Source organism: Methylophilus sp. (assembly GCF_035460085.1).
GTDB lineage: Bacteria > Pseudomonadota > Gammaproteobacteria > Burkholderiales > Methylophilaceae > Methylophilus.
In genome coordinates, this window is record NZ_DATHWZ010000037.1 from 1 (window position 1) to 45,381 (window position 45,381).

General features: G+C 47.7%; 36 protein-coding genes and 3 tRNA genes. 28 read left to right on the forward strand and 11 right to left on the reverse strand.

All coding sequences use genetic code 11. The features are described from left to right. Both VK958_RS06130 and tpx read right to left on the reverse strand, forming a co-directional pair. The coding region (locus VK958_RS06130) for a redoxin family protein (protein WP_325239867.1) at nt 1-251 on the reverse strand (251 nt) is incomplete at its 3' end. A gap of 87 nt (nt 252-338) precedes the next feature. Beyond that, nucleotides 339-845: a thiol peroxidase gene (gene tpx / locus VK958_RS06135; protein WP_325239868.1), complete on the reverse strand. Its 507-nt coding sequence runs from the start codon at nt 843-845 to the stop codon at nt 339-341. Nucleotides 846-1,033: 188 nt separating this feature from the next. Here tpx and dnaE point away from each other — a divergent pair, with 188 nt between their 5' ends. The 7 genes from dnaE (at nt 1,034) to VK958_RS06170 (ending at nt 12,932) form a co-directional block, all read left to right on the forward strand. Further along, nucleotides 1,034-4,513 (forward strand): DNA polymerase III subunit alpha, encoded by a 3,480-nt coding sequence (gene dnaE, locus VK958_RS06140; protein WP_325239869.1) that lies wholly within the window; start codon nt 1,034-1,036, stop codon nt 4,511-4,513. Between the two features lie 23 nt (nt 4,514-4,536). Further along, nucleotides 4,537-5,532 carry an acetyl-CoA carboxylase carboxyltransferase subunit alpha gene (locus VK958_RS06145; protein ID WP_325239870.1) on the forward strand — a complete coding sequence of 332 codons (996 nt, stop codon included), beginning with the start codon at nt 4,537-4,539 and terminating at the stop codon, nt 5,530-5,532. A gap of 2 nt (nt 5,533-5,534) precedes the next feature. Beyond that, on the forward strand, nt 5,535-7,004 hold the full coding sequence (gene tilS / locus VK958_RS06150; RefSeq protein WP_325239871.1) for a tRNA lysidine(34) synthetase TilS: 1,470 nt from the start codon (nt 5,535-5,537) through the stop codon (nt 7,002-7,004). Between the two features lie 202 nt (nt 7,005-7,206). Continuing rightward, nucleotides 7,207-9,663, forward strand: coding sequence for a TonB-dependent receptor (locus tag VK958_RS06155; protein WP_325239873.1), 2,457 nt, complete (start codon nt 7,207-7,209; stop codon nt 9,661-9,663). Between the two features lie 22 nt (nt 9,664-9,685). Beyond that, nucleotides 9,686-11,101, forward strand: a complete 1,416-nt coding sequence (locus VK958_RS06160) for a sigma-54-dependent transcriptional regulator (protein ID WP_325239874.1) — start codon at nt 9,686-9,688, stop codon at nt 11,099-11,101. A 199-nt stretch (nt 11,102-11,300) separates the two neighbouring features. Continuing rightward, nucleotides 11,301-12,497, forward strand: a complete 1,197-nt coding sequence (gene purT / locus VK958_RS06165; RefSeq protein WP_325239875.1) for a formate-dependent phosphoribosylglycinamide formyltransferase — start codon at nt 11,301-11,303, stop codon at nt 12,495-12,497. A gap of 6 nt (nt 12,498-12,503) precedes the next feature. Continuing rightward, entirely contained in the window at nt 12,504-12,932 is a 429-nt protein-coding gene (locus VK958_RS06170; protein WP_325239876.1) for a group II truncated hemoglobin, read from the forward strand. Nucleotides 12,933-12,983: 51 nt separating this feature from the next. Here the strand turns inward: VK958_RS06170 and VK958_RS06175 are convergent, their stop codons facing one another. Next, nucleotides 12,984-14,528, reverse strand: a complete 1,545-nt coding sequence (locus VK958_RS06175) for a DEAD/DEAH box helicase (protein WP_325239878.1) — start codon at nt 14,526-14,528, stop codon at nt 12,984-12,986. A gap of 8 nt (nt 14,529-14,536) precedes the next feature. After that, the gene (locus tag VK958_RS06180; RefSeq protein WP_325239910.1) at nt 14,537-16,219 is read right to left on the reverse strand and encodes a DEAD/DEAH box helicase; all 1,683 of its coding nucleotides are present in this window, start codon (nt 16,217-16,219) and stop codon (nt 14,537-14,539) included. Between the two features lie 392 nt (nt 16,220-16,611). Here VK958_RS06180 and typA point away from each other — a divergent pair, with 392 nt between their 5' ends. The 4 genes from typA (at nt 16,612) to VK958_RS06200 (ending at nt 21,480) form a co-directional block, all read left to right on the forward strand. Further along, nucleotides 16,612-18,420 carry a translational GTPase TypA gene (gene typA, locus VK958_RS06185; RefSeq protein WP_325239879.1) on the forward strand — a complete coding sequence of 603 codons (1,809 nt, stop codon included), beginning with the start codon at nt 16,612-16,614 and terminating at the stop codon, nt 18,418-18,420. A gap of 179 nt (nt 18,421-18,599) precedes the next feature. Next, nucleotides 18,600-19,412 (forward strand): polyphosphate kinase 2 family protein, encoded by an 813-nt coding sequence (locus tag VK958_RS06190; RefSeq protein ID WP_325239881.1) that lies wholly within the window; start codon nt 18,600-18,602, stop codon nt 19,410-19,412. Nucleotides 19,413-19,531: 119 nt separating this feature from the next. After that, complete coding sequence (locus VK958_RS06195; RefSeq protein ID WP_414683860.1) at nt 19,532-20,833, forward strand: HAMP domain-containing sensor histidine kinase; 1,302 nt, start codon at nt 19,532-19,534, stop codon at nt 20,831-20,833. 8 nt (nt 20,834-20,841) lie between these two features. Then, nucleotides 20,842-21,480 carry a response regulator gene (locus VK958_RS06200; protein ID WP_422655917.1) on the forward strand — a complete coding sequence of 213 codons (639 nt, stop codon included), beginning with the start codon at nt 20,842-20,844 and terminating at the stop codon, nt 21,478-21,480. Here the strand turns inward: VK958_RS06200 and VK958_RS06205 are convergent. Together VK958_RS06205 and VK958_RS06210 are read right to left on the reverse strand one after the other, a co-directional pair. After that, a complete protein-coding gene (locus VK958_RS06205) occupies nt 21,477-22,376 on the reverse strand; it encodes a DMT family transporter (RefSeq protein ID WP_325239885.1) in 900 nt (299 codons plus the stop codon). The genes VK958_RS06200 and VK958_RS06205 overlap by 4 nt on opposite strands. A 15-nt stretch (nt 22,377-22,391) precedes the next feature. Continuing rightward, entirely contained in the window at nt 22,392-23,543 is a 1,152-nt protein-coding gene (locus tag VK958_RS06210; RefSeq protein WP_325239887.1) for an aromatic ring-hydroxylating oxygenase subunit alpha, read from the reverse strand. A 272-nt stretch (nt 23,544-23,815) separates the two neighbouring features. On the opposite strand from VK958_RS06210, the gene tal reads away from it, so the two are divergent. The 3 genes from tal to hxlB all read left to right on the forward strand — a co-directional run bounded on the left by tal (nt 23,816) and on the right by hxlB (nt 26,222). Next, complete coding sequence (tal, locus tag VK958_RS06215; RefSeq protein ID WP_325239888.1) at nt 23,816-24,769, forward strand: transaldolase; 954 nt, start codon at nt 23,816-23,818, stop codon at nt 24,767-24,769. 179 nt (nt 24,770-24,948) lie between these two features. Then, a complete protein-coding gene (gene hxlA / locus VK958_RS06220; RefSeq protein WP_325239890.1) occupies nt 24,949-25,581 on the forward strand; it encodes a 3-hexulose-6-phosphate synthase in 633 nt (210 codons plus the stop codon). A gap of 104 nt (nt 25,582-25,685) precedes the next feature. Beyond that, nucleotides 25,686-26,222 carry a 6-phospho-3-hexuloisomerase gene (hxlB, locus tag VK958_RS06225; RefSeq protein ID WP_055825121.1) on the forward strand — a complete coding sequence of 179 codons (537 nt, stop codon included), beginning with the start codon at nt 25,686-25,688 and terminating at the stop codon, nt 26,220-26,222. A gap of 41 nt (nt 26,223-26,263) precedes the next feature. Here the strand turns inward: hxlB and VK958_RS06230 are convergent, their stop codons facing one another. Next, nucleotides 26,264-26,968 (reverse strand): HisA/HisF-related TIM barrel protein, encoded by a 705-nt coding sequence (locus tag VK958_RS06230; protein WP_325239893.1) that lies wholly within the window; start codon nt 26,966-26,968, stop codon nt 26,264-26,266. Here VK958_RS06230 and VK958_RS06235 point away from each other — a divergent pair. Genes VK958_RS06235 through VK958_RS06250 form a run of 4 tightly spaced genes read left to right on the forward strand, consistent with a single transcriptional unit; the run spans nt 26,963 to nt 31,202 of the window. After that, the gene (locus tag VK958_RS06235) at nt 26,963-28,066 is read left to right on the forward strand and encodes an ATP-grasp domain-containing protein (RefSeq protein WP_325239894.1); all 1,104 of its coding nucleotides are present in this window, start codon (nt 26,963-26,965) and stop codon (nt 28,064-28,066) included. The genes VK958_RS06230 and VK958_RS06235 overlap by 6 nt on opposite strands. Further along, complete coding sequence (locus VK958_RS06240) at nt 28,063-29,115, forward strand: hydantoinase/oxoprolinase family protein (protein WP_325239896.1); 1,053 nt, start codon at nt 28,063-28,065, stop codon at nt 29,113-29,115. The genes VK958_RS06235 and VK958_RS06240 overlap by 4 nt, the downstream gene beginning before the upstream one ends. Further along, nucleotides 29,106-30,533, forward strand: a complete 1,428-nt coding sequence (gene pabB / locus VK958_RS06245) for an aminodeoxychorismate synthase component I (RefSeq protein WP_325239897.1) — start codon at nt 29,106-29,108, stop codon at nt 30,531-30,533. The genes VK958_RS06240 and pabB overlap by 10 nt, the downstream gene beginning before the upstream one ends. An 18-nt stretch (nt 30,534-30,551) precedes the next feature. Continuing rightward, nucleotides 30,552-31,202, forward strand: coding sequence for an amino acid kinase family protein (locus tag VK958_RS06250; RefSeq protein ID WP_325239898.1), 651 nt, complete (start codon nt 30,552-30,554; stop codon nt 31,200-31,202). Here VK958_RS06250 and VK958_RS06255 read toward each other — a convergent pair. The 4 genes from VK958_RS06255 to VK958_RS06270 form a co-directional block, all read right to left on the reverse strand. Beyond that, nucleotides 31,180-34,335 carry an efflux RND transporter permease subunit gene (locus tag VK958_RS06255; protein ID WP_325239899.1) on the reverse strand — a complete coding sequence of 1,052 codons (3,156 nt, stop codon included), beginning with the start codon at nt 34,333-34,335 and terminating at the stop codon, nt 31,180-31,182. The two genes, VK958_RS06250 and VK958_RS06255, sit on opposite strands and share 23 nt — an antisense overlap. A 36-nt stretch (nt 34,336-34,371) precedes the next feature. After that, on the reverse strand, nt 34,372-35,436 hold the full coding sequence (locus tag VK958_RS06260; protein WP_325239900.1) for an efflux RND transporter periplasmic adaptor subunit: 1,065 nt from the start codon (nt 35,434-35,436) through the stop codon (nt 34,372-34,374). Next, nucleotides 35,433-36,851 carry a TolC family protein gene (locus VK958_RS06265; protein WP_325239901.1) on the reverse strand — a complete coding sequence of 473 codons (1,419 nt, stop codon included), beginning with the start codon at nt 36,849-36,851 and terminating at the stop codon, nt 35,433-35,435. The genes VK958_RS06260 and VK958_RS06265 overlap by 4 nt, the downstream gene beginning before the upstream one ends. 79 nt (nt 36,852-36,930) lie before the next feature. Beyond that, the gene (locus tag VK958_RS06270) at nt 36,931-37,167 is read right to left on the reverse strand and encodes a hypothetical protein (RefSeq protein ID WP_055825094.1); all 237 of its coding nucleotides are present in this window, start codon (nt 37,165-37,167) and stop codon (nt 36,931-36,933) included. A 165-nt stretch (nt 37,168-37,332) separates the two neighbouring features. Here VK958_RS06270 and VK958_RS06275 point away from each other — a divergent pair. From VK958_RS06275 to VK958_RS13940, 10 genes are all read left to right on the forward strand, one after another. Beyond that, nucleotides 37,333-37,417: transfer RNA gene (locus VK958_RS06275), tRNA-Leu, on the forward strand. Nucleotides 37,418-37,585: 168 nt separating this feature from the next. After that, nucleotides 37,586-37,966, forward strand: coding sequence for a RidA family protein (locus VK958_RS06280; RefSeq protein ID WP_325239903.1), 381 nt, complete (start codon nt 37,586-37,588; stop codon nt 37,964-37,966). A gap of 289 nt (nt 37,967-38,255) precedes the next feature. Then, nucleotides 38,256-39,563, forward strand: a complete 1,308-nt coding sequence (gene tig / locus VK958_RS06285; protein WP_325239904.1) for a trigger factor — start codon at nt 38,256-38,258, stop codon at nt 39,561-39,563. A 3-nt stretch (nt 39,564-39,566) separates the two neighbouring features. Continuing rightward, entirely contained in the window at nt 39,567-40,211 is a 645-nt protein-coding gene (gene clpP / locus VK958_RS06290; protein WP_325239905.1) for an ATP-dependent Clp endopeptidase proteolytic subunit ClpP, read from the forward strand. Nucleotides 40,212-40,245: 34 nt separating this feature from the next. Continuing rightward, on the forward strand, nt 40,246-41,535 hold the full coding sequence (gene clpX / locus VK958_RS06295; RefSeq protein WP_325239906.1) for an ATP-dependent Clp protease ATP-binding subunit ClpX: 1,290 nt from the start codon (nt 40,246-40,248) through the stop codon (nt 41,533-41,535). Between the two features lie 135 nt (nt 41,536-41,670). Continuing rightward, a complete protein-coding gene (gene lon, locus VK958_RS06300; RefSeq protein WP_325239908.1) occupies nt 41,671-44,106 on the forward strand; it encodes an endopeptidase La in 2,436 nt (811 codons plus the stop codon). Between the two features lie 117 nt (nt 44,107-44,223). After that, nucleotides 44,224-44,496 carry an HU family DNA-binding protein gene (locus tag VK958_RS06305; protein WP_055825077.1) on the forward strand — a complete coding sequence of 91 codons (273 nt, stop codon included), beginning with the start codon at nt 44,224-44,226 and terminating at the stop codon, nt 44,494-44,496. A 58-nt stretch (nt 44,497-44,554) separates the two neighbouring features. Then, nucleotides 44,555-44,630 (forward strand) — tRNA-Val (locus tag VK958_RS06310). A 167-nt stretch (nt 44,631-44,797) separates the two neighbouring features. Beyond that, nucleotides 44,798-44,874 (forward strand) — tRNA-Asp (locus tag VK958_RS06315). A gap of 421 nt (nt 44,875-45,295) precedes the next feature. Continuing rightward, a partial coding sequence (locus VK958_RS13940) for a SurA N-terminal domain-containing protein (protein ID WP_414683861.1) occupies nt 45,296-45,381 on the forward strand: 86 nt, incomplete at its 3' end.

A 45,381-nucleotide genomic window follows, 5' to 3' on the forward strand; every position in this document is an offset into this window, starting at 1 on the left:
GCAGAGATACACAATACTGCGGTGTTGCTGGCTTTGCTGGCTTCTTTATTGAAGGTGCGTACAGAAGTCGCGCAAGTCGGTGTATCAATGCTAGGGAAAATATTCAGCACTTTACGCTTGCCGGCATAGGCGTCCAGGCCGACCAGGTTACGTTTGGCATCTGCCAGTTGAAAGTCAGGTGCGGTATCACCGACTGATAAAAATTTTCCGCCAACAGCGACCGGGTTACCTTTAAGCGTTACGCTTGCCATAATGTTTCTCCAAAACGGGTTAAGTAGATAAAGTAGCTACTGTAGCGCTTAGCGCGAAGGCAATCAACCTTATAAAAAATAAGGTAATCAGCGTGTAAGCAGCCTCAACGCTGTATCAAAGTCAGGCTCAGTAGCGAGGTCACTTACCAGTTCCACATGCAGCAGCTTGTCATTTTCATCTGCCACCATCAATGCACGTGCCGGTAAGCCGGCCAATTTGCTGGACATGATCAGGACACCGTAGTTTTTGAACATATCCCGGCCCCGCATGGTAGAAAGGTTAATGCTATGCGTTAAATGTGCTGCCTCGGAAAAGCGCGACATGGTGAATGGCAGGTCTGGTGAAATATTCAGTATGACGGTATTGGACAAACTTTTTCCCAGGTTTTCCAATGTGCGCACGCTGTGTGCACTGGTTGGGATATCAATGCCTGGGAAAAAATGCAGGATCTTGCGCTTACCCTGGAAGGATTCTAGGGTGATGTCTTCCAGCAAGTGGTTTACCAGCTGGAAGAAAGGTAATATTTCGCCCACACGCGGTAAATTGTCTTCCACTAGAATGGGCTCATCAAGTAATGAAATAGCGTGTGACATGATCAAACAGGCTTAATTTTATCAACAAGCCTGACATCATAGTGCATATTAACCAGCTGCTTAAGTGCTTTTTGCATATGTTAAGACTGTGGCTCAAGCCAAGTTTCGGCGGTCATTCAGGCCATGTCAACCAGATTATTTGCAGTGCAGGCCGGCACAAAAAAGTCGATGACAGGTAAAATAACACTATGGAATCGCCTCAAACTCCACCTTCGCCACCCGCATTTATTCATCTGCGTTGCCACAGTGAATACTCCATCGTGGACGGCACTGTGCGCATCGGCGATTATGTCAAAGCCGCCAAGCAAGACGGCATGCCTGCCATCGCATTGACTGACCTTGCCAACCTGTTCGGCGCGGTAAAATTCTACAACGCTGCACGCAGCAAAGGCCTGAAACCCATATTAGGTTGCGATGTATGGGTGGAAAACACCATACAACGTGATCAGCCTCATCGCATGTTATTGTTGGTTCAAAACCAGCAAGGCTACCGCAATTTGTGTGAGTTGCTGAGCAAGGCTTATCTGGAAAATCAGTACCGAGAACGTGCAGAACTCAAGCCTGAATGGTTAGAGGAGAAAAACACAGGTCTGTTGATGTTGTCAGGCTTTAATGCAGGGGACATTGGTCAGGCTTTGCAATCGGGTAACCAGGCACTGGCATTACAATCCGCCCGGCATTGGTCGCAGATTTTTCAGGGACGATATTATCTGGAAGTGCAGCGCGTGTATGATGCTGGCACTCAGGAAGTGCGTGCCCAGGAGCAATTGATACAGCAAACAGCTTTCATTGCGCAACAACTGGATTTGCCTTTGGTGGCGACACATCCGATCCAGTTTCAAACACCAGATGATTTTATGGCGCACGAAGCGCGTACCTGTATTGCTGAAGGCTATGTGCTCGCGGATAAACGCAGACCCAAACGCTTCGTGGCTTCGCAATATGTAAAAACCCAGGCAGAAATGCAGGCATTATTTGCTGATATGCCGACTGTGTTGCAAAACGCGGTGGAGATCGCAAAACGCTGCAACCTGACACTGACGCTGGGCAAGAGTTACTTACCGGACTTCCCAACGCCGAATGGTGAGAGTCTGGATGCCTTTTTGATAGACCAATCAAAACAGGGATTGGAAAAGAGGCTGCTTTACCTGTATCCCGATGAGGCGAAACGCGAGCAGAAGCGCACCGAATATGAGGAGCGACTGCAGTTTGAGTGCGGCATCATTATCCAGATGGGTTTCCCTGGTTACTTTCTTATCGTGGCCGATTTTATCAATTGGTCAAAAAATAACGGCGTGCCGGTGGGGCCTGGCCGGGGTTCTGGTGCAGGCTCATTAGTCGCCTATAGCCTGGGCATTACTGACCTCGATCCGCTGAAATATAACCTGCTGTTCGAGCGTTTCCTCAATCCTGAACGGGTTTCCATGCCCGACTTCGATATTGACTTCTGCCAGGAAGGGCGTGATCGGGTCATCGATTACGTTAAAAACAAATATGGCCTGGCATCGGTTTCACAAATTGCCACCTTCGGTACCATGGCTGCCAAGGCGGTGATCCGCGATGTCGGTCGTGTATTGGATCTGCCTTTTAACTTTGTCGATGGCATTGCCAAACTGATTCCACTCGAACTCGGCATCACCTTGGAATCTGCGCTCGAAAAAGAGCCGCAGTTAAAAGAGCGCCGCGAAAACGAAGAAGAAGTCGCAGAATTACTTTCTTTAGCGCTCCGTCTTGAAGGGTTGGTGCGCAATATCGGTATGCATGCCGGTGGCGTGCTCATTGCGCCAGGCAAGATTTCAGACTTTTCCCCGGTTTATTGCCAGCCCAATGGCGACAGCCTGGTTAGCCAGTACGATAAAGATGACGTCGAAGCGGTCGGCTTGGTCAAGTTTGACTTTTTAGGCTTGCGCACATTGACCATCCTCAATATGGCTTTAGAAAATGCCAATGCGCAACGCGCAGAAGAAGAGTTACCACCGTTAAATTTTGAAACTATTCCGCTGGATGACAAGCGTAGTTACCATCTGCTGAAAACGGCGAATACCACCGCGGTATTCCAGCTGGAATCGCGCGGTATGAAGGATATGTTGAAGCAGGCCAAGCCTGACCTGTTTGAAGACATTATCGCGCTGGTAGCGCTTTACCGACCAGGCCCGATGGATTTGATCCCCGACTTCTGTCGACGCAAGCACGGCACGCAGCGTGTCGAATATCCGCATGCTTCTACCGAATCTATCCTGAAAGAAACCTACGGAATTGCCGTCTACCAGGAACAGGTGATGCAGATTGCACAGGTGGTGGCCGGGTTTAGCCTGGGCGGCGCTGACTTGCTGCGGCGCGCCATGGGTAAGAAAAAACCGGAAGAGATGGTGATACAGCGTGAAATTTTCAATGAAGGCGCACTTAAAAATGGATTGACCCTGCAGCAATCGAACGACCTGTTTGACTTGCTGGAAAAATTTGCCGGCTATGGCTTTAACAAGTCGCACGCGGCGGCTTACGCATTGGTGGCATACCATACCGCTTACCTGAAAGCGCATTATCCGGCCGCATTCCTGGCCGCGACAATGTCCGCCGACATGAACAATACCGATAACGTGCATACGTTTTTTGATGACTGTGCCGGCAACCATGTAGATGTGTTGCCACCGGATATCAACGCCAGTATTTACCAGTTCAAGCCCATGAGTGCCCAGCAAATCCTGTATGGGTTGGGCGCAGTCAAGGGCACAGGTGGCGCTGCGATCGATTTGATTGTGGCTTCACGCGAGGCTGAAGGTCCGTTTAAAGATATTTTTGATTTTTGCCAGCGCCTGGATTTGCGGAAAGTGAATCGGCGTGTGATTGAATCGCTGATCCGGGCGGGTGCTTTTGATAAGCTTGAACCTAACCGCGCTGCATTATTGGCTGGACTGGATGGCGCAATCAGTGCGGCTGAGCAAAGAGCAGCCCATGCGGGGCAAGACTGCCTGTTTGGAGGCGTGGTCGAAACACAACATCAATTACCAGCAGTGACAGCGTGGAGCCCTGAACAGGCATTGCAGGAAGAAAAAGCAGCGTTGGGTTTTTACCTCAGCGGCCATCCTTACTTAAGTTACAAAGCGCAGCTTGGCCCATTTATTAAAGGCAACCTGGGTGAACTGACGCCACAAAACGAGCCTAAATTGCTAGCAGGTGTGGTGATGGGCGTGCGGGTGCGCATGACCCAGCGTGGCAAGATGGCCATCGTCACCCTGGATGATGCGGTAGGTCGTACAGACGTGGTGGTGGGCTCTGAATTGCTAATGCAACACGCGCAGTGGATCAAGGAAGACCAGCTGTTGATCGTCGAAGGGCGTATTTCCAATGACGAGTTTTCCGGCGGTATACGCGTCAGTGCCAGGAAGTTATATGACTTCGCTGCGGTGCGAAACCGCTTTGCACAGATGCTGACGCTAAGCTGCAACGGGCAATCGGACCTGCAGCGGTTGATGACGGTGCTGACGCCTTATCGTTATGCCAATGAGGAGCAAAAGCGCTGCCCGATCAAAGTCGATTACCATAACCAGTCTGCACAGGTCAGCTTAATGCTGGGTGATGACTGGCAAGTGGTGTTGCACGATGACCTTCTATTGAATTTACAAGGTTGGTTGTCAAAAGAAAATGTCAAAATCCTTTATAATGCCTGAACTTTTTAACTAAAGAATTCATAATGAGTGCCAAACGTTTGACGCCTAGTAAACTGACTTATCTTGATTTCGAGCAACCGATTGCCGGACTTGAAAAGCGTATTGAGGCTCTGCAGTCATCTCATGACGAGCATGATTCACTGGATATTTCCAAAGAGCTGGATTTATTGCAAAAGAAGAATAACAAGCTGCTGCAAGACACTTACCAGAATTTAACTGCCTGGCAAATTTCACAGGTCGCCCGCCATCCCCAGCGGCCTTACACCATGGATTATATCAACGCCTTGTTTACTGATTTCCAGGAGTTACATGGCGATCGTGCATTTTCTGATGATCCAGCGATTGTGGGCGGGACAGCTCGTTTTAAAGGTATCCCGGTGATGGTGATCGGTCATCAAAAAGGCCGCGATATCAAAGAGCGCCAATACCGTAATTTTGGTATGCCGCGTCCGGAAGGCTACCGTAAGGCCTTGCGCTTGTTCCGGTTAGCCGAAAAATTTCATATGCCTATCATCACGCTGATAGATACTCCAGGTGCTTACCCGGGGATTGGCGCCGAAGAACGTGGACAGTCCGAAGCGATTGCACGTAATCTTTATGTAATGGCAGAACTGAAAACCCCGATTATTGGTATTGTGATCGGCGAGGGGGGTTCTGGCGGTGCGCTGGCCTTAGGCGTAGTCGATCATTTGAATATGTTGCAGTATTCAACTTACTCAGTCATTTCACCTGAAGGGTGTGCTTCCATTCTTTGGAAAAGCGCCAGCAAAGCTTCAGACGCAGCCGAAACATTGGGCATTACCGCTGACCGCCTGAAGTCACTCGGCCTGATTGATACTATTGTGAGCGAGCCATTGGGCGGTGCGCATCGTAATTATGAAGAGGTGATGGAGCGTATTGGTCAGACGATCGCCCAGCAACTTAAAGCCTTGCAATCCAAAAAGATACCGCAGCTTTTGGAAACTCGTTACCAGCGTTTGATGAGCTACGGTAAGTTTAAAGCTGCCACTGACAAATAAGAGTGACAAATAACGCTGCATCTCTTGTATCTGCAAAGCTGGAGAAGAGCATTGCCTCTTTTCTGGCTGCACAAAAAAACCACACATCACCTTCGCACCTGCTGCTTGCGCTAAGTGGTGGTGTCGACTCTATTGTTTTACTGCATACTCTGGCGAAGCTTTCTTCGCAATTGCCTTTTACGCTTTCTGCCATGCACATTCATCACGGGTTGAGCCCACACGCGGATGATTGGTTAAGCTTGTGTGAACGCGTGTGTAGAGAAATAGACATACCGTTTTATGCTGAGAAGGTACATGTCGACTCTCGCAGTGGGCTAGGCGTCGAAGCTACCGCGCGTGAGGCCCGTTATGAGGCGCTAAAGCGGCAGCGGCAACAGCTGGCTGCGCATGCCATTGTCACGGCACATCATGTGCAGGATCAAAGCGAAACCTTGCTTTTACAATTGGTGCGTGGCGCCGGGGTAAAAGGCCTTTCCGCCATGAGTGCGTGGGATGCGGACCGCTTTCTGTTAAGACCCTTATTGCAGGTAAAGAAAGCAGATATATTACAGCTCGCGAACGCACTGCACTGCAAGTGGGTTGAGGATGAGAGCAACACAGACACCCGTTATGATCGTAACTTTATGCGTCACACGGCGATGCCTGTTTTACGTGAACGTTACCCGCAGTTAGATAGCGCGTTGTCGCGTAGCGCTAATCACATGGCAGAAGCGCAAATCCTGCTGGATGCTTTAGCCAGTCAGGATATCTGTGCATGCGATGTCCGGGATGAGTGGTTGGGCCAGTCTGTCGACATCCAGCGTCTGCGGCTGCTCGGCGATGTGCGTGCCAAAAATATGTTGCGCTACTGGTTCCAGCAGCTTGATTTACGTATGCCTAATACTGAGCAGTTACAGGATTACTGGCAACAATTATCTTCTGTAAAACCGCATCGCTATCTACATTTGCCTCTACACGGACAAGCGGGTAAGCGCCTGGCTTATTTGCATCATTATCAACAGCGCCTTTACTGTGCAGGCAAGCCCACGGCATTACCTAAAACACCTTTGGTGTGGCAGGGGGGTAAAAGTCAGATTTGGGGTGACTGGCAAGTCCATTTCAAAGTCAGTAAGGGGCGGGGGATTGCGCTAGCACGCCTTGGCGTCAATCCTGCAGCCATCACCTTGCACAGGCGCTATGGACAAGCTATGCCCAAGTTGGAGAACCTTGAGGTAATGCTTTTGCCAAGAGCCGGGGGTGAAACTTTACAGCCAGACACCAAACGTCCGCGTAGAGAATTGAAAGTCATTTTCCAAATGCTGGCTATTCCGCCTTGGCAGCGGGCGTTTTACCCCATAGTGCATGTCGCTTCGGCCGGATCAGATTCCCCAACACTTGTTTCACTCGCTTCCCTCGCAGTAGATGCCGCCTGGCAACCTGGCCGTAACGCTTATGGCCTGGAAATATCTCTGCTTCCCCTCAGTACATCATAAAAAATTGGTTGCTTGCAACCAATAACAACCATAAAATTGGCTATTTACAGCCGTTATTATGGTTGTTATACACCATTGTATTTTTAGCATATTGATTTTAAATGTCTTTTTCTTTGCTGCAATTGCGGAACAATAATTGCATTTGGGAATATGCTTTTTTATAAAAGTTAAAAATTAATATTCTCGGGAAAAGGATACCTTTATGAACAAAACTACTGTCAAGCCGCTATTGCTTGCCATAGTGTCTGCGTACGCAGCACAAACCGCCATGGTAAAGGCTGATGAATCATTGAATATTCAAAAAGTTGAAGTGTACAGTGCAACGCCTCTTAAAGGCATCGGGTTACCTCTGCACAAGGTGCCAGCCAATATCCAGATGGCGAACCCTGCTGCTATTAACAACCAGGTTGGTGTTTCGATCGCTGATTACATGAATAACAATATGCAAGGCGTGACAGTCACAGAATTGGGTGGCAATCCCTGGCAGCCGGAAATCAACTTCAGGGGTTATTCTGCTTCTTCATTGCTTGGTAATCCTCAAGGCTTATCAACTTACATTGATGGTGTGCGTATCAATGAGCCGTTTGGTGATGTGACTTCATGGGACAAGATTCCTAGTTTCGCGATTGGCGATATGCAATTGATTCCAGGATCCAACCCATTATATGGTTTGAATACACTGGGTGGTGCAATTGCGATACAGACTAAAAGTGGCCGTAACAACCAGGGTGCTGCGCTTGAGTACGAAGCAGGTTCATGGGGCCGTCAACGCGCTTTAGCCGAATACGGCGGCGTATCCAAAGATGGATCGGTCGATTACATGATCGGCTTCCAGCATACGACAGAGGATGGCTGGAGAAAATATTCACCATCACACGTAAACCAGTTGTTTGCCAAAACCGGATGGCAAAGCGAAACCACCAAACTGGATCTGACTTACATAGGGGCAGATAATAAGTTGATTGGAAACGGTTTAACGCCTGAATACCTGTTGAGCGGTGATCGTGACCAGATTCATACACGTCCGGATGCAACCAACAATTACTCACACTTCCTGGCATTGAATGGTAGCCATTGGTTAAGCAGTGACACGATGTTGTCTGGTAACGTGTATTACAAAAAATCCAACCGTAGAACTAAAAACGGTGACGGTTACGAAGGTGAAGTGGACGAAGGTGATACTTTAACAGGGTACCCAGGTGTTAATTGTGCTCCAGGCGGCGGTGATTGTGAGTTGATCGGTGCCGTAATGAATAACACACACACCAGCCAGAATACCTATGGCGCTACAGGTCAGGCCACTTTCAATCAGGATTTTCTTGGTAAAGAAAATCAATTCGTTGTAGGTGCTGGTTATGATTACAGCCTCATCCGTTTCAAACAATCTGAACAGATCAATATTGGCGACACGGAAGGTACTGTTGTTGGCGTTGGAGAGAGTGACCCGGTATTCGACGGCACGAGAGCGCCGGTTTTAGATGGCCCCGGCGCTTTGGGTCAGCGCCAAACCGTTGGCCTGACAGGCAAACAATATACCGGGCGTTTATTTGCTACAGACACCTTGTCGCTGAACGAATTCTGGCATCTTAATGCAGGTGCGAGCTGGAACTTCACCCGCGTAGACAATACTGATACCTTGCGCGGCCCGGCGTCTGCTGCCAATAACTTTAACAGCTTGACTGCAAAAGACAGTTACACACGTTTAAACCCGACTGTAGGTTTGACCTATACCCCTACCAAAGCATTGACTGTATATACCTCATACAGTGAATCCAGCCGTGCACCGACTGCGATTGAAGTGGGTTGTTCAAACCCTGCTTCCCCTTGCTTGCTGCCAGCCGCATTGGCAGATGATCCGCCTTTGAATCAAGTGGTTGCAAAGACTTATGAGTTTGGTGGCCGTGGCCAGTTAACGGATAACATCAACTGGAATGCCGGTGTTTACCATGCAGTTAATCATGATGACATTCAATTTACGGCAGCCAACACCCAGACCGGTGCTGGTTACTTCAAGAATGTGGGTAGAACCAAGCGCCAGGGGATTGATATGGGCCTGAGTGGTTTTATCGAGAAATTTAAATGGAGTGCTTCATACAGCTTTGTGCATGCAACCTATGATACCGATGTTGAATTCGTGAATGGATCGAATTCAGTGGGTGCAGCCAACACAATCAACGAAGGCGTATACACAGCACGATCCGGTGACCGGATTCCAGCGATTCCACAACATCAATTGAAGCTGCGTGGTCAATATTCTGTGACTCCAAACTGGAATGTGGGCACCAATGTGATTGGTTATTCAGACCAGTTTGTATACGGGAATGAGAATAACAGCCATCGATCAAACGCAGCTATTTGCAACAATGGGGATGATTGTGCGACTGGCAAAGGCAAGGTTAGCGGCTACTTTATCGTAAACCTGGATAGCCAATATAACTTTGGTAATGGCTGGAAGATGTTTGCCAAGGCAACCAATATTTTTGACAAGGAATATAACCTTGCCGGTCGTTTGGCAGAGAGCCTGTTTGATGCCAGCGGCACTTTCGGTGACGAAAGCAAAGTGCTTAGCCTGTTGCCAGGTGCACCACGTGCGGGTTGGATTGGTTTGCGCTATGAATTCAAACCTAAGCAATCCTTAGCTAGTTACGATAACGACTAATAATAAGAAATAAGGAGGATGCGTGCTTTCACAAATTTCATCATCTATGGATAAATCGATACTTTTACCTATCAAAAAGAAAATTTTGTTGGTTGAAGATGAAGTGCTTTTTGCACGCGCTGTAGTCAAGCGTCTGCAGAAAGCAGGGTTTGAGTGTGAGCACGCAGAGTCCCTGCATGATGCCAGGTTGCTTGTTAAGCAGTTTGAGCCGGATATCGTCTTGCTCGATATGCGTTTGCCAGATGGCAATGGCCTGGATTTGTTATCTGATTTCGTGGCAAAAAATATCAATACTATCGTCATGACAGCGTTCGGGGATGTGACTGACGCTGTGAATGCCATCAAGTTAGGGGCGATTGATTACCTCAAAAAACCCATCGATCTTGAAGAGTTGCTGTTAATCATTCAAAAGAATGAGAAAACTACTGACTTACAGACCAGCCTGGATTATTCACGCCAACGCGATACGTTGGCGAATGAATCCGTCCAACTGATAGGTGAGAGCGCGGCCATGCAAAGCGTGCGCCAGCAGATCACACGTATTGCCCAACTGAGCGGGCTTAGCGATGCAGTGCAGCCCACTGTGTTGATCACTGGTGAAACCGGCACCGGCAAAGATGTGGTTGCGCGTTACCTGCATGCCAGCTGTGTCAATCATGACAAGCCGTTTGTGCACGTCGATTGTGCTTCGTTACCCGCAGAGCTGATTGAAAGCGAATTGTTCGGCAATGAAAAGGGCGCATTTACCAATGCAGTCACTTCCCGGCCTGGCCTGATTGAGTCTGCCGAAGATGGTACATTGTTTCTGGACGAGATTGGTGAGTTGCCATTAGGATTACAGGCCAAGCTGCTGAATGTACTTGAAAGACGCATGGTACGCCGCCTGGGCTCAAATAAAGAGCGCCCGGTGCATGCACGTATTATTGCAGCGACCAATCGCGATTTGTACCAGATGTCAAACGAAGGCCGCTTCCGTTCTGACCTCTATTATCGCCTGAATGTCATTACCATGCAGATGCCGCCTTTGCGTGACCGTGGGCAGGATGTCATGTTGCTAGCCAACTATTTCAGGCAAATGACTGAAAAGCGCTATGCATTGCCGCACCATGAGTTCAGTCCGACCGCTTTAATTGCCATCCAGCAATACCGCTGGCCTGGTAATGTACGCGAAATGCGCCACCAGATCAGCCGTGCGGTGCTTATGTGTACGCAACCGGTGATTTCAGAGCTTGATTTGGGGCTACCCCAGGTGGGGCATCAATCCGCAAGCCCATCCGCTAGCAATGAAGCGCAGTTAACACTGGACGATGCTGAAAAAGCCATGCTGTTAAATGCGCTGGAACAAGCACGTAATAATGTTTCCAAAGCTGCCCGCATACTGGGGATCACCCGGATGACTATGCGGTACCGCATGGATAAACATGGGATCTCTGTCTGATGTGTTATAGGGTGTGCTTACTAAGTAGTTAGTTTTTCTAGAAATATAACTCGATATGAAAAAAGACCTCGCTGATGCGAGGTCTTTTTTCATATAGCACCTTTTGAAATCTCACTTTGCTTGTGTTTTAAATCAACTGCAACAAGCTGTCATGCAAATCGCACATGGTAGAATTGCACTTTTACATCGGAGTGCAACAATGATCGGGACCCCATTAAGTGCAAACGCGACCAAAGTCATGCTGCTAGGCAGCGGGGAGCTCGGTAAAGAGGTGATCATTGCCTTGCAGCGTTTAGGGGTAGAAGTGATTGCGGTTGATCGTTATCAGCATGCGCCTGGTCATCAGGTGGCGCATCATGCTTATGCCATCGATATGACCGATGCAGATGCGTTAAAAGCGTTGGTTAATCAGGTGAAGCCCCATTTTATCGTGCCCGAGATCGAAGCGCTGAATACAGATGCTCTGGCCGAAATCGAAGCTGCTGGTGTGACAGTCGTACCTACGGTGCGCGCAGTGCAACTGACTATGAATCGCGAGGGCATACGCCGCCTGGCCGCTGAAGAATTAGGTTTGCCTACATCTCCTTATGCATTCGCGCGTTCCGAAGCTGAGTTGCAAGCCGCCATTGATAAAGATATTGGCTACCCATGCTTTATCAAACCTACCATGTCTTCTTCTGGCAAAGGCCAATCACGCATCACACAAGCAAGTGAAGTGAAAACTGCCTGGGAATACGCAGCCAGTGGTGGGCGCGTCAACCAGGGTGTGGTGATTTTAGAAGGCCAGATCGATTTCGATTACGAAATTACCCTGCTGACGGTGCGTGCAAAAAATGCCGCAGGGCACATTGAAACCTATTTCTGTGCGCCAATCGGGCATGTACAAAAACAGGGGGACTATGTGGAAAGCTGGCAACCGCAAGCCATGCACCCGAAGGCATTGGAAAACGCGCAGGAAGTCGCCAGAAAAGTCACCGATGCGCTGGGTGGCCAGGGTTTGTTTGGCGTAGAGCTATTTGTTAAAGGCGAGCAGGTGTGGTTCTCTGAAGTTAGCCCACGTCCGCATGATACCGGCATGGTCACTATGTGCACCCAGCGCTTGAATGAATTTGAACTGCATGCCAGAGCTATTCTTGGCCTGCCAGTAGACGTATCACAACGTGAAGCGGGCGCCAGTGCCGTTATCTATGGTGGCGCGGATACAACTGCTCTTGAGTACCATGGGCTGGAAACGGCAATGTCTGTTGCCAATAGTGAAATTCGGTTATTTGGCAAACCGGAATCGTTCGTTAGGCGCCGCATGGGCGTGGCACTGGCTACTGCGGAAAATACCGAATTGGCGCGTGACCGTGCTAAGCAGGCTGCTGCTTTCGTGATCCCTAAAGTAGCTGGCTGATACACGATGGCATTAACTGATATCCAAGAGTCAAATTCGGCAAAGCAATCTTTGTTCGAATGGCTGGGCGGCGCGGAGAAGGGCACAGAGAATATCCGCCTGCTGGTAGAAACTTTTTACGATATCATGGATAGCGATCCTAAAGCTTCTGGATTACGCGCGTTGCATCCACAGGATCTGACCGAAACACGTGAAAAGTTATTCATGTTTTTTATGGGCTGGACAGGTGGACCGCAGCTTTATATTGAGCGATATGGTCATCCACGCTTGCGTGCCCGTCATATGCCGTTTACGATCGGTGAATCCGAGCGGGATCAGTGGATGTATTGCATGATAAAAGCCATGCACCAATGCCAGTTTGAGGAGAGCCTTATCCGGCATATGGCTAACCAGTTATATGGTGTGGCAGATTTTATGCGGAATCGCGAAGGTTAGATACGTTAGTGAAAAAACCAATAAAAATCCCCGTGAAAACGGGGATTTTTATTATGACTGAGCGTTTTCCACTTCTGCTTCGGCTAAGGCTGTTTGCTCTAAAGCCTCTTTCTGGCGGGGTTTGGCTGTATTCTGCCGTTTATTCTCGGCAGGGCGTGCTTTAGTTTTTGGTGTTGCCTTGAAACCAAATCCACCTAGCAACGCGGCAACTACCTTGCGTTTGGCTGATGACGGTTTAGTGGTCGGTGCCACTGTTGGTTTACTCGTTTCGACTACACCAGTTGATTCATAAGGCTGATAAAACCACGCATCATCAGAGTTTTTGGATTTTGATGAACGTTGACCAGGTGATCGTTGACCAGACGTGCGCTGACCAGAGGATTGACTGGGTTTGTCATCGGGCGTGCTGCTGGCAACTGTTTTTTCTTTAGGAATCTGCTTTTTAATCAGCTTTTCGATTTCATCAAAATACTTGGTTTCTTCCTCATCAATCAGCGAGATAGCGATACCTTTGGCACCGGCGCGGCCGGTACGGCCAATCCTGTGCACATAGTCTTCAGGGGAAGTAGAGATTTCGTAATTGATCACCAATGGCAAGTCAGTGATATCCAGGCCACGCGCAGCCACATCTGTGGCTACCAGGGCATGAATACTCCCCGCCTTGAATGCATCCAGTGCTTCAATACGTTCCTTCTGGGATTTATCACCGTGAATTGCGCTACACGGGATTTCAGCACGTTCCAAAGCGCGTGCCAGTTTACTGGCAGATATTTTGGTTTTGGTGAATATAATCACTTGCTGGCTGGCATATTGTTTCAGTAGCTGCACCAGAAAACGTTCTTTTTTATCTGAGTTAACCAGATAGGCTTTTTGTTCAACATTGTCATTAGTGGCATTGCTGCGAGCCACTTCGATCAATGTCGGTTTATTCAAGAAGGCATCGGCTAATCGTTTAATCTCATCCGAAAATGTGGCTGAGAACATCAGGTTCTGGCGCTGTTTTGGCAACAAAGCGAGTATGCGCTTGAGATCAGGCATAAAGCCCATATCCAGCATGCGGTCGGCTTCATCCAGCACCAGAAATTGCACCTGACTTAAAGACAGTGTTTTTTGCTCAACGTGGTCCAGGAGGCGACCAGGCGTGGCGACTAAGATTTCGACACCGTTTTTGAGTATCGGTGTCTGTGTCTTGATGTCAACGCCGCCGTATACCACCAGGCTACGCAAAGAGGTATGTTTAGCGTAAGTTTTAATATTGTCATACACCTGGATAGCTAACTCACGCGTAGGCGCCAGCACCAATGCCCGGATCGGATGTTTTGCCGGGGAGGTGCTGGTACTCGCGTGCGGAAGCAATGTATGCAAAATCGGTAGCGAAAATGCTGCCGTTTTTCCTGTGCCAGTTTGTGCACCTGCCATTAAATCCTTACGCTCAAGCGCTAAAGGAATAGCTTGGGCCTGGATAGGCGTCGGCGTTGTGTAGCCAGATTCTTCAATGGCTTTCAACAACGGCTCAGCCAGGCCCAGAGACCTAAAGTCTACAGCTGGCGGAGAATCTAAAGGTACACTCAAATCTACAGTATTTTGCTCTGACATATGTTTGTTTATGCAAATGAACGAGGACGTTTAATACCACCAGCTTCACCAAATGGTTTGCCACCAGTGCGTGGTTTATTCGCGCCACGATTAGCACCATTGCCAGCGTTAGGATTGCCGAAACGCTCTTGTGGTTTCGCAGATGGGCTGCCAGCAGATGAACGCGGACGGCGTTGACCGAATTCTTCAGTCAATGCACGGGCAAATTGAAAGTCAGTGTCTTTGGTATAGCTTTTACTATTGCCATTGATTTCCCTGTCATTTCTTTGCTCGCTGACGCGTGGCTCACTATGTCTTTGTTCGGTCGGGCGTTGCTCACCTGTACGTGGAGCACGTGGTGCACTGTTTTGGCCTTCACGCATCACGCGGTCACCAAAAGAACTGTTTTCACGGTTGCCGCGGAATTCGCGGTTTTCGCGATTACCGCCACCATCACGACCAGCGCCGTCACGACTGTTGCCACGGAAGCCACCTTTACTTTGTGGACGGCCATTGCTGCTGCCAGGGCGTTTACCGCCATTGCCGCGTTTTTCACCACCATCATCCATACGGACAGTACGTTTTGGCTCGAAACCGGCAATCACTGCTGGCTGGAATTTATGGCCAGTGTATTGCTCAATCTTGCGCAACAGGTGACGATCAGTGTTGGAAGCAAAAGAAATCGCAATGCCTGAATTATTGGCACGGCCAGTACGACCAATGCGGTGTACGTAATCTTCAGCGAATTTTGGCAGGTCGTAATTGATCACGTGCGTAATACCATGCACGTCAATACCACGCGCGGCCACATCGGTAGCCACCAGTACTTTGACATCACCATGACGCAGCTTGGTCAAGGTACGGTTACGTGCGCCTTGTGTCATGTCACCATGCAATGCAGCGGTACTGTGACCAGCGGCATACAAGTCTTCAGCCAGTAAGTCTGCATGACGTTTGGTGCTTGTGAAAATGATTGCCTGGTTAACGTCTGGTGCAATCAGCAAATGCTCCAGCAGTTTGTTTTTATGGTTCATGTCATCGACAAAGTGCAGACGTTGTTCGATATTGGCGTGTTGCTCTTTTTGCCCAGCTACCTGAATCGTCAAAGGATTGTTCAGGAAACGTTTGCCGATATCCTTGATGCCATCCAACGTTGCAGAGAACAGCAAGGTTTGACGCTCAGCAGGCAACGCGGCACAAATTTTCTCAACATCAGGCATAAAGCCCATGTCCAGCATGCGGTCAGCTTCATCCAGTACCAGCATTTGCAAACGGCTCAAATCAATACGGCCACGCTCAAGGTGATCGATGAAACGGCCAGGTGTTGCAACCAGGATATCCAACGGTTGTGACAACAGTTTGTTTTGCAATGGGTAAGGCATGCCACCCACAATGCTGACACAACGTGCGCGCAAAAATTTACCGTACTTGCGGGCTGCTTCGTTTACCTGAGCTGCCAGTTCGCGGGTAGGGGTCAGTACCAGAATACGTGGGCCACGGCTACGTACTGGATGTTGTGTTGCCAGCAAGTTTAATGCTGGCAATGTAAAAGCGGCTGTTTTACCTGTGCCGGTTTGGGCAGAGGCCATAATGTCACGGCCTAGCAATGCGTCAGGAATAGATTGCGACTGGATAGGGGTTGGATTCTCATAGCCTGCATCGGTCAATGCACGCAAAATGGATGGGTCGAGATTTAAATCAGCAAAAGACAAAGACAAGGATGTCCCTTTCATAAACAATTAAAAAGGGCGCAAGTAAAGCAAATTAAAGCAAAGCTTATCCAAATGACAGCACAAAAACAATGTTGTGCCACATCATTAAAAAAGCCAAAGCAAATATGGAGATGAATCGCTTTTACCGGCGCTAGGCATAGCCACTAACCGATAAAAGAAGAGGTTGTCATGAAAACAACTTCTAAAGATGATAGCCTCAAGATTTCACGAGCTATCGACGGGTCAGGGCGATGAATTTAAAACAGTCGGGCATTAATTTCAACCCAGTGCGTTTTAAGTTGAGCGCAGTATAGCCATTTTATTTTAAAAGTCAAATATTTAACGTGATTTATGCTAAAATCGCGCCCTTTCCAAAACAGATGGCAGTTCACATGGCACGCAACCTCAGAAATATCGCAATTATCGCCCACGTTGACCACGGTAAAACCACCATGGTTGATAAGTTACTTCAACAATCAGGTACGTTTGCCACCCACCAGGCGGTCACTGAGCGTGTGATGGATAGTAATGATATTGAAAAAGAGCGCGGCATTACTATTCTGGCAAAAAATACAGCCTTAACTTATGAAGGCACACATATCAATATCGTCGACACACCGGGGCATGCTGACTTTGGTGGTGAGGTTGAACGTGTATTAGGTATGGTGGATGGCGTGTTGCTGTTAGTGGATGCCGTTGATGGCCCAATGCCGCAAACGCGTTTCGTGACCAAAAAAGCCCTGGCGCTGGGTTTGAAGCCAATTGTGGTGATTAATAAGGTTGACCGTCCTAGTGCGCGTCCTGATTGGGTGATTAACCATACCTTTGATTTATTTGCCAACCTGGGAGCCACCGATGAGCAATTGGATTTCCCGGTAGTTTATGCGTCTGCATTAAATGGCTTTGCGACACTAGACATGAATGCACCTTCAGACAATATGAAGGCTTTGTTTGATACCATTTTAAGTCATGTTGAGCCACCGAAAGGTGACAGCAATGCCCCTTTGCAATTACAAATTTCAGCATTGGATTACTCCACTTATACTGGTCGTTTAGGGGTTGGTCGTGTTACCAATGGCCGCATCAAGCCAGGTCAAGTGGTAGCCGTGATGCGCGAAGATGAACAAGTGGCACAAGGCCGTATCAATCAGGTGCTGGGTTTTAAAGGCCTCGAGCGCGTGCCGGTTGAAGAGGCTGAAGCGGGTGACATTGTCATTATTTCAGGGATTGAAGAAATCGGTATTGGCTTTACGATCTGTGACCGCGAAAAGCCGGTAGGGTTGCCGCATTTGGGTGTAGACGAACCGACACTGACTATGGACTTTATGGTGAACACTTCGCCATTGGCGGGTACTGAAGGTAAATTCATCACTTCACGCCAGATCCGTGACCGCTTAACTAAAGAGTTGTTGGTCAATGTGGCTTTACGTGTGGAAGATACTGAAGATACAGATGTGTTCCGTGTCTCTGGTCGTGGTGAATTGCACCTGACTATTCTGCTGGAAAACATGCGCCGTGAAGGCTTTGAAATTGCAGTGGGTAAACCCCGCGTGGTTTACAAAGAAGTGAATGGTGAAAAATGTGAGCCATACGAAATCTTGACAGTGGACCTGGAAGACGAAAACCAGGGCGCAGTCATGGAAGAGCTAGGTCGTCGTCGTGGTGAGATGTCAAATATGGAGTCTGACGGTAATGGCCGCACTCGCTTGGAGTATCGTATTCCAGCCCGTGGACTGATTGGTTTTCAAGGTGAGTTTTTAACATTGACCCGTGGTACAGGCTTGATGGCGCATATTTTTGATGAGTACGCACCTGTGAAAGCAGATATGCCAGGCCGCCGTAATGGTGTGTTGATTTCAGCCGAACAAGGCGAGGCGGTTGCTTATGCCCTATGGAAGCTCCAAGACCGTGGCAAGATGTTCGCAAGTCCTGGTGACAGATTATACGAAGGTATGATTATCGGTATTCATAGCCGCGAAAATGATTTGGTTGTTAACCCGATCAAGGGCAAGCAATTGACCAACGTACGTGCCTCCGGTACTGACGAAGCTGTGCGTTTGGTGCCACCTATTTCCATCAGCCTGGAAAGTGCTGTGGAATTTATTGACGACGATGAACTGGTTGAAATCACACCAAAAACCATCCGCCTGCGTAAACGCTATCTGCTGGAGCATGAGCGTAAACGTGCCGGAAAGGTTTAATTACACGAAAGCCAGCGCCAGCTGGCTTTTTTATTGCCTGTAGACAGGACTTCGATGCAGTTAATGTCGTTTTTCCGTCATTCATCAAAACTTGTTTTTCCCCGGATTTTTAACACGTGCTCGTCTAGTGAAAATAACTACGCTACACTGATGGCTATTACAAACACATAAAGATCATCATGGCCTTGCTTGAACAATATCGCGTTAACCCGAAAAAGTTTTCCCTGAAAAAAATCAAACCAGATGACAAGACTGCGCGCACCGGCAGCAAGGAAAGCGATACCAGTTTTTTGTTCGAATTAGCCCACCAGATTAATGTCAGGCAGGACATTTTGCATGCACAAGGGGAGCATAAGGTGCTGCTGATTCTGCAGGGTATGGATACCAGCGGTAAAGATGGCACGGTGAAGCAGGTATTCAGCGCTTGCGACCCCCTGGGCATCCGCCTGGCAAGCTTTAAGGCTCCCAGTGAAGAGGATCTGGCACATGATTATTTATGGCGCGTGCATGCGCAGGTACCCCGTAAGGGCGAAGTAGTGATTTTTAACCGCAGCCATTATGAAGATGTGCTGATTGTGAAAGTGCATGACTGGATTGACGAGGCGGAAGTAAAGCGTCGTTATCAACAGATCAATGATTTCGAGCGTATGCTGTGTGAAACCGGTACTACTATCATCAAGTGTTTTTTGCATATCTCTAAAGAAGAGCAAAAAGAGCGTTTACAGGAACGCCTCGATGATCCGACAAAAACATGGAAATTTAACCCTAAAGATCTTGATGAGCGGGCATTGTGGGATAAATACATGCAAGCCTATGAGGAAGCCTTACAGCAAACCTCTACAGATTTCGCGCCTTGGTATGTGATTCCAGCAGACTCAAAAGCCAACCGCAACCTGCTGATCTCCCAGATCTTGCTGGAAACGCTGGAAAGCTTACCGCTGGAGTATCCTGAAAAACCAAAAGCCTGGGATAAACTTACTATCGAAGACTAGGCGAGACTTTTTAATGATTTTACGCTGTCAAAAACCAGGGTATCACGATTAAATAGCGCCATTATTTCAGCGCTTGATAAAAAATGAGCTTACGTTTTCGATTAAACCTGCTGGTCACCATGCTTTCATTAGCCTTTTTGGTGGCTGCCGGCGTGGTGCTGGTACGGGATACGCGCGACAGCATACGCGAGCGGGTGGAGGCGGCCATGCGGGTGACGGTGCAATTACTGGATACCGTGATTGTGAGTTCTGCCATGAACCCCAGCCTGGGCCCAACCCATTATGTGTTGCAGGATTTTCTCAAGTCTTTGGGTTATGTGCGTAGCAGCCGTATTGAGTTATATGATTATTCGAATACCCCGCTATATATTTCTCCCGGCTCCACCTTTAAAACAGAAATTGACCCGCCGCAATGGTTCGTCAAGCTGGTTTCACCGAAGGTGGAAACGGTCACGCGTCGTGTACGTTACGGCATCCTCATTATCACTTCCAGCGCCGAAGGTTCGATCAGAGAAGCCTGGTCCGGATTTTTGCAGCTGATTGTGATGGGGACCGGTTTTTTTGTGCTGCTTAATTTGCTGGTTTACGGTTTGTTAAGCCATGCTTTGCGGCCTGTGCATCATATATTGCGCGGCATCAACCAGATAGAGCAGGGTGATTTAACTACCAGATTGCCACGGTTTTCATTGCCAGAGTTTGATCGTATAGGCGCCAGCCTGAATCAAATGGCGGTTTCACTGGATGCCGAACGGCAGTTGGAGCAGAACCGGCAATTGACACAGCTGATCCAGCAACATATTGAAGATGAACGCCGTAGCCTGGCGCGCGAGCTACATGATGAGCTGGGGCAATACGTCACCGCCATTAAAACGTTTGCGGTGGCAATTGTGAACAAGACTAAGGATAAAACACCCGATATTGCTGCCAGCGCGCAAACCATTGTGGCGGCTGCCAATCATATTTACGATGGCATGCACAATATCATCCGCCAGTTGCGTCCGGCGGCGATGGATAACATGGGTTTGATAGAGACCTTGCGTGATATGGTGGCTGGCTATCAGACGCAGCACACAACGCTGGATATTCAGTTACAGGTCACTGGGCAATTCCAGCCCATGGGCGAAAACGTGAATATTAATATTTATAGAATCGTGCAAGAGGCTGTCAATAATGCGATCAAGCACGCGCATGCGAAGTCAATTAAAGTGCATATCACTTCAGGGAGCAATGATTTGTTGCTGACGATTATCGATGATGGTGTTGGCATGCCTGAAAAAGAGATTGACCAAACGCGACATTTTGGCCTGCTCGGCATGCGTGAAAGGGTACAAGCCCTGCATGGACAATTTAAAGTGGTTTCACAGCCTGATACGGGCCGAGGAACAATGGTTGAAATTCGATTACCTTTACAGGCTGCTTAACAAGGAAAATAAATATGATTAGCGTGATGCTGGTAGATGACCATGCAGTCGTCAGAATGGGGTTCAAAATGCTGCTGGAGTCCGATCAGGATATCAAGGTGATTGCTGAGGCCGAAAGTGGTGAGGCAGCCATCCGCGCGTATGTGGAGCATCATCCGCAAGTAGTGGTGATGGATATCACGATGCCTGGCATAGGCGGAATGGAGGCCATAGAGCGTATCCTGGCCAAGGATAATCACGCCAGAATCCTGGTCCTGTCGGCACACGAAGATTCGGTACATCCAAAACGGGTGTTGAATGCAGGCGCGATGGGCTATGTCACCAAGCGCAGCGCGGCCGAAGAGTTGATTAAAGCGATCCGCAGCGTGGCTAACGGTAAAAAGTATATTGAAGCCAGCGTGGCACAACAGATGGCAATTCAGCAATTGTCAGGTGAACAGAACCCGGTCGATGTATTGAGTGAACGTGAGTTTGAGGTGTTTATGTCACTGGCACGCGGTAAATCCACCAATGAAATAGCGGAGACCTTATTTTTAAGTCCACGGACGGTAGGCACGCATTTATACAATATCAAGCAAAAACTGAATGCCCAGAATTCAGCAGAAATAGCGCTGATTGCCATGCGCTGTGGCCTGCTCGAACCTTAAGCAGACTGGCGCGGACTGCTAGTGCGGGAACTGACAATCCCGCTCAGCATGATCAATAACATTCCCATGTATTCAATCCAGGATAGATGTTCACCCCACCAGATCACCCCCAGCAAAGTTGCAAACACGATGGTGCTGTAAGCCAGGCTGGCGACGGTCAAGGTACGTCCGGTGCGGTAAGCGCGTGTCAGTGCGAGCTGGCTGATGGTGGCGGAGATTCCCAAGCCCAGTAGTAACGGTAAATCCTGCCACTGTAACGAGGTGATTTGGGTATTCAGCATCAGGCTGCCGCTGGCGACAGTGCAAACCAGTGTGAAATAAAACACCGTCCGCCAATCGGGCTCACCACTCATGCCTAATTGTTTGACATGCACATAAGCCAGGGCAGCACCCATACCGGAAAGCAAACCGACACCGCCAGCCAGCCATGAATTGGGCTCCCATCTAGGATGAAGTAACAAAGTCACACCAACAAACCCGGCGATCACACAAAAATTTAAGGTGTTTTGCTGCCTGCGTGATAAGGGTTGTTCGGCATTGAGCAACCATGGAGATAACAATGCCAGAAACATCGGCGAGGTATAGTTAAGGGTAATGGCCGTTGCTAGCGGTAAATTGGCAATGGCATAAAAAAATAGCAGTAAAGCGATAAACCCAATGCATGCACGGCTCATCTGCTTGCGCAACATCGGGGTTTTGAGCGGCTTGCCTTGCCAGTAAACCATCGCAGCGATAGTAATAAAACCAAACATTGACCGATAGAACACTAATTCTGTACTGCTGAAGCGTTGGGAGCCAGTTTTTACGCATGCGCCCATGACCGCAAAGCCAACACCAGCCACCAGCATCCATAGGCTGCCTAGTTTCCAGTGTCGCGGATGAGATAAAGCAAACAAAATGAAGTGATCTGACTAGCGCACAGAATGTGAGGGCAGGTGAGACTCGATTCGTGCGCGATACCAGCGATGGAAATGTTCCAGGCCGGTTTCCATCGGATGCTGGTAAGGGCCGCGCTCATCTTTACCAGTCAGGTAAAGCGCTTTGCGGCCATCATGCATGCGCTGGCAGATTTCGTTATCTTCAATAGCAGTCTCAAAATAGGCGGCTTGTTGTGCTTTGATATATTCGCGTTCAAACAGGGCGATATCTTCCGGATAATAAAATTCAACTACATTTTTGCAGGAATCCACACCTGTCGGGATGATGTGCGATACGACCAACACATTCGGGTACCACTCAATCATCAGGAAAGGATAAAGCACAAACCAGATCGCACCATATTTTGGATTTTTACCCGCCTGGTAATCGGTAATTGCTTGTTGCCAGGCTTTATATGTCGGAGACAAGCTATAATCCGGCAGTGGTTTATAGCCCACGGTCTGTACGCTGTAATGCTCACCGAACTCCCAGTTCAGCTCACCACAATCCACAAACTGATTCAGGCCAGGATGGAAAGGGCCGACGTGGTAGTCTTCAAGATACACCTCAATAAAGGTTTTCCAGTTGAAGTCATAGTGATCAACAACCGCCTGGTCAAAGTAATAGCCGGTGAAATCGAACTCCTGCTTGCAGCCCAGTTGTTTAAGCGTGTCGGCAATCTGCAATGGTTTGCTTTTAGGTGTGGGCTGGGTAGCTTTAAATAACAAACCTTGCCAGTCATTCAGCGGTTGGTTCTCCAGATGCAAACAAGGATTTTTTTCAAAGTGGGGTGCGCCAAGCAGTTGGCCATTCAAATCATAAGTCCAGCGGTGGAGCGGGCATACGATATGCTGGGTGTTGCCCTGGCCGGAAAGCATGACTGCCTGGCGATGACGGCAGATATTACTCACCAACTGCTGCGTGCCCTGGTTATTCACCAGAGCCATTGCGTTGTGCATCCAGTCCAATACCCGAAAATCGCCTGTATCAGGCGTCATGCAAGCGTGCCCGACATATTGCGGATGAAGCGGAAACAAGTGCGCTTGCTCTAATGCATAAATTTCCGGATTGAGGTACCAGTCAACAGGTAATTGTGCGAAGCGAGTCTTGTGTTGTTCTTTATTTAAAGAGGTGACAGAACCCATATTTCAAACTGATTGAACACTTGCAAAAAAGAATAATTGTGCCCGAAAAGGGGGGAGATGAAAAGCCAAACTGGTTGTCATGGCAACAGGTTATAGCTGCCATTCCTTGATCTGAATCAAAGTAAAAGGCTTTGCTCAGGTGTGCTTTAAACGTCATGCAATCAGCTAGTTATTACAACAGCGCTTAACTAACTCGATTAAATTCAGTTATAATATTGGCGGTTTCTATGTATAACTATACGTAACGATAATTGCATTTTAGGAGCAAACGAATGGCAAATTTATTAGATCAGTTGAAAGCGATCACCACTATTGTGGCTGACACAGGTGATGTTGAAGCGATTAAAAGTGTTAAACCGGTAGACGCTACTACCAATCCATCCCTGGTATTGAAAGCCAGCCAGATTCCTGAGTACGCACCTCTGATCGAGACAGCTATTGCTTACGCAAAAGCGCAAGGCGGATCTAAAGAGCAACAAATTGAAAATGCAGCCGACAAACTGGCTGTGCTGATTGGCGCTGAAATCACTAAAGTGGTTCCAGGCCGTATTTCTACTGAAGTAGATGCCCGTTTGTCTTTCAATATCGATGCCATGATCGCTAAAGGCCGTAAATTGATCAAACTGTACGAAGATTCTGGTATTTCAAAAGAGCGCGTGCTGATCAAACTGGCTTCTACATGGGAAGGCATCAAAGCCGGTGAGCAACTGGAAAAAGAAGGTATCCAGTGTAACCTCACGTTACTATTTGGTTTTGGCCAGGCACGTGCTTGTGCTGAAGCTGGCGTATTCCTGATTTCTCCATTCGTTGGCCGTATCCTTGACTGGTACAAAGCGAAAAACCCAGGTACAGAATACACACAGGAAACTGATCCAGGTGTGGTTTCTGTACGTGCTATCTACCAGTACTACAAAGAACACGGTTACAAAACAGTGGTGATGGGTGCTTCTTTCCGTAACACTGGTGAGCTGATCGCCCTGGCTGGTTGTGACCGCTTGACTGTGTCTCCTAATCTGCTGCAAGACCTGGCAGCCACTGAAGGAACATTGGTTCAAGTATTGAAAGATGGCGGCAAAACTAAAGAGGCACCTGCCAAAATGACAGAGGAAGAGTTCCGCTTCGAATTGAACCAGGACCCTATGGCCACTGAGAAGTTAGCTGAGGGCATCCGCGGTTTCGTGGCTGACCAAAACAAACTGGAAACTGCATTAGCCGCAAAACTGTAATATCTCTGTGAGAACATGAGAGAACGGGCAGGACCTGCCCGTTTTTGATTTTTTCACTCAGGCTAAATTGGCCTGTGACATTGACTTATTTTGGCTGCCAGCTTACTATTAGCGACCAGCTTGAATTGGTAGTACGCTAGAAATAGCATTTAGAAACTTATTAATATTTGGAGAAAAACATGGCATTAACTCAAATGGCATTAGACTCATTGGATTTTGACGCAACTGTTGCTTTGGCAGAAAAAGTTGCTCCGCACGTTGACATTCTGGAAATCGGTACACCATGCATCAAGCACAACGGTATCAAATTGCTGGAAACTCTGCGTGCTAAATTCCCAAACAACAAAATCCTGGTTGACTTGAAAACTATGGATGCTGGTGAGTACGAGTCAGAGCCATTCTACAAAGCTGGTGCTGACATCTGCGTAGTTTTGGGTGTATCCGACATCGGTACAATCAAAGGCGTAATCAAAGCTGCTAACAAATACGGCAAAAAAGCACAAGTTGACCTGATCAGCGTTGAAGACAAAGTTGCTACAACTAAAGAAGTTGTTGCTGCTGGTGCTCACATCATCGGTATCCACACTGGTTTGGACCAACAAGCTGCTGGTCAAACTCCTTTCGCTGACTTGGCAGCGATCGCAGGTTTGAACCTGGGTGTTGACATCTCTGTTGCTGGTGGCGTTAAAGCTGCTACAGCTGCTCAAGTACGTGACGCTGGCGCGACTATCATCGTTGCTGGTGCTGCTATCTACGGCGCTGCTGATCCAGCTGCTTCTGCTGCTGAAATCACTGCTATCGCTCACGCTTAATTTTTTAAGTATCAATAAGTAATTATTGATAAGCGATTATAAAAACCCGACTCAGCAATGTGTCGGGTTTTTTATTTGATATTTTGAATACACAGGACAAAAACATGGATCATCAACAGTTTATTTTGGACAATTTAAAACGTATTTTAGACGTGACTGATAAGTCGAAAGCGGCTGAATTACTGAAATTAGTTGAAGAAGCAGGCTCAACATTTATTGGGGGCGCAGGTCGCTCACTGTTGGTCTCACGTTTCTTTGCAATGCGTTTGGTACATTCTGGCTACAGCGTTTTCATGATCGGCGAAGTAGTGACTCCAGCCATCAAAAAAGGTGATTTGCTGATTTTGGTTTCCGGTTCTGGCGGTACTGCAACCCTGCTGCCATTCGTGAAAAAAGCCAAAGAAGTGGGCGCTAAATTAGTGGTTATTTCTATGAAGAAATCCTCTGCCATGGCAGATGTGGCTGACCTGGTTGTCCAGATCGGTCAAGACGACAGCTTCCCATTAGTTAAAGGTATGCCTATGGGTGGTCAGTTTGAGTTGTCTACCCTAGTATTCCTGGAAGGCGCAATTTCTGAATTGATTCACGCTAAAGGCCTGACTGAAGAAGGTATGCGCGCATTGCACGCAAACCTGGAATAAGCGTTATTCCTCTCATAAAAACCGGCTGAATGGCCGGTTTTTTATTGGGCCAAGCGATGCAACTCTGCTGATGTGATTTTCCCTTGATGCAATGCGCTAGCAATCAACACGCCGTCAGCGCCTACGTCGGTAAGTGCTTGAATATCCTCAATATGCCTGACCCCACCGGCAGCATATAGCGATGTCTGTGTATTTTGTTTTATCGCTAATAGCTTTTCTACATCCGGGCCCTGGTTTGCACCTACCTTGGGCAGACTCATCACGATGGTGGGCTGCGACCAATGCACGTAATCCGTTTGCAGGCGCTCGGGGCCATGAAAGCCATCCTGAAAGTAGTCCAGCGATAACACGCTGTTTTCGGCCAGGTGACGCAGTTGTTGGTAAGTTTGCAAATCGCTCAGTGATTCACTGGCGATGATCGGCCTGATCGCATCATCCAGCCAGGGTTCAAGTGTTTCAAGGCTTGTAAGCCCGGCATCTATCCACCATTCAATGTGTGGAAAAGCCTGTATGGCGTCGGCAATATGGGCACGGTGATGAGCTAAGGTCCCATTGCCAGTGATGGCATTTAAATCAGCAATATACACACAGTCAAATGGATAAACTTGTAAAATAGCAGCCACGACATCGAGCAGAGCATGGCTATCAGTCAATCGTGATTGTATTGGGCGGTAAGATTGACGTTGCCCCTGTATGGCCTGTACCACCTGACCATGCATCAAATCGATGACGGGAATAATATGCAAAATAAATCTCGCTTGAAAATCTGGGTTTGTGAATATGTCAGTGCCGGTGGCCTGGCCTCTGAAGCATTGCCCGCAAGCCTGTTACAGGAAGGCCTGCTGATGCGTGATGCTCTGCTGGCTGACTTATCGGAACTGAATGTGGATTGTATCACCAGCCACGATGCCAGGGTGATGCCCCCAGTCAGCATATCTAGCGTAGCTATACAACCTGCAGATGATGTGTTTGCACTCTGGCGCAAGCAATTGGCTGCCAACGATATAGATGCTTGCTGGGTAATAGCTCCGGAGACGGATGGCATACTCGAACGCATGTATCAGTTGGTACAAGAGGCAGGAAAACGCTGGATCGGCTGTAGCGCAGATGCCATCAGGAAAACAACTTCAAAATCGATGATGACCAATATTTGCGATCAGGCAGAGATTTCAGTGATTCCTTGTCGCTACTTAAAAGTGTTAATGCCATTACCATCCCTGCCTTTTTATGGAGATAGTACTGCTGGCTGGGTAGTTAAACCCGATGATGGGGCTGGGTGCGAATTCACTTATTACTTTAAAAATGATTCAGAAGTTAATGAATTTAATAATAAAATAAAAAATAATCACTCAGTGCCTTATGAGCAATTACTATTGCAACCTTATATTGCTGGGCAAGCTTTAAGCATGTCTGTTTTATCTACCAAAGACCAAGTGAAAGTCATTGCAGGCCATCAGCAAAGGATAACTATTAACCAGGGACGTTTTGGCTTTGAGGGCGCAGGGGTGAATGAGGCAGCGCAATATTTACCTCTGATGCAAGTGCTGGCAGAACGCGTTAAAAAAGCTATTCCGGGTTTGATTGGTTATTGGGGTGCGGACATGATATTGACGGATAACAATGCGTTAACCTTGGTTGAGATTAATCCTCGATTGACGACTCCCTATATTCAACTTTCCAAATTACTGACGGAGAATCCAGCAAAAAGCATACTGGATGCGGTTTTATATAACAGGCTGTCAGCGTATGCAGCGCAATCGTCGGTTTCTCTGGTATTGCCATCTGTTGAAGGGGAATTTGATGCAGAGTCCGATGCTGGGTCGAATGAAAGTTTTGCAGTATGAGTAAGGTGGTGGTTGGTTGGGATATAGGCGGCGCACATGTGAAAGCAGTGATGCTGGATGCGCAAGGGCGCGTCTTGCGTGTATCACAGCAGGCCTGTGCTCTATGGAAAGGTCTGGACCTGCTCGAAGACTCATTGCAAACACTGCTGGATTTATGGTCGCTGGAACCAGATCAATGCGCGCATATGGTAACCATGACTGGTGAACTGGTAGATTTATTTGAGAACCGTGTGCAAGGCGTACGCGCTATTGCAGACACTGTGAAAAAACGATTGCCACAAGCCATGTTCTATATGGTTTCACAGAATGATAAAGCCTCGTTTGTTGCATCAGTGGATGGCAAGGAATCTGATATTGCCTCTATGAACTGGCACGCTTCAGCGCAATGTCTCGCAGAAACGAATGTAGAGTCAGCCATGCTGATTGTAGATATTGGTAGCACCACCAGCGATATTACGGTTTGCAATGCACATCAGGTGCAGACTAATGGCTGGACAGACGCTGAACGCATGACCAGCCAAGGTTTGCTCTACACTGGCGTGGTCCGTACGCCTCTGATGGCGTTGGGGCCTTATATTGATTGGCAAAAGCAGGCGCGCCATATTGCCGCCGAGTATTTTGCTACCACTGCCGACGTTTATCGCGTGCTGGAAGAATTACTTCCTAAGCATGATCTGGCAGCTACAGCCGATGCTCAGGATCGCTCTTTGCAGGCTAGCATGCGGCGTCTGGCACGCATGGTAGGACATGACCTGGAAGATGGCGATACAGTCTATTGGCGCTCGCTGGCACAAGCATTCAGGTATAAACAATTGTCGATGCTGGTCGATGCGATTCAATCATGTATAAAAAAATCAGCTATGCAACCCCAAACCTTAACAGGGCTAGGGGCAGGCAGTTTTTTGTTGCCTGAGATCGCGCATCGCTTAGGTATGATATACAAACCGGCATCCGCATCAATATTGGCTGATGATCCCCAATTAAAAAACGACGCAGAAGTGTGTTTTCCGGCGTATGCCGTTGCGAGATTATGGCAAGCATGGCATTGATTCAATTAGAGTTACCTTATCACGAAGGCGCTTATTGGCTGACACAGGTCAGGCATATGCTGTGGCCCATGTTGCTGGAAAGTGGGCGTGTTGATACCGTAGAGAAACAGTTTTCAGTAGATGAAGAGGTGAGCCTCGGTGCCAGGTTTGACATTGTGGTTGCGGAACCGGTGGCCAGAATTATTCATCGTCGTCCGGTGACAGAGGTGCATGTTGATCATGCGCTTCAACAATATGAAGAGGATCCTTTCGCAGTCATCAAGCGTTTCTTAGCACCGCACAAGGTTGACCGTGTCACCGATGTGCCTTTTGCCGGTGGTGCACTGGGTTATTTTTCATATGATTTAGGACGCAGCATTGAACCTATGCCGGAACTGGCTACACAGGACATGCCTGTGCCAGAATTATTGGTCGGTATTTATGACTGGGCGATTGTGGTGGATCATCATAAACGCTGTTGCCACCTGGTTTCACATGCTCGGTTTAACACGCCTGAATCATTACGTGCATTGCAGCTAAGCTTATTACAGCCTAAGGATCAGCCTAAGGATCAGGCATTTAGCGTAGTTGGCGACATAGCGCATAATATGGACAAGCCAACCTATGCGAAGGCTTTCCAGAAAGTAAAAAACTATATTCTGGCAGGAGATTGCTACCAGATTAACCTTGCTCAACGGCTGGCAGTCCAGGTGCAAGGCGATGCATGGCAGGCTTATGACCAGTTCCGGCAGTTAAGTAAAGCACCGTTTATGGCCTATTTACAGGTGGATGACGGGCAGGGTATGTCATTCGAAGTGCTTTCCATGTCCCCGGAGCGTTTTTTACAGGTGAGCGATAATAAGGTGGAAACTCGCCCCATCAAAGGTACCCGGCCCAGGCATTCGGATGCCGAGCTGGACAAGCTTGAAGCCGAATCATTAGCGCATAGCATCAAGGACAGGGCCGAAAACCTGATGATAGTGGATTTACTGCGCAACGATATCGGCAAAGTATGCGAAATCGGCTCGGTCAAGGTCGATGCTTTGTTCCGCTTGCAGCGATTCACCAATGTGCATCATCTGGTCAGCATTGTGCGTGGTGTGCTTGCGAGTGGCTATCACGCGCTTGATTTGCTTCGCGGCTGCTTCCCCGGTGGGTCAATTACCGGGGCACCTAAATTGCGAGCAATGGAAATCATCGAAGAGCTGGAACCGCACAGGCGCGGCATTTATTGTGGCAGCATAGGCTACATCGGGTTTGATGGTAGTATGGATACCAATATATCAATACGCACAGCGGTTATCTGTAACCAGACCATGACCTTTTTTGCAGGTGGCGGCGTTGTTGCTGACTCTGATTGCGATAAGGAATACCAGGAAACGCTGGATAAAGCTTCGCAGTTTCTTAAACTGGTGGCGCAATTTAAAACGCATTCTTAATTTTTTCGGGAAAACATCATGTGGGTGATCAAGCTTGGAGGAAGCGTGACACACCATGACAGTCTGCTCAAATGGCTGGAGCTGGTTGTTCGTTGGGGGGATGGGAAAGTCATTATTGTGCCAGGCGGCGGTGTGTATGCCGATGCGGTGCGTCAATTTCAGCAATTGCGTGCGGGGCTGCGAGAGGGCCATATCAGTGACTTGCATGCGCATACACTGGCGATTTATGCGATGGATCAAATGGCGCGCAGCCTGGTTGCCATGTTGCCAGAACTCGCTTTAGCACGTAATCCCTTGGAGATTGCTGAACGCGGCTGGCAGCACCGGGGACTGGTCTGGTTGCCTAGCGAAATGGCGTTGAACCCTGAATTATGGGGCGACACTGCGCTGCCGGAAAACTGGGAAACGACTTCCGACAGTTTAGCTGCCTGGCTTGCCTGTCAGCTGGAAGCCAGCCACTTGATACTAGTGAAGTCCGATGACAGGGTGCAGCAGCCAGAAACTTCTTTTGCACTGGCTGATCTGCAAGTCATGGGTATTTTGGATGCGGGATTATCTAAAATATTGCCACAATCGGGATTTCAGTCCTGGATAGTTCATCAAAGCGAATCTGATTTGTTTGCACAAGGGCTGGATACGAAAGTGCTTACTGGACGCCTGATCCAGTAGTTTCAAACGGGCTTGTTTTCTCAAACTGACCGAAGTGCAGCATGATGGTGGGCAAGATCAGCAAGTTGAGTATGGTCGAAGAAATCAGGCCCCCGACGATGATCATCGCCATCGGGCCTTCAATCTCCCGGCCCGGTTCGCCACTGCCTATGGCGAGCGGCAACAATCCAAGCGCAGTCACCAGCGCTGTCATCAGCACTGAGGGCAATCGTTCAGACGCGCCACGGATGCAGGTTTCCAGGTTCCATTCGCAACCCTCTTTATCAACCAGGTGCTGGAAATGCGACACCATCATGATCGAGTTGCGCAACGTGATTCCAAATAGCGTGACAAAGCCTACCAGGGTGCCGACTGAAATCCAGCCACCGGCAAAGAAAGTTGCCACCACGCCGCCTATCAGCGCGAAAGGCAGGTTGGCGAATGTCAGTAATAGATTGCGCAAACTGCCAAAGGCTATATAGAGCATCAGGAAAATAGCCACCCCAGCCACCATCGAGTGGACGATCAGATCCCTGCGCGACTCAGCATTGGCCTCGGCTTCGCCGGAAAACTCCATATAGTTTCCGGTATGCAGTGTAACTTTATGCTGCAGTGTTTTCTGTATTTCACTCAAGACAACTTCCTGATCACGGCCAGAGATATTGGCAGTGATGGTTTGAATGCGTTTTGCACCTGAGTGCAATATCTTGGAGCGGCCACCTTCCTGCGAAATATAAGCGACATCGGACAGTTTCAGCATTTGGCCTTCAGGGTTGAAGATCGGGATATTGCGCATATCGGCGATATCGTCCCGGTTGGCGTCGTTCAATAATACGCTGACGCCAATCGAGCGGTTGCCCATGAACACGTGGTTAACCGGCACGCCTTCATAACTGGCCCTGACTGTATCCAGTACATCTATCGGCTGCAGCCCCCACAAAGACAGTTTTTCCTGCTTGAGCCGGATGGCGATTTCAGGTGTTTCCGGCGGTGATTGCACCATCACGTCCCGCACGCCGCGGATATTCCCCAGCACATTCGCTACTTTTTGTGCATCGCGGTCAAGGGCATCCAGGTCATGCCCGTAAATATTAACAACCAAGCCTGCGGCATAGCCTGAGATGGTTTCTTCGATGCGCTCGCTCAAGAAGGTGTTAATTGCAAAGTTGGCGCCTAAAAACCCTAATTCTATTTTGCCGTCGTCATCGTCATCCTCTGTCTCACCTGAGAGTTCTTCACGGATGCTACGGTAAATACGTTCCTGATCCGCGCCGGAAACGGTACCGATCTCAACTTCAAACTCACTGTAATGCGTGCCAAAAGTATCGGCGGCATTCGGTGCACGGCCAACCCACTGGGCGACGCTCTTCACGCCAGGTATTTCCAGCAATATTTTAGTGACTTGGTTGCCAAGCTTGAGTGATTGCACCTCTGAAGTGCCCGGCACCGTAGTCATATGCAGGATGTAATGACCTTCATGCAATGCCGGGATAAACTGGCTTCTGAATAAAGGTAAAAGAACCAGGCCAAGCGCAATACAGACAAAACTGGTGATCAGGATTAGCTGGTAACGGTGTTCAATATGGTGCAGCACCTTGACATATTTTTGTTTCAACCAGCGCAGTAACGGCGATTCATTATTGTCCAGACGCGCTTTGCCGAGCAAGGCGTAGCATAGTGCTGGTGTCAGTGTCAAAGCGACTGCCAGAGAAGCCATAATGGCTGAGATATAGGCATAAGCAAGCGGCGCAAACAGTTTACCTGCCACACCGGTAAGCGTGATTAAAGGCAAAAAAACCAGCGCGACGATAATGGTGGCATAGACCACAGAACCACGAACCTCCATGGAAGCCTGGAATACCACCTGCGTAATTGGCAATGGTTGCACAAGCTGCCGGTTTTCGCGCAAGCGACGGAAAATATTTTCCGTATCAATAATGGCATCATCAACCACTTCACCCAAAGCGATGGCGAGCCCACCTAAAACCATGATATTCAGGCCTACGCCATATTGATGCAGGACTACAATCGCAGAAAGTAGCGAAAGCGGGATAGCAGTCGCCGAAATGAGTGCAGTACGTACATTGAACAAAAATACAAATAGCACGGCGATGACCAGCGTCGAACCAATCAGGATATCGGAGCGCAAGCTTTTAATGGCTGTTTCAATAAAGTTAGCCGGCCGGAACAGGCCTTCATGCAAAGTAACTTGTTGATTTGTCAGGCTGGGTTTGATATCCCTGAGCTTATTTTCCAGTAATTTGGTCAGCGCATAAGTATTTGCACCCAGCTGGCCTTGCACTGACAGGTATACAGCAGGTTTGCCATTAATCGCAGCAGCGCTGATAGAAGGTGCTGCCCCTTCAGCGACTTCGGCCACATCTCGTATACGTATGGTGCGGCCAAGCTTGCGAATCAGCGTGATATTACCCAGCTGTTGCGGCGTAGTGGTTTGCCCTTGGCTATTTAAAATAATGCGTTGATTGTCATTTTGTATGTAACCGGCGCCGCGTACACCAGTGGCCCGGCTGGCAGCATTTACTACATCCTGCACATTTAGCTGGTACAACATCAGCTTGCGCGGATCAATCTTGATCTGGAACTGACGGACTTCGCCCCCGAAGACATTGATATCCGCCACGCCCGGAATCGCCATCAAATGCGGTGTCAAATGCCAATCAACCAAGGTGCGCAGTTGCATCAGGCTCAGTTTGTCCGAGGTGACACCCAAACCTAGCACTGTACTGGCTGAAGAAGTGAGCGGCGTGATATTGGGGATAATGCCAGGAGGTAACTGGTTACCCAGCATATTCAGGTGCTCGGCGATAATCTGCCGATTGCGGTAGATATCCGATTTATCCTGAAAAATAACCGTGATAACCGACAATCCCGGAATAGACTGCGAGCGCAGACTTTTAATGCCTATCGCACCGGCAATAATATTTTCAATCGGCTGGGTGACCAGTTTCTCCACCAGGCTTGCTGACAAGCCGGGAGATTCTGTCTGGATAACGATTTGGGTAGGTGCGAATTCCGGGAAGACGTTTAAATCACTTTGTGTCAGGCTATAAGTCCCATAACCCAATACCAGCAGCGCGAGGCCGATAATGACGCCATAAAATCGAATCGCGAATCTGACCAGTGCTGACATCATGCCTGTAACTCTTTCAAGCGTTTTTCCTGATGCGGCTTAGTCGTCATTTTCATTTTTAATCTGGAATTTAAACTCTTCCGAGAGCAGCAGTTGCGCACCATGTGTCACAACTTCGGTCCCCGGGCGCAGGCTGTTATCAAACCAGCCATTATCAAGCTCAACATCAGATGCCACCGGCTTGCGTAAAAATGTATCGGCCTTTGTTTTGACATAGATCCAGGCCATGCCGCCATGCCAGACAATTGCCTGGTTAGGCACGATCACACCTTTTAACATAGAGGATGAAGACTGCGCGGGGACGACATTGACGCGCATGCCTACACGCAGGAAATCTGCCGGTGCACTATAGAAATATGTTTTACCGATATTGCTGATATCTGTCTGGATAGACTGGGAAACATAGTCGGCACGTATCGGCTTAATTTCATCCTGGATCGGCGAAATAAAAATGGTCGAATTCGCTTCGGGTTCTTTGAAATTCAGCGGGAAGCTGACTTGTACCAATACTTTTTTTTGCAACAGCAAATCATGCAATGGCCCGGTTGAAGGGTGCTGCGTGATCAGCGCCGCCAGCGGTTTTCCCCATTGCGCGACGATGGTATCGGTCAACGCTTTCAGTTGTGCCTGGGCAGATTTTATCTGGGTCTGGTCATTAATCACCAATGCCTGTGCTTCTTGAACCGCTTTATCAGAGACGTTTTTATCGTCTTCATTCAGTTGTTTGTAGCGTTGATATTGCAATTGGTGATTAGGTAATACACTTTCGGCAATGGCTAGTTGCGTTTTCAATTGCTGGTACTGGCTGTTGTAATCAACCAGTGTCTGGATAGAGACTACAGAGCCGAGAACCTTGATATTGCCATGATAATCATATGGTTGTAGCGGTTCTACACTGATGCCGCTATTTTGCTGGGTGGCCAGGTTTACCTGTACGACTTGAAGGCCTTTTTGTTCTACTACATGCACCGGGCCTTCAATTTCTTCTTCGTTCTCATCCTGCATCGTCTCGTATTCATCGCGGCCAACCAGAACGACCGCCCAAATCAGCAGGATAATCAATGCAATCTGAGCCCCGATAATCCAGAGTGCTTTTTTATTCATTTTAATGGCGCCTCTTTTGTCTTTATGGCAAATGTCATGGATTGCTCTGATAAAAGCAATGGTTTTTGCATCACATTTTCAATTTCCTGCAGTGCACGCAGCACATTCGCCTGTTGTATGACCAGCCGTTGCTGTGCGGCATAAAACTGGATTTCAGTTTGCAGGTATTCCGTTTTATCAATCAGGCCTTTACGCCACTGGCTTTCAAGTTGCTGCTTGCGACTCGATTGCTGTGTGTATTCCTGAGTCATCGTTACGAGTAAATTGGCTGCGTCACGATATTTTAAGTAGGTTTGCTCAGATAACTGAATAATCTGATGCTGCAAGGCATAGAAGCGGGTCGCTTCGTTCTGCCGCACCTGCTCGGCATGTGCCCACAGGTCTGATGATTTATTCAGCAGGTTCAGCATGCCGCCAATACCAAGAGCCCATATCCTGTCACCATATTCATACAGAATCCCCGGGCTTAATGACAAATCAGGATAACGTTTTGCCATTTCCAGCCTTAGTTGTGACTCAGCCTTGGCATACTGGGCTAGCCCGCGCTGGATGTCCATGCGGTTGGTCAATGCATAATGCTGGATTGTCTTGGCATTCTGGTAGGCTTGTGGCTGGTCGAATCGGGCCTTTAGCACTTGCGATATATTCAGTGGTGCGATATTCAGCGATACATTCTGCTGGTCGGTCAGGCCGGCATCATGCATGATTTTTTGCTGGGTTTGCTTAATCTGCAATGTCAGCTGTTGTAGCTGCCAGGCGGCTTGATCATGCTGCAAGCGTATTGGCAGTAGATCTGATTTGCCGGCCACACCCAGATCCAGCCTTTTTTGATAGGCATTTAACAAATCTGCCTGCGATTTTTGCAATTTTGACAGGCTGGCATGTAATGTCTGTTGTTCGGCTAACAGGATAAGATCCAGGCTAAGTTGCTGTCTCAGCATCCAGGCTGTTTCTGAAATCAATATTTTGGCAATGTCTGCCTGGTACTGCGCAATATCAATGTTGATCTGGCGTTTGTTGGCAGTAATCACCGGAATGTCAACTTGCAGACCATACGCCCATGGATTGATATCGCCGTTGGCCTGGTTGCTGCGCGAGAGCTGGCCATTTAAACCCACAAGTGGGCGCAGGCCCGCGCTGGTAATGCCAGCCAGTGCCACGGCATAATCCGATTTGGCGACTTTAAGGGCAGGGTGGAAGTACAGGGCTGATAATGTCAGTCTGTCTATATCCCATGTATTGATTGGCCAGGCAGTTTGCGGGTATTGCGTATGCACAAACTGCCGGAAACCTTCTTGCGTTGGTGAAGCTTGCTGAATGGTTTCAACATTTTGCTGCTCTTGAATCGGCTTGGCCTGATAAGCGATACCGCATGCTGCAAGCAAAAGCGGGCAAAAGCAGGCTAGGTAGCGCATATCGTCAACAGTATTTATAAATGGCGCACTGTATGGCTGTGGAATCACTCAATGTGATCAAAACACTTAACACTAGGTACTATTCGACGATAGTCGCGTTGACTGCGTCCAGTGCATCCTGGAGCAGGTCTTCCGGTAACTGGTTAATGCTGGTGGCCAGTAAATCAGCAGCCTCTACAGTACGGATCGGAAGGTCTGCCGAATTTAATTCTGCAATCAATCCCGCAGCTACCCCTGCAATTTTGAGTAACACTTCGCGTTCTCTCATTAAAAGCTCAAGTTCTGCTCTGAGCATGTTTTCTTCGGCTGAATGCATATCCTGTCCTGACACTAACTTATTTACATTAATCAATTCCGCATCTTGCAGTTGAATGCCCGGCTTGTCAATGTGATGTCAGGCAGATTGTGAGCCCGGCGCGAATGCGCTATAATGGCGAAGTCGGTGGTGCACGCATAAATGTTCGCGTGCATGGCTGGCAATGCGAAAGTGGCGGAATTGGTAGACGCACTGGATTTAGGTTCCAGCGCCGCGAGGCGTGAGAGTTCGAGTCTCTCCTTTCGCACCATACATTTAAAGCCATATGACAAACGTATGGTATAAGTTTTAAGGCTGAAATTTAAAATTTATAAAAATTTAAATTGTATTACGATCAATCAGGCTTCCTTCCGAGGAGGCCTTTATTGTTTGGGCAAAGCCTTATTTGGTAGCTGACTTAATCACAATGGAATAAATCATGAAAATCGTACAAACACCAAATGCACCTGCTGCGATCGGCCCTTATGCGCAAGGCGTTATCGTCGGTAACATGCTGTATACCTCAGGGCAAATCGCTTTGCGTCCTGATGGAAGCCTGAATGACGGTGATGTTGTGACGCAAACCCAGCAAGTGCTGGCAAATCTGCAAGCCATTATTGAAACGGCGGGCGGTAATCTGCACCAAGTAGTTAAAACGACTGTTTTTTTGAAAAATCTGGATGACTTTGTGGCGATGAACCAGGTATATGGCGAGGTTTTCGGAACCCATACGCCGGCGCGTTCCACCGTGCAGGTAGCTAAATTGCCGCGTGATGTACTGGTTGAGATCGAAGCGATTGTGGCGTTGGGCGAGATTTAAAGGTGTTAAGACCTATTTAATCATCGCAAGTCTATTGTTTTATCTGTATTGTTTCACATAGGCAACACGGGCAGGCTCCCATCTGCAATATGCATCCGGGTTGAGTACCGTTTTGAAGTTTATTTCAATTGCTACTTGTGTTATATTTTTATGCTCTTTTTTCATGATTTGATCACTTTGTAAAGCTTATAAAGTATGTTCAGGTTATGCTAAACATTCATTAAGGCGTGCAAGGCGCGTCCATTCACATAACCCATCGTTATTAAACGATTTTTACAGGAAGTGCAGCATGGCAGCAGTATCTGTTGAAACAGTCAGCAACTTGGAACGTCGCATGACAATTAAAGTCCCTTTGGCTCCGCTGGAAGGGCAAATCAGACAACGGTTGCAACAAATTTCGCGCACCGCCAAATTTTCAGGCTTCCGTCCGGGCAAAGCGCCTGTCGGTCTGGTGAATCAGCATTATGGTAATCAGGTGCGTGATGAGATTTATTCCAAAGCGGTAGAAACCAGCTTTGGTGATGCTGTTGAGCAAAATAAACTGCGTGTTGCCGGCTTCCCTAATATTGAGCATCTTCCGTTTAAAGAAGCCGCTGAAGAGTTGGAATATGTCGCGACTTTTGAGATTTTCCCTGAAGTGGTAATCGGCGATTTAAACAAAGTAAAAATCGAGCGCCCGACTTTAGAAGTCACTGACGCTGATGTTGAAAAAACTTTGGATGTATTGATTAAGCAGCGTGTGACTTATGAGCCTGTGAAACGCGCATCAAAAAAAGCTGACCGTATCAATATCACATTAAGCGCGTCCATCAATGGCGAGCAAGTGGAAAGCACCGGTGACCGTGGCATTGACCTGGTGATTGGTGAGCCTGGCCGTGTTGCTGAGTTTGATGATGCATTGATCGGTGGCAAAGCCGGTACTGAAAAGACATTTGAAATCACTTATCCTGCTGACCACAATCCTGCTCAACTGGCAGGTAAGACCGTCAGTTATGCAGTGAAGTTTATTTCGGTGTCACAACCGGTTTACCCAAAAATTGATGCAGAGTTCGCTAAAAACCTGGGTGTGGAAGATGGCAATCTGGACACTATGAAGTCTGAGATCAAACAAAGTCTTGAGCAAGAAGTGGCCAAACGCATTTCTGCCCGTTTGAAAGAAGGCGTGTTTAACGCATTGGTGAACGAAAGCACGTTTGAATTGCCAAAAGCAATAGTAACTGCTGAAACTAACCGTTTGATGCAAGTGGCAGCGCAAAACCTGCGCGAGCGTGGCGTGGACCCGCAGACAGTCCCTATGGAAGCTTCGATGTTTGAAGCACAGGCGCAGCGTAATGCAAAACTACGCTTGATCCTGACCGAAGTCGTCAATGCCAATAACCTGCAAGCCAGTGCTGACCAGGTGCGTGCAATGGTTGATACTTTTGCCCTGAGTTTTGAGAAGCCTGACGAGTTGGTTACTTGGTACTATGCAGATGTGAAACGGCTGGATGAGCCAGCAGCATTGGCAACCGAAGAGAATGTGGTGGCTTGGGTGCTGGAAAAAGCAAAAGTCTCCAACAAGAAAATTAAATTTGATGAATTGATGATGGGTGCTTAAACCATGAATTATATGAACGCACATGATGGCATGATGCAGGAAAGAATGGAGCCGCAAGGTCTGGGGTATATCCCTATGGTCATTGAGCAAAGTGGTAGAGGTGAGCGTTCATATGACATCTACTCCCGTTTGCTTAAAGAGCGGGTTATTTTTCTGATTGGCCCGGTCAATGATATGACCGCGAACCTGGTGGTAGCGCAATTGCTGTTTTTGGAAGCTGAAAATCCTGACAAGGATATTTCTTTGTACATTAACTCACCTGGAGGATCGGTGACCGCTGGTATGTCTATTTATGACACCATGCAGTTTATCAAGCCAGATGTGAGCACCTTATGTATCGGTCAAGCCGCGAGTATGGGTGCATTCCTGTTAACAGCGGGTTCCAAGGGCAAGCGTTTCTGTTTACCTAACTCCCGTGTGATGATTCACCAGCCTTTGGGTGGTTTTCAGGGCCAGGCGTCTGATATCGCCATTCATGCCAAAGAGATCTTGTATTTGAAAGATAAATTAAATGGCATTATGGCGCATCATACCGGCCAGCCGGTTGACCGGATTGCTGCGGATACAGACCGTGATAATTTTATGAGTGCTGATGCTGCCAAAGATTATGGATTGGTAGACCAGGTAATTGCCGCACGTGCTGTTTAAATATCAGTGAAAGACGACCAGCAAGGGAATAAATATGGCCAATAAGTCAGATAGCGAAAAGCTTTTGTATTGCTCGTTTTGTGGCAAAAGTCAGCATGAAGTTAAAAAGCTGATTGCAGGTCCATCCGTATTTATTTGCGATGAATGCGTGGACTTATGCAATGACATCATTCGTGAAGAAATTCAAAGTCTTAACGAGATAAAGTCTGCGGATAAAAAACTGCCTACACCACAAGAAATTTGCGCCATTCTGGATCAATACGTAATCGGCCAGATACGGGCTAAAAAGAACTTGTCAGTAGCGGTTTACAACCACTATAAGCGTTTGGGTTATAACCCACTTTCTGAGGGTGGCCAAACAGGTAAGGATGATGTAGAAGTCCAGAAAAGCAATATCTTGCTGATTGGGCCTACAGGCTCTGGTAAAACACTTTTAGCGCAGTCACTCGCACGTATGCTGGATGTCCCATTTGTGATGGCGGATGCCACTACGTTGACGGAAGCAGGGTATGTCGGTGAAGATGTAGAGAACATCATGCAGAAATTGCTGCAAAAATGCGATTACGACGTCGAAAAAGCGCAGCGTGGGATTGTTTACATCGATGAAGTCGACAAGATTTCCCGTAAATCCGATAATCCCTCGATTACCCGTGATGTCTCGGGTGAGGGGGTGCAACAAGCTTTGCTGAAACTGATCGAAGGTACGATTGCTTCTGTCCCACCTCAGGGAGGGCGTAAGCATCCTAATCAAGAATTCGTGCAGTTAGATACCACCAATATTCTGTTTATTTGCGGAGGTGCGTTTGACGGCCTGGATAAGGTGATACGTCATCGTTCAGAAAAAGGCGGCATTGGTTTCGGTGCTGAGGTAAAGGGTAAGGAAGATATCCGTGCTGTAGGCGAAGTATTGCGTGATGTTGAGCCTGAGGATTTAATCAAGTTTGGCTTGATTCCTGAGTTTATTGGTCGGCTACCAGTAGTAGCGACACTTGAATCGCTGGATGAAGCGGCATTGATGACAATTCTGGTCGAGCCAAGAAATGCGCTGACCAAGCAATATATGAAATTATTCAAAATGGAAGGTGTTGACCTCGAGTTTGAAGACTCTGCTTTGCGATTGATTGCGAAAAAAGCATTGGAAAGAAAAACCGGAGCTCGTGGCTTGCGTTCTATATTGGAGCATTCGTTGCTTGATCTTATGTACGAATTGCCATCCATCAAAGACTTGTCTAAAGTCATTGTCGATGCCGGTGTGATTGAGCATACCTCCGAACCAATCCTGATTTATCAGGATTCCCAAAAACGCGTTGAAAACGCGAGTTAAATCATGCTTGCAATAGCCCACAGGCTATTGCAAGATACCATCTATGTCTCGAGAGAGTCAGTTCTCTTGAATTTTCAAAGTACGTTCCCATCTAAATGCAAAGGCATATGCCTTTGACACTTTTTGAAAGAAGCTATGACTGAACACACTTTGTTTGACGCTGAGACTCCAGAAGAAACCACCTTGATTCCGTTGCTGCCATTACGGGATGTTGTGGTGTACCCGCATTTAGTCATTCCTTTATTTGTTGGCCGTGCCAAATCAGTAAAAGCCTTGGAGCGTGCTTCTGAGGGTGATAAAAAAATCTTACTGGTAGCCCAGAAATCTGCGAATAAAGATGATCCTGTTGCTGAAGACCTGTATGAGATTGGTACTTTGGCTACCGTATTACAAATGCTTAAGCTGCCTGACGGCACAGTGAAAGTACTGGTTGAAGGTCTGCATCGAGTGCGTGTTACCGATTTCACCGAAACCGATGAGTGCTTTATGGCATTGGGGGAAGAAGTCGAACAAACTGACCAGAGCGATAAAGAGGCTGAGGCCCTGATGCGCACTGTCATGACCCAGTTTGATCAATACGTCAAATTAAACAAAAAGATTCCCCCTGAGATACTGACTTCCCTGTCGACTATTAATGAACCAGGTCGCCTGGCAGATACTATTTCTGCGCACCTGACACTCAAACTTGAAGAGAAACAGAAAGTGCTGGAGATGCTCAGTGTGATTGAGCGCCTGGAGCATTTGTTGTATCTGATGGAGTCAGAGATAGATATCCTGCAAGTTGAAAAACGTATCCGCGGCCGTGTGAAGCGGCAAATGGAAAAGAGCCAGCGCGAATACTATTTGAATGAACAAGTTAAAGCCATCCAGAAAGAACTCGGCGAGCAAGATGAAAATGCCGAGATGGATGAGCTAGAGCAGCGCATTAAAAATGCTGCCATGCCAAAAGAAGCTTTAACAAAAGTCACTGCAGAATTCAAAAAACTGAAACTGATGTCGCCAATGTCAGCAGAGGCTTCTGTTGTCCGTAATTACATTGACACTTTGCTTAATCTGCCTTGGAAGAAAAAAACCAAGATCAGTAAAGATTTGAAAGTTGCTGAAGACATTCTAGATGCCGATCATTATGGCCTGGATAAGGTTAAAGAACGTATTGTTGAATATCTTGCCGTGCAGCAACGTGTTGGTAAGTTAAAAGCCCCAATTTTATGCCTAGTAGGCCCTCCAGGCGTCGGAAAGACATCGCTTGGACAAAGTATTGCCAAAGCAGTCAATCGCAAGTTTGTGCGTATGGCTTTGGGTGGTGTGCGTGATGAAGCGGAGATTCGCGGTCACCGCCGTACTTACATCGGCTCCATGCCAGGTAAAGTACTGCAAAGCATGACTAAAGTTGGCGTTAAAAACCCGTTATTCTTGCTTGATGAAGTAGATAAAATGGGTCAGGATATGCGCGGCGATCCATCGTCTGCTCTATTAGAGGTACTTGATCCTGAGCAAAATCATACATTTGCTGATCACTATGTCGAAGTTGATTATGACTTAAGTGATGTGATGTTTGTTGCCACGGCTAACAGCATGAATATCCCAGAGCCTTTATTGGACCGTATGGAGATTATTCGTCTTTCAGGCTATACCGAAGATGAAAAAATCAATATTGCCCAGCGCTACCTGTTACCTAAGCAACTAAAAGCACATGCACTGAAAACCACTGATATCTCTGTAGCAGAAAGTGTTCTGCGCGATATTGTGCGTTATTACACGCGCGAAGCCGGTGTACGCCGCCTTGAACAGGAAGTAGCTAAAATTTGCCGTAAAGCGGTGAAAGAGCAATTGTTAGCTCAAGGCAAAACCAAAACGGTTAAGAAAATCAATGTCACCAGCAAAAACCTTGAGCAATACCTTGGGGTGAGGCGTTATGACTTTGGTGTCGCAGCCAAAGAAAACCAGGTAGGGCAGGTGACTGGCCTTGCTTGGACCTCTGTAGGTGGCGAATTGCTGACGATCGAGGCGGTAACGTTGCTGGGTAAAGGTAAAACCACCACTACCGGTAAATTGGGCGATGTGATGCAAGAATCTGTAGCAGCAGCAATGAGCGTGGTACGCAGTCGTGCAGAAGGTCTGGGTATCAGTCCGGATTTCTATGAGAAAAAGGACATCCATATCCACCTTCCTGAAGGGGCTACGCCTAAAGATGGTCCAAGTGCAGGGATTGCATTAACAACTGCGCTTGTATCTGTACTGACTGGCATTCCTGCGCGTGCTGATGTCGCTATGACTGGTGAAATTACCTTGCGTGGTGAAGTGTTGCCGATCGGTGGCTTAAAAGAGAAGTTGCTGGCAGCACATCGTGGTGGAATCAAGACAGTATTGATTCCGTCAGCCAATGAAAAAGACCTGGTTGATATTCCTGCAAATATCAAAAAAGACTTGGAAATTCACCCTGTGAAATGGATAGACCAGGTGCTGGATCTCGCATTGGAAAGCGCGCCAAAACCACTTGCAGTGAATACTGAAACAGTCGAAATTGTGGCTGCAGGAGACGCAAATCCTGAACAAGCAGTCACGCATTAGGCAAATTGATGCGAATTATTGTCAAAAGGCGGGATTAGCGCTTGACAGCTCGTTTTGCGGCTTGATATAAAGGCAATACAGGATGTACCTGTTTTTTTAACTAGATAGGGGAAACACGTGAATAAATCAGAATTGATAGATCATATTGCTAATGCAGCCGGTATTTCTAAAGCCGCAGCCGCTCGTGCTCTGGATGCAACGACAGAAGCAATCTCTGGTGCACTGAAAAAAGGTGATTTGGTAACATTAATTGGTTTTGGTACATTCTATGTAGGTGAGCGTTCAGCCCGTTCCGGCCGCAATCCTCGTACTGGGGCAACAATCAACATTAAAGCTGCTAAATCTCCTAAATTTAGGGCTGGTAAAGGTCTGAAAGATGCTGTAAACTAGCGTGCTTTGGTTGAGCGCTAACATGCTCGGCCAGCTGTAGCAACACTTGGGTTGTTACGGGTGCTTAGCTCAGTTGGTAGAGCGTCGCCCTTACAAGGCGAATGTCAGCGGTTCGACCCCGTTAGCACCCACCAGACAATTTAAAAATCAAGAGTGCGATGTCTGCGCTCTTAATTTTTTGAGTCTTGCCACACTTAATAAGTTACTTTAATAAGCAACAATAAGTAGCGGTAAATAGTTAGAAAATAGTTGTTGAAATTATAAAAAATATCGTGCTATAATTTCATTTTTGACGATTACTGGAGCGGTAGTTCAGTTGGTTAGAATACCGGCCTGTCACGCCGGGGGTCGCGGGTTCGAGCCCCGTCCGCTCCGCCAATATCGAAACGAGTTAGGTTAACCCCTAACTCGTTTTTTTTGCTTATTGCATCTGTTTATATGTCGATAAATTAGTTAATGTTAAGTGTAACTATCGGTTGGCGAATCAACTTTCGGAAGTAACAAAGTCGGTGATGAACTCATGCTCTAGTATTGGGTAGCTACAAGTGATTTGCTTTGACCATCATCGAAATATTTGTATATCAGCACAAACCGTATTAAGCGAATGAATCAAATTTAGATTTGTATTTGAAATGTTGGCGAGTAATCACAATTCCCAACTTTTAATATATTGGTTTTCGTCTGCTAGGCTTGTTAACTATATGCTTTTAAAGCAATTGCAACTGCTGGATTAGGGCGATTTTAACGGGTTTATGGTATAGTTTGCCGTTGCGAAAAATCAGGTAATGGAAATTAAAAAATGTTAGAAGCACTAAGAAAACATACACAAGGGTGGATGGCAAAAATCATTCTGGCACTGATTGTTGTGCCATTTGCATTGTTCGG

Bases quoted from the DNA above. Each gene is read 5' to 3' on its own strand.
- tpx (WP_325239868.1), bottom strand. From the start codon at position 845: ATGTCACACGCTATTTCATTACTTGATGAGCCCATTCTAGTGGAAGAC.
- dnaE (WP_325239869.1), top strand. From the start codon at position 1,034: ATGGAATCGCCTCAAACTCCACCTTCGCCACCCGCATTTATTCATCTG.
- VK958_RS06145 (WP_325239870.1), top strand. From the start codon at position 4,537: ATGAGTGCCAAACGTTTGACGCCTAGTAAACTGACTTATCTTGATTTC.
- VK958_RS06155 (WP_325239873.1), top strand. From the start codon at position 7,207: ATGAACAAAACTACTGTCAAGCCGCTATTGCTTGCCATAGTGTCTGCG.
- purT (WP_325239875.1), top strand. From the start codon at position 11,301: ATGATCGGGACCCCATTAAGTGCAAACGCGACCAAAGTCATGCTGCTA.
- VK958_RS06170 (WP_325239876.1), top strand. From the start codon at position 12,504: ATGGCATTAACTGATATCCAAGAGTCAAATTCGGCAAAGCAATCTTTG.
- VK958_RS06175 (WP_325239878.1), bottom strand. From the start codon at position 14,528: ATGTCAGAGCAAAATACTGTAGATTTGAGTGTACCTTTAGATTCTCCG.
- typA (WP_325239879.1), top strand. From the start codon at position 16,612: ATGGCACGCAACCTCAGAAATATCGCAATTATCGCCCACGTTGACCAC.
- VK958_RS06190 (WP_325239881.1), top strand. From the start codon at position 18,600: ATGGCCTTGCTTGAACAATATCGCGTTAACCCGAAAAAGTTTTCCCTG.
- VK958_RS06195 (WP_414683860.1), top strand. From the start codon at position 19,532: ATGCTTTCATTAGCCTTTTTGGTGGCTGCCGGCGTGGTGCTGGTACGG.
- VK958_RS06210 (WP_325239887.1), bottom strand. From the start codon at position 23,543: ATGGGTTCTGTCACCTCTTTAAATAAAGAACAACACAAGACTCGCTTC.
- tal (WP_325239888.1), top strand. From the start codon at position 23,816: ATGGCAAATTTATTAGATCAGTTGAAAGCGATCACCACTATTGTGGCT.
- hxlA (WP_325239890.1), top strand. From the start codon at position 24,949: ATGGCATTAACTCAAATGGCATTAGACTCATTGGATTTTGACGCAACT.
- hxlB (WP_055825121.1), top strand. From the start codon at position 25,686: ATGGATCATCAACAGTTTATTTTGGACAATTTAAAACGTATTTTAGAC.
- VK958_RS06235 (WP_325239894.1), top strand. From the start codon at position 26,963: ATGCAAAATAAATCTCGCTTGAAAATCTGGGTTTGTGAATATGTCAGT.
- VK958_RS06240 (WP_325239896.1), top strand. From the start codon at position 28,063: ATGAGTAAGGTGGTGGTTGGTTGGGATATAGGCGGCGCACATGTGAAA.
- pabB (WP_325239897.1), top strand. From the start codon at position 29,106: ATGGCATTGATTCAATTAGAGTTACCTTATCACGAAGGCGCTTATTGG.
- VK958_RS06250 (WP_325239898.1), top strand. From the start codon at position 30,552: ATGTGGGTGATCAAGCTTGGAGGAAGCGTGACACACCATGACAGTCTG.
- VK958_RS06255 (WP_325239899.1), bottom strand. From the start codon at position 34,335: ATGATGTCAGCACTGGTCAGATTCGCGATTCGATTTTATGGCGTCATT.
- VK958_RS06260 (WP_325239900.1), bottom strand. From the start codon at position 35,436: ATGAATAAAAAAGCACTCTGGATTATCGGGGCTCAGATTGCATTGATT.
- VK958_RS06265 (WP_325239901.1), bottom strand. From the start codon at position 36,851: ATGCGCTACCTAGCCTGCTTTTGCCCGCTTTTGCTTGCAGCATGCGGT.
- VK958_RS06270 (WP_055825094.1), bottom strand. From the start codon at position 37,167: ATGCATTCAGCCGAAGAAAACATGCTCAGAGCAGAACTTGAGCTTTTA.
- VK958_RS06280 (WP_325239903.1), top strand. From the start codon at position 37,586: ATGAAAATCGTACAAACACCAAATGCACCTGCTGCGATCGGCCCTTAT.
- tig (WP_325239904.1), top strand. From the start codon at position 38,256: ATGGCAGCAGTATCTGTTGAAACAGTCAGCAACTTGGAACGTCGCATG.
- clpP (WP_325239905.1), top strand. From the start codon at position 39,567: ATGAATTATATGAACGCACATGATGGCATGATGCAGGAAAGAATGGAG.
- clpX (WP_325239906.1), top strand. From the start codon at position 40,246: ATGGCCAATAAGTCAGATAGCGAAAAGCTTTTGTATTGCTCGTTTTGT.
- lon (WP_325239908.1), top strand. From the start codon at position 41,671: ATGACTGAACACACTTTGTTTGACGCTGAGACTCCAGAAGAAACCACC.